The sequence below is a fragment of the Rossellomorea oryzaecorticis genome (assembly GCF_045897515.1).
Taxonomy (GTDB): Bacteria; Bacillota; Bacilli; order Bacillales; family Bacillaceae_B; genus Rossellomorea; species Rossellomorea enclensis.
The window spans coordinates 1-57,671 of the sequence record NZ_JBJOSA010000019.1; the positions used below are offsets into that span (position 1 = coordinate 1).

Genomic DNA, 57,671 nt, shown 5'->3' on the forward strand with positions numbered 1-57,671 from the left:
ATGAAACCGCCGTATACGGAACCGTACGTACGGTGGTGTGAGAGGTCGGGGGTTAGTCACCCCCTCCTACTCGATTGGGCTTAGATTCTTCATTTTTTATAAGTTGAGTAAATGAACTTTTTCATATTTATTTACTTTTTCCATTCTTTATAAAACCTCACAGGCTTTTTCTGTTAACAAGTGACAGAAAGAAAGCCAAGGGTATAATAAAGATAAACGAACCCTTTAACAGGAATGAACTGATACATAATCCATTAACGCAAGGAGGATTAAATAATGAACATCTTGATCGTCGATGATGACCCGCATATTCTGCATCTGCTTCAACTCCACCTTTCACAGGAGTCCTATATCGTCCATGCTGCTAAAAATGGCATGGAGGCACTGGATGTACTGAAAAATCAAGCCTGTGACATTGCGGTTGTGGATGTGATGATGCCTTACATGGACGGTTATGATCTCACAAAGGAAATCAGGGATCGATACGATATCCCTGTCCTTCTTTTAACCGCAAAGGGCGGGATCGAGGATAAGGAACGCGGATATAATTCCGGAACGGATGACTATCTCGTAAAACCGTTCGAACCGAAAGAATTGCTGTTTCGTTTGAAAGCATTGGCCCGCCGGTATGGAAAAAAAGAGGATGAAAATGTGGTCAGGATCGGAACCGTGACAGCTGATCGCAATAAGTACGAAGTCAGTGCAGGGGACCGGACACTGCTTTTACCGTTGAAAGAGTTCGAACTCCTTTATTTATTCATGTCAAATCCGGACCATGTGATGTCGAGGGACATGCTGATTGAAAGAGTCTGGGGAATTGATTATGAAGGAGACGAACGGACGGTGGACGTACATGTGAAACGACTGAGGGAACGCCTTTCGGGTATCTCAGGTGACTTCGTCATCAAGACGGTGCGCGGAGTGGGATACGCCCTGGAGATGAAGCGATGAAGTCTTTGTATATAAAGTTTACCGTTTATACAATCGGCATCATGATCCTGAGCGGCATCATCGCGTTCATCTTATCGAATGTTTACTATCAGCAGTATTTGAAACCCCAGAATGATTTGAAGAATGCGGGGATCGGCAAGGAAATGGCCGGATTTATAGAGGAACACCCGGAGGTTGGCATCGATGAATACCTGAAACATGCAGCATCCGCCGGCTATCAATTTTATCTCGTGGATGGAAAGACAGATGAGGGGAAGTTCTTCGGTGCACCTTACCGGGACAAGAATCTGGATCCATCCGCCGTTCGCAAGGTGCTTGGTGGGGATACCTATCATGGCATGCGGGAATTTCCGGATAAAACGTTTGTGACGGGGTTTTTTGCCAATGAACTATCCAATACGATCGGCGTGCCGCTGGATCATGATGGCAAACGGTATGCACTGTTCCTTCGTCCAGATATCAAGCTGCTCTTCAATGAGATGCATCTGCTGTTCGGATGGCTGCTCATTTTGACCTTATGTTTGAGCATCCTGTTCGTCATCATCGGGACGCGCTTTTTAATCAAGCCCATCTCGAAACTGACGGAAGCGACCCATTCGCTTGCCCGCGGAAATTATCAAGTGGAGGTGGACCGGGGCAGGAGGGATGAAATCGGCCAGCTTGCCTCAAGCTTTCACCGGATGTCCAAACAGCTCGGTCAGCTTGATGAAGTGAGGAAGGAGTTCATCTCGAATGTCTCCCACGATATCCAATCGCCATTATCGAATATTAAGGGATACACGAATCTGCTGGGAAGTGAACACCTGTCTGCAGAAGAAAAGAATCAGTATATTTCCATCATGAATGGAGAAATCGACAGACTCTCCAACTTGACCAGACAATTGCTGCTCCTGGCATCACTCGACCGGAACGACGACGTTTTAAAAAAAGAAACTTTCAATGTGTCGGAACAGCTTAAGGAACGCATCAGCCAATATCAATGGGTCATCAGTGAAAAAGGGATCATGCTCGGCTACTCGCTTCCCGATCAAGAGATTAACGGAGATCCAGTGCTTCTCGGTACCGTCTGGGACAATCTGTTGTCCAATGCGATTAAATACAACCTCCCCAATGGCACAATCGATGTCAGCGTTGAATCGAGAGGAGGAATCGTGTCCATCCTCTTCAAGGATACAGGCATCGGACTTTCTGAAGGGGAAAAAGAGCGAGTCTTTGACCGTTTTTACCGGGCGGATACATCCAGGACGAAAACGGTTGAAGGGACCGGGCTTGGTTTGTCGATTGTTTCGACGATCATCCATCTTCACGGAGGAACCATCCATCTTGACAGTAAAAAAGGGAAAGGATCCACTTTTACGGTAAACCTTCCTTTGAAACAAAAAAATGTCAGCCATTCGATAAATGGCTGATATTTTTTTGTGTTCATCTTCCGTTCATATTCAGGGAGTATTCTGGTTTTGTACTAATCTAAAAGGAAGGTGAACAGAGACATGTTTTCACTGTCATTAAAAGAAATTCGCTTTTACAAGATGAGGTATTTACTGATCGGGTTCATCCTGTTCTTCGTTGCCTCCCTCGTTTTTATCATAAGCGGCCTTGCAGGCGGTCTCTCATCAGACAATGCTTCATCCATACAGAACATGGATGCTCGTGCGTTCTATCTGGATAAAGGGGCGGAAGGCCGGATCGACCGGTCACGGATTGACGTTTCGTCTGATACTTTTTCTCCCGGAATTGAGCCATTGAACCTCCAAATGCGTTCATTAGAAAAAGAAGGCACGGATCAGACAATCGATATCACATTCATGGCCGTCCAACCCAACGGCTTTCTGATGCCAAACGTGACGGATGGAGAAAGCTTTAAATCTGGAGATGCCAGCGTCACGGCCGATATCACCCTTCAAAAAGAGGGGATAGAAATCGGGGACATGCTCTATGACGAACAGTTTGACAAAGTATTTACCGTTGCCGGATTCACGGAGCAGCAAACGTTCAGCCATACACCCGCTGTGTTCATGAACATCGATCTGTGGAATGACTTGGTCCCGGAGAATCAAAAGAATAAAGTGAATGCACTTGTCATGGAAGAAGATAATCAAAAGCTGAGGGAAATCGTGAAATCGGAGGTCGAAGGCGGTAACTGGGTATCCAAGGATGAGGTAATCGGGGGCATTCCCGGCTACCAGGCAGAGCAAAGCTCGCTTTATATGATGCTTGCGTTTCTGATCGTGATCGCTGTATTTGTCCTGGCGGCGTTCTTCTTTATCATGACAATCCAAAAAATGAATGAGTTTGGTGTGTTGAAGGCCATCGGGGCAAAGAACGGATTCTTGATCGGTTCCACTCTCTTTCAGGTACTGATCCTTTCGCTCGTCAGCATCGGAACGTCAGTCGGGTTCACCGCCTTACTTCCAAATCTGCTTCCAGAGGACATCCCTTTTGTCTTCGATATTAACCTTATATTGAAATTTTCAGGGGTGCTGCTGATCGTTTCGCTTGCAGGTGCACTTGTATCTGCAGCCAATATTGTAAAAGCGGACCCGCTGACTGCCATGGGGAGGGCTCAATAATGAATACCTGGCCACTTGAACTGAAAGAAATCAGAAAGACCTTCAAGGACGGCGAAAAGATGATCGATGTCCTTCATTCTCTTTCTTTTAAAGCTGAGAGAGGCAAGCTGACCGCGGTACTCGGACCGTCGGGATCAGGGAAAAGCACGTTCCTGTCGATTGCAGGCGCACTGTTATCCCCCGATGAAGGGGAGCTGCTTGTAAACGGCCATGACATCGCTTCACTTTCCGATAAACAAAAGTCTGAAGTGAGACTTCATTCAATCGGCTATATTTTTCAATCCTCCAATCTTGTTCCGTATCTTAAAGTGATAGAGCAGCTCAAACTGCCTGCAGAGCTTGCGGGTAAGTGGAATGGAGACACAAAGAGGAGGGCGGAAGAACTTTTAAAGTCAGTGGGTCTTGAGAACCGGGCCGATAATCACTCTTATCAGCTGTCCGGCGGAGAGAAGCAGAGGGTAGCAATTGCCCGCGCCTTCATGAATGACGCCGACATCATCCTGGCCGATGAGCCGACCGCCAGTCTTGATTCAGGCCGGAGCATCGACATCATCAAGCTCATTTCAAAGATTGTGAAAGAAAAACAAAAAGCCGCCGTCATGGTCACCCACGATGAAACCATCCTTCATCTATGTGACAATATATATGAAATGAACGACGGCAGGCTTAAAAAAAGAAAGTGAACCAAAAGCTGGGCAGGCGAACACTCCTGTCCAGCTTTTTCTATGGAGTTATGCATTTTCCGTGCAGTTTATAATAGCCGTCCAGTGGTACAGAATAATAAAACATCCTGTTCAGCCCATTTTGATAAAAAGAAAACAAAATGGTTGACTAAAAACGATTACATTTGTAAACTCTAAATATAAGTTGATTACAAATGTAAACGATATAGGAGGTGTTGTCATTTGCCCAATGAAGAAAAACCGGAAATCACGGATTCTGAATGGGAAGTCATGAGGGTCGTGTGGGCCCTTGAAGAAGTGACCAGCAAGGAAATCAGCCATGTCCTGCAAGAAAAGATGGACTGGAAACCTGCGACGACCAAGACCTTCATCGGGCGTCTCGTCAAAAAAGGGATGCTGCAAACCGAAAAGTCAGGCAACCGGTTCATCTACACAGCCGCGGTCAGCGAAGAAGACAGTCTCAATACCCTGAAAGCAGGGCTGTTCCATCACATCTGCAGCCGTGCAGTCGGAAAGACGATAGCCGATCTGATCGGAGACGCAACACTCAGCCATGACGACATCGCCATGATAGAGGAAGTCCTGCAAAATAAGAAAAAAGACGCTGTCGACCAAGTCGTCTGCAACTGCGTCCCCGGCCAGTGCACCTGCAAAAAAGACCACGGCATGAACTGCCGGCATTAAGGCAGTGAATCTACTGCCAGTCGTCAGTGATATGGTTTGATCTGTCCAGTACAAGCGTTTGATTGGAGTGCAAGACGAAGACTCCTATCAGAAAAGCGGAAGCGGGTTTGGCTTATGACATGTGCCTCTAAGCACTGTAGCTGGACAGTTCCCTCTTTGACGAGGAGGCTCACGGGCCGCTGCTCACGGGCCGCCCGCGGAAAGCGAAGTCTTCCACGGAAATCAAAAGCGTTAATCAATGTAATAAAATCAATGAAAACTATAAGGAGTGTTCAAACATGGAAAAAACATTACTAAACGTATCAGGTATGACATGCGGAAACTGCGTGAAGAAAGTAGAAACCACACTAAACGGACTCGACGGAGTTGAAAAAGCCAAAGTCGACCTTGAAAATGCATCTGCAAAAGTGAAATACGACGAAACGAAACAATCCCCTGAAAGCCTGAGCAAAGCCGTGACGGAAGCAGGCTATGAAACAGAACCGAAAAAATAACAAAGGTGGTCTTGCACGATGACGGAAAAAACATTAAGCATCGAAGGGATGACATGTGCGTCGTGTTCACAGACGGTGGAAAAAGCAACGGGGAAATTGAACGGTGTCCAGGAAGCGAATGTGAACCTGGCCACTGAAAAACTGAGGATCACATATGATGAAAATGAAATTACCCTTGATCAGATAATGCAAGCCGTTGACGATGCAGGTTACAAAGCCATCTCGGAAATGGAAAAGAAAACATTTTCCGTATCGGGCATGACCTGCGCGTCCTGTGTGCAGTCAGTAGAAAAGGCGGCAAATAAGCTGGAGGGCGTGAAACATTCAAGCGTTAATCTGACGACCGAAAAATTGGTCGTTGAATATGATCCGTCAGTCGTAACCGCTGCCGACATCAAAAAAGCGGTATCCGAAGTGGGATATGAAGCGCAGGAAGATGTGGAGACAGAGGATAAAGCCGATGAAGACAGAGATAAGAAAGAACGGCATATCAATCATATGTGGAAACGTTTCTGGATCTCGGCCGTCTTCACGATCCCGCTCCTGCTCGTCTCAATGGGCCATATGCTCGGGATGCCGCTGCCGGATGCCATCGATCCGATGACCAACCCGACAGGATTTGCGCTCATTCAGCTCGTCCTGACGATTCCGGTGATGGTGATGGGGAAACCATTCTTCACAGTTGGATTCAAAACACTGATCAAGCGCCATCCGAATATGGATTCCCTGGTTGCCCTCGGAACCGGTGCTGCTTTTGTATACAGCTTCATTGCGTCCATTTTCATCTTATCGGGAAATGAGAGCTACGCGCAGGATCTTTATTATGAATCGGCTGCGGTCATCCTGACGTTGATAACGTTAGGGAAGTATTTCGAAGCACTGTCAAAAGGAAAAACGTCTGAAGCGATCAAGAAGCTGATGGGGCTGGCCCCTAAAACAGCGACGGTCATCAGGGACGGCATGGAAACCGAAATTTCAATTGAAGAGGTGGAAGTCGGCGACATCATCATCGTCAAGCCAGGGGAAAAGCTTCCTGTGGACGGTGTGGTAGTGGAAGGGAAGACGTCGGTGGATGAGTCGATGCTGACAGGGGAAAGCATCCCTGTGGAAAAAGAAGCAGGATCAGCAGTGATCGGCGCAAGCATCAATAAAAACGGTTCGATCCGTTACGAAGCGACCAAGGTCGGGAAAGACACAGCACTTTCTCAAATCATCAAACTGGTTGAAGACGCACAGGGATCAAAAGCACCGATTGCAAAGATGGCCGATATCATTTCCGGCTATTTCGTGCCGATCGTCATCGGCCTTGCGATCGTGACGGGCCTTGCCTGGTTCATCGGGGGCGAAACAGGTCTCTTCGCCTTTACGATAGCCATCTCCATTCTCGTCATTGCCTGCCCGTGCGCCCTTGGTCTCGCGACTCCGACCGCCATCATGGTCGGAACCGGGAAAGGTGCTGAAAATGGCGTGCTTATAAAGAGCGGGGGGGCACTTGAATCCACCCACAAAATCAATACGATCGTGTTTGATAAAACAGGTACGATCACTGAAGGGAAGCCTGTGGTGACGGATATCGTGACGGCCGGGGACATCGGGGAGGAAGAACTCCTGACCCTTGCCGCTTCGGCTGAAAAAGGATCCGAACATCCGCTGGGTGAAGCGATCGTCAGGGCAGCGGAGGAAAAAGGATTGCCGCTACTTAAAACGGATTTCTTTGATGCGGTCACTGGCCAGGGGCTTGAGGTGACAGTAGACGGTAAAGACCTGCTGCTCGGAAACCGGAAGCTCATGGTTGAAAATGATGTGGATCTAGGTGACCTCGAAGAAACGTCCGACCGCCTTGCAGCCGAAGGGAAAACCCCGATGTATATTGCAGTGGAAGAAGAAATCGCCGGTATCATCGCTGTCGCTGACACGGTGAAGGAATCGAGCTTCAAGGCCATTGAAAAACTTCATAAAATGGGCATCGAAGTCGCCATGATCACGGGTGACAACAAGCGGACGGCTCAGGCCATCGCGGAACAGGTCGGAATCGACCGTGTGCTGAGCGAAGTCCTTCCAGAAGACAAAGCCATTGAAGTCAAAAAACTGCAGGAAGAAGGACGGAAAGTCGCCATGGTCGGTGACGGCATTAACGATGCACCCGCCCTTGCGCAGGCAGATATCGGGATTGCCATCGGTTCCGGCACGGATGTGGCTATGGAATCAGCAGATATCGTCCTGATGAGAAGCGACCTGATGGACGTACCGACATCCGTCGAACTGAGCAAAGCAACGATCCGGAACATCAAACAGAATCTTTTCTGGGCATTTGCCTATAACATTCTCGGGATTCCGGTTGCGATGGGTGTGCTTTACCTGTTCGGAGGCCCCTTATTGAATCCGATGATCGCAGGGGCTGCTATGAGCTTCAGTTCTGTATCCGTGTTGCTCAATGCCCTGCGACTGAAAGGATTCAAACCATCACGCGTTTGAGGAGTGAACCTTTAATATGAGTCAGGAATTAATGATTGAACTCTACACACGTCCGACCTGCTCCGACTGTCAGGCTGCCAAAGAGTACCTGGCGGAGCAGCATATCGAATACAATCACAAAGATGTTGGGGCGGATGAATCACTCGAAGCAGAGATGAAAGAAACATTCGGCTCACGGATTGTCCCGGCATTTGCCTTTTACAAGAAAGGCCTGCTTGGTAAGAAAAAGCTGGTGAAGAGTTTGATTGGATTTGAGCAAAATCGAGAAGAGATAGAAGAGTTATTGGATACTAAAAAAGAATGAAGATTCGCCTCCAACCCCAGGGTGGAGGCTTTTTTTGAGGGAGAACAGAATTCTTCCACGATTATCCAATATCAACTCAGATAACCCTCCCATCTTTGGTACAATATAAATACATAAAAGTCGAAGGGAAGGAGGGGCATTCATGCAAAAGATCGTGAAAATCATATATGAGATGTTCATGCTCCTTCTTGTGATGGTGACGATCATCAACTTGTGGCAGGAAGATAATCATAATTCGTTTCTGAACTGGCTTGTGTGGGGGATCTTTTTCGCGGATTTTGTGGTAAGGCTGCTAAAGGCAGAGAAAAAGTGGGAGTTCCTGAAGGAAAATCCCTTCCTGGTCATAGCGATTCTTCCATTCGATCAGTTTTTTCAGATGGCGCGGATTGTGAGGGTCATCTACTTGTTCAGGTTGAAGACAATAACAAAATATTATATTTCTCCTTATGTTGAAAAACTTACGTATCAATCGTGGACGCTCCTCATCTCCATTTTACTCGGCTTCCTGCTTGCGGAATCATTTATCATTTTTTTCATAGAAGAAACAGTCGGCAGTTTTTATGATGGGATCGTTGTGGTATTCGGACATTTGATTTATATGGGAAGCACGATCGTCAATCTTCAGAGCGGGATGTCCATGTGGTTATTGACCGTTACGGCAATCATCGGGATTTCACTTCAGGGGCTCGCACTGCAGTGGGGCATGACCAAACTTGAAGGGATTTATAAAGGACTGGTTAACAGCAGGCAATCAAAATAATTGTTACAGCCGGACTTGGGAAAAAGGAAATTCGACTCCTTTTTCCTTTTTTTTGAAACTTTCTTCGTGCATATACGTATATACACGTAGACTGAATTATACAAGAGGAGGATATCATGAAGAAATTACTGGTACTGGGTTCAGCGATATTTTTGGCGGCTGGCTTGACGGCGTGCGGAACGACAACGAGCGGGAAAGATGTAGAAGACATCATCAATTCATCGATTGCTGCTTCGGAGGATCTTGAAAGTTTTCATGTGAAAATGGAGATGGAGCAGGATATCATCCCGGCTGAGGAAGATGCTGAAAAAGTGACGCAGGAGTCGACAATCGAAATGGATTATGTCACAGAGCCGCTCGGGTTGTATCAGACGACAGAAATGACGATGATGGGGATGCCGATTGAAGCGGAAACCTATTTTACCGAAGAAGGAATGTATACGAAGGATTCGATGAGTAACCAGTGGCAGGCCGCGCCTAAGGAAATGTCAAACTCAATTGTCCAGATGAGCAAGGATCAAGCGGATGCGACTGAGCAGCTCAAGCAAATGAAGGAATACATCAAAGATGTTAAAGTGGATGAGAAAGACGATCGCTATGTCATCTCATTCTCTGCTTCCGGGGAAGAGTATCAGAATCTTGTAGAGGAACAGGTCGAGGCCACGATGCCTGAAGGTTTGATGCCGAAGGAGATGCTGAAAGGCTTGAAAGTAAACAAATTGGACTATACCTATGAAATTGACAAAAAAACCTATCACCCTTTGAATTTCACAGTGAACATGGATTTCGATATGGAGATTGAAGGGGAGAAGGTGCAATCTGTCCAGAAGATGACGGGAAGCTATTCCAAGTTCAATGAGATCGAGGACATCACGATTCCGGCAGAAGTAAAAGAGAATGCCGTGGAAATGGATGAAGCAGCTTTGCAGGGTGAATAAGAGTAAAGAGCGTGTGGCCTGGGCCGCACGCTTTTTTTTAATAGAAATGTTTCGATTTCGAGAGTTGTAAATTGTTAAATTTAAATTTACTTAGTACGATAGTCTTACGATTAGTAGAATGTATCTTAACTCACGGTTGAAAATACATATGATGCTTGATTCCAGAAAAGAGGATGAGGATGAACAGTACACTTACAGAAATCGAAGAAAGAAATCAGGGATTTGGGGCAGTACAGGTAATGGACGCGATTAAAGGGTCGCTTGCGATGATTCAATTCGACCCGGAAGGAAATGTGCTGTGGGCGAATGAGAATTTTGCGGGCACGGTCGGATATAGAGCAGCAGAGATGCCCGGCATGAGGCACAGGGCATTCTGTACACCTGAATTTGCCGAAAGCCGCGCGTATCAGGAGTTATGGAGGAACCTGCGGAACGGTAGAAGTTTTCAGGAGAAGATCCAGCGTGTGACAAAGCGCGGTGACCTTATCTGGCTTGAAGCCACCTATACGCCAGTCAAAGATGAGCGCGGGAGGGTCGTTGGTGTGGTAAAAGTGGCAACGGATATCACAGAACGGGAAAACACAGCTGTGAAGGTGGCATCTCAATTGCAGAAGATGTCTGAAGAACTCAGTGGTAAAGCGGAGGACGGCATCCGTCGAAGTGAAGAAGCGGCAAAAGCGATTGGAAGACTCGTCGAAGAGTCGAAGGAAAATCTCGAAATCATGGAATCTCTTAAATCACAGGCAAAATCGATTGAAAGCATTGTGAAAACGATAAGGGAAATCGCAGCCCAGACGAATCTTTTGGCATTGAATGCAGCCATCGAAGCGGCCCGCGCAGGTGAACATGGCAGAGGCTTCAATGTTGTGGCGGGTGAAGTAAGGAAGCTTGCTACCCGCGTCCAGGATTCGATCGGCGAAGTCAACGCCCGCATCGAAGGGATCACCTCTGAAATCAACAAGGTGAGTGAAGGGACGATCCGCTCACAGGCAGGAATCTCAAACAATCAGGACCTCAACGAACAGGCGGTCGCCGCATTCAAAGAGATCGGCCATGCAGCCCGTCAGCTCGATCTGCAGGCAAGGGATTTTAAAGAGATCCTATAATAAAATGAAGGCCCGTCCCGCATCGTTTTAAAGCAGTGCGGGACGGGCCTTTGCCATGTCGCGGACCATCATCCTTTGACAGATTTCCGTTCGATCAGTTCCGTCGTCAGTTTGTAATTGTGGTCGACTTTTTCCTTCGAAAGTACCTGGAAGATCAAGTGTACTGCCAGGGCGCCGGCTTCGTATTTAGGCTGGCGCATCGTTGTCAGCGGAGGGGAGACATATTCTGAAAGCTGGATATCGTCGAATCCGATGATTGATATGTCATCAGGGACAGAGATTTTCTTTTCATTCAATGCCTGAAGTCCGCCGATGGCCATTTCATCATTGGCGAAGAAGATGGCCTGGGGGACATCCTTTTGGGCGATGAGCATTTTCGTCGCCTGATAGCCGCCTTCCCTCGTAAAGCCTCCGGACACTTTCCATTTGGAACGATAATCGATTCCATGCTTTTCAAGTGCGGCCTGATAACCTTTGAAACGGAGTTCGTTGTCATGCGAGTTATAAGGTCCGCTTACAAAGGCAATGTCCCGGCTGCCTTTTTCTATCAGGTGTTCAGTCGCCATGAATGCCCCGTGTTCATTGTCAACCTCGATCTGGACGACATGATCATTTTGCACGCTCCGGTCGAGGACGACAATCGGGAAGCCTTCCCGGGCTGACTCAAGAATGGTGTTGTCATCGATATTATGGGCAAGGATGATCACGCCATCTACACGCTTTTCACGCAGGAATTTCACAGCGGTGGACTGTGCCCCGCCGATCGAACTGCAGGCGATCAAATCGTATCCGTTTGTCGACGCAACATCCTGGACGCCTTTGATCAGTTCGGAGTAGTAGGGCCCTGACAGGTCGCTGAGGATCAGGGCGATCGTGTTTGTGCTTGTCCTTTTCAAATCGGAAGCGAGTCCGTTTTTTTGGTAATTCAATTCTTTTGCTGCGGCCAATACTTTCTGCCGGGTTTCTTCGCTGACCTTCGTGCTGTTGTTGAGCGCGTAGGAAGCGGTGGAGACCGCGACCCCGGAAAGTTTGGCTACATCTTTTATGGTGGCCATGTTGTTCACTTCCTTTTAACATAGGGCTTGTCAGTTCATTGTCTGGTATATGTCTTATTATACAATTATTGGTATGGATTGTAAGCGGTTTAGTGTTTTATGAGATAGACGATTGCTTCATATGGACGTAAAGTTTTCAATCCGGAAGGCCGTCCGGCTGCCCCTTCACAGTTGTTTATCACGATTTCGCAGCTGGTGCCGTCTAATTGTTCCGGCAGTGACAGCTCCGGTTCGTTTCCATAAAAGTTCGCGACGACAACCAGTGTCTCATTTCCGAGCTTTCTCTTATAGGCGAAAATTTCAGGGTGTTCAACCAGGATCGGCTCGTACCCGCCGTATACGATGATGTCGTGCTCTTTCCTTAATCGGATCAGCTTTCTATAGTAATGGAAGATGGAGTCCTCATCTCTCAGTGCATCTTCCGCGTTGATTTCCTTATGGTTTGCATTCACTTCAAGCCAAGGTGTCCCGGTCGTGAAGCCGCCGTGATGACTGCGGTCCCACTGGAACGGGGTGCGGGCATTATCCCTTCCTTTTACATGGATGGATTTCATGACCTCTTTATGCGGGATGCCTTCTGATATCTTTTCATTATAAAAGTTGATCGTTTCAATGTCCCGATAGTCCCGGATATCATCGAATACGATATTTGTCATCCCGATTTCCTCACCTTGATAGATATACGGTGTGCCCTGCATCATATGAAGGATGGTGGCGAGCATCTTTGCCGATTCCACCCGGTACTCTCTGTCGTTGCCCCATCTGGAAACGATCCTCGGCTGATCATGATTATTCCAGTACAGGCTGTTCCATCCCTGCCCGTGAAGTTCAGTCTGCCATTTACTCAGTGTTTGTTTCAAGTCCCGCAAATCGAGCGGCTTTAGCGCCCATTTTCCTTTTCCATTCACTTCATCAAGCGACATATGCTGAAAAGTGAACACCATATCAAGCTCATTCCGTCCTTCTCCCGTGTAAAGCTTTGCCGTCTCAGGCGTGGCAGAAGGAGTTTCACCGACAGTGACGGTCGGATAGTTCGAGAGGACTTCCCGATTCATTTCCTGCAGGTAATCATGCAGCTTCGGTCCGTCTGTCAGAACGTTGTCATCGATCTCCTTCCCAATCAAGTCGATGACATCCATCCGGAAGCCGCTCACTCCTTTATCGAGCCAGAAATTCATCATGTTATAGAGATGTTCCCTGACTTCCTTGTTATGAAGGTTCAAGTCAGGCTGTTTTCTGCTGAAAAGATGGAAGTAGTACTCCCCGGTCTCTTCGTCATATTCCCATGCAGGACCGCTGAAAACAGAGGTGATGTCACTCGGCGGTCCGTCGCTGCCAGCCCTCCATACATAATAATCACGATACGGATTATCCTTTGATTTCCGCGATTCGATGAACCATGGGTGTTCATCAGATGTATGGTTGATGACAAGATCCATCATGATATGGATATCCCGCTTGTGTGCCTCTTTAATAAGTTCCTCCATGTCATCCATCGTACCGAAATCACTCATGATCTGATAATAATCGCTGATATCATATCCGTTATCGTCATTCGGCGATTGATACACCGGGCTGAGCCAGATGATATCTATCCCGAGAAAAGCAAGATAATCGAGTTTCTCTATTATACCGGGAATATCCCCGATCCCGTCGCCGTTGTGGTCATTAAAACTGCGCGGGTATATTTGATACACCGTCGAGCGGTGCCACCATTTTTTCTCCATGGCTGCCTCCTTGAATGTGTTGGTTGCCGGGATGCTGGGGGAGGGGAGTGAGGGTGTCTGGGGTGTGCGGTCCATTGTTGTTGGTGCCTAGCACAGAAGGGGTGGATTGTGCCAGGAACAAAAAGGCTCATTTGTGCCAGGAACAATACGTTTGATTTGTGCCTGGCCCCGGCGAGTTCCAGCCAGGCTCAAACAGCCGGAATCGAGCCAGGCTCAAATTCCCTCATTCGAGCCAGGCTCAATCAACCCGAATTGAGTCTGGCACAGACCCCCTCATTCGAGCCTGGCTCAAAATACACCAAAAGGTGCCAGGCTCATTTCACCGAAACGAAGCCCGCCACCATCCGAAAAAGGATTGTACCAGGTACAAATCCGAACTGGTGTACCTGGTCCAACCAACCCCGACTGTACCAGATACACACCTAAAACAACCTCACAAACCCCCAACAAATCAACTACTTAATCCCCGACATCGTAAATCCTTCCACGATATATTTCTGGAAGAACGAGAAGATGATGATGATCGGTACGACCATGAATGCCGCGCCGGCCATCTGCAGGCCAAAGTTGTTGGCGTACTGGCCCTGTAATAGCGATAGTCCGACTGACAGGGTATAAAGGCTTTCATCATTGGCGATGATCAGCGGCCAGAGGAAGCTGTTCCATGCCCCGATGAATGTCAGGATCCCCTGTACCGCGAAGATCGGTTTGGCAATCGGCACGATCAACCGGAAGAAGATGTAGAATTCTCCTGCGCCGTCAAGGCGGGCGGCTTCGATCAGGTCGGTCGGTATCGTCGTCATGAACTGCCTGAACAGGAAGATGCTGAAGGCGGCTGCAAGTCCCGGCAGCACGATCCCTGTCATCGTATTGGTCAGACCCATTTCATTCAGGATCAGGTAAACGGGAATCATCGTTACCTGTGCAGGAATCATCATCGTTGCCAGCACGATGTAGAAGATTTTTTCCCTGCCTTTGAATTGGTATTTTGCAAACCCGTAGCCGGCCATGGCGTTGAAGAACAGGCCGACAAAGGAGAAGAGCACGATGATCAATGTATTTCTCAAGTAGACGCCGAAGTTCATGCTTTCGAACAGATTGGCGTAGTTTTCGAGCGTTGGATTTTCAGGAATGAGCGTAGGCGGTATTTGAAGCACTTCGCTTTCCGGCTTGAATGAGCTTGAGATCATCCAGATGAACGGGACGGATACGATGATTCCGCCGAGGATCAGGAGGATGATGACAAAAAGCCGTTCCATTTTAAATGTTTTCATAGTTTCAACCCCGATACTGTGTATTTACAAGCTTAGTATTCTGTATCAGATTTTCTAATCTTAAATTGAATCAAGGTAATGATGATGATGAACACGAACAGAATGAATGAGCCTGCTGCCGCGTATCCGAATTCACTGAACTGGAAGCCGCGCTGGTAAATGAACAGTGCCATTGAAATCGTCCCGTCAAGCGGTCCGCCGTTTGTCATGACGAACGGTTCTTCGAAGAACTGAAGCCATCCGATAAGTGTCGTGACGGTGACGAAGAAAGTAGCGTACCTCAGTAATGGAATGGTCACGTTCCAAAGCACCTGCCAGCGGTTGGCCCCGTCCATTTCGGCCGCTTCATAGTAAGATTTCGGTATCCCCTGGAGTGCCGCGAGGAAGATGATCATATTGATCCCGATCCCTTTCCATACAGCTAAAACAATCAACGATAGCTTGGCGATCGTTGGCTCTCCTAACCAAGGGATTTTCTCGACATCCAAAAGAGATAATAAGTAGTTGAATAGTCCGTACTCGGTGTTGTAAAGGAAGCCCCAGATAACCGCCACGGCAATGATGTTCGTGATCGAAGGCATATAATAGACCCCGCGGAAAACCGTGAACAGCTTGCTTGTCCCGTAATTAAGGAGAAGGGCGATCCCTAAAGAGAAAACAATGACAAGAGGGACCCCGATGATGACATAGAAAAATGTGTTGTAGATCGATTTATGAAAGAGCTCGTCTGAAATCAATGCAGAGTAGTTTTCCAGGCCGACGAAGTGTACATTCGACCAGTTGGCAAGCCCGGCAAGATCCAGGTCGGTAAAGCTGATCAAGAAGGCCACTATGATCGGAACGATGCTGAAAACAGCCAATATGATGACTGCAGGAGCAATAAACACGTATGGATGCTTATTTGTTCTGATATTTTTTAATCCATTTCTCATGATATCCCACCTAACCAAAACACCGCAGAAGGTTTATTTTAAAAATGGAGTTCAGGCAATCCCAGTGGGGATATGCCTGTAACTCCAACTATCTTCCTTATTAAGAGCGAATGCTTTTTAGTATTTAATCTTATCCAGCTCCGGCGGCCAGCCCCTCGAGACGTTTCAGTCCGGCCACTGAAGTCAAAGAACGACTTCACCGGCCGGACTTCCAACGCTTGTCGGGGCTGAACGGGCCGCCTCCGCTTTTCGTTTTATTCAACAATGTCGTTTGCTTTTTTATTGAACTGTTCAAGTTCTTTATCGATATCTGCACCGCCGACAGTGATTCTTTCGATGGAAGAAAGGAATTCCTGTGCGATTTTTTCAAATTCTTTGATTTGCGGTGATGCTTTAGTGTTTTCCAGCTGCTTACCGAACACAGAAAGTAATGGATCTTCTTTCAGCTTAGGCTCTTCCCAAGCTTCTGTACGTGAAGGAAGTGTGTTTGACATTTCCAGCCATTCCATTTGTGTGTCCACTTCGTTCATATAAGAGATGAATTTAAGGGATTCATCAACATTTTCAGAGTTGTGGAAGATCGAGAGGTTCGATCCGCCCATGCTTGATGTGTTTGTTTCTTTCTTCGGCATTTCAGCTACTGCCCATTTGTCTTTAAGGTCAGGAGCCTGGTCGTTGATGATGTTGATCATCCAAGGGCCGCTGAAAAACATCGGCTTGGAACCGCTCTTGAATGCCTGTACGATATCGATTCCTTCTGCAGTCGGGCTTAAGCCTTCCTTGAAGTAGCTTGCATAGTATTCGATTGCGCCTTTGAATTCAGGGCTGTCGAAGTTCATTTTGTCCTTGCCTTCGAATTCATATCCATTTTGCCATGCAAAGATGAAAGGTGTGATCTGGTCATTACGGTCGATATCAAGACCGTACATGTCGTCTCCGCGTGCGTTCAGCTTTTCAGCTGCATCCTTCAGCTCGTCCCATGTGGCAGGGGCTTTGTCGTAACCAGCTTCTTTCAATAGATCTGTGCGGTAGTAGAGTACGCGTGTATCGATGTACCAAGGAACACCGACAATTTTATCGTCATATTTCATGGAAGTGACGGAACCTTCGAAGAAATTCTCAGGTTTGAATTCCGGGTAATCTTCGAGATAAGGTTCCAAGTCCAGCAAAGCGCCGGCATCTGCAAATTCAGGAACCCAGGTTGTCCCTAATTGAAGGACATCCGGTCCGTTTCCTGAAGCAACGGCAGTCAATAGTTTATCGTGGGCGTTGCCCCAAGGAATTGCCTGCACTTTTACAGTGATGTCTTTGTTTTCTTCTTCAAATTTAGAAGCCATTTCCTTCAATTTCTTTCCTTCTTCACCCATGGCCCAGACGGTGATTTCTTTCTTGCCGTCTTTTGAATCGCCCCCGCCTCCGCATGCAGCAAGTACGGTCGATAATGCGATCATCGCGACCAGTAACAGTGTCCATGATTTCTTTCTCATTCTCCCATCTCCATTCTATTATGATTGTTTTTTAAATCCTGAAACAAGACTGCCTGCTGTTATCAAGCAAACAGGGAAATCAGCCAAACGTTATTGAAACGTTTCGATGACTATATTATAATCAAACATGAATCCGCTTTCAACCACTTTTTTAAAAATGTTGGACTGATAAAATCAATTTCATTAAAATTCACTGGTTAATAGGTTGGAAGCCTTGATAATAGATGATTTTGGTAATTATTACAGCACCGGATCCTTGTTGACTATCAAGAAGAATACGCTTATAATTCGACTCAACTGATTATTGAAACGTTTCACCAAATAAAGGATCGTACGACAAAATCCTAAAACTCGGAGGTTCCGGTATGAATGAACAGAAGCATACTTCATTAGTAAATGAAATGACATTGGATGAAAAGATCGCCCAGCTGACACAGCTCGCGACTCCATTTTTCAAGGGGGCAAGTGACGGGGGGCAGATCACCGGTCCGATGGCCGAAATGGGAATCAGTGACGAGACGATCGGGAATGCGGGATCGGTGCTCGGCGCGTCCGGTGCGGAAGAAGTGAAAAGCATCCAGCGGAAGCATCTGAAAGAGAACCGGCTCGGCATCCCTCTATTGGTGATGTCCGATATCGTGCACGGATATAAAACGATCTTTCCTGTACCGATTGCGATCGGCTGCTCATGGGATCTTGAACTGGCGGAGAAAAGTGCCGAAATTGCCGCGCGTGAAGCATCGGCATCCGGTGTACATGTCACATTCGCTCCGATGGTCGATCTCGTCCGGGACCCTCGCTGGGGCCGGGTGATGGAATCGACAGGGGAAGATCCGTATTTGAACAGTGAGTTTGCCAGGGCATTCGTCCGCGGCTTTCAAGGCGATGACCTGACAAATGAAACGGACCGCGTAGCCGCCTGTGTGAAGCATTTCGCTGCGTACGGGGCAGCAGAAGGCGGACGTGATTATAATACGGTGGATATGTCAGAGCGGGAGCTTCGGGAGAGTTATCTGCCTGCGTATAAAGCGGCGCTCGACGAAGGCTGTGAGATGGTGATGACGGCATTCAATACCGTGTTCGGCATCCCGGCGACCGGAAATAAGAAGCTGATGCGGTCGATCCTCCGTGAAGAAATGGGATTTGACGGCGTCCTGATCTCCGACTGGGGAGCGGTGAAGGAAATGATTCCTCACGGTGTCGCAGAAGATGAAAAGGAAGCTGCGTTGAAAGCACTCACGGCAGGGGTGGATATTGAAATGATGACCGCCGCGTATGTGAAATACTTAAAGATATTAGTAGAAGAAGGTCAGGTGGAGGAGGCATTGATCGATGAAGCCGTCCTCCGGATCCTGACGCTGAAGGAAAAGCTTGGTTTATTCGAAAATCCCTACAGGGGAGCGGATGAGGAGCTCGAAAAAGAAGTGGTGCTGAGTACCGCGCACCGCGAAGCTGCCAGGGAGCTTGCATCGAAATCGGCAGTGCTGCTGAAAAATGAAGGCGTTTTACCTCTTCGAAAAGAGCAGAACATCGCTTTGATTGGTCCTTTTGCGGAAAGCGGGGACATTCTTGGACCGTGGTCATGGCTGGGATCGAAGAAAGATGCCGTGACGGTTAGAGAAGGCTTTTCACAAAAAATCAATGAAGCACAGCTGACTGTCGCAGGCGGCAGTGACATTGAAAGGATTTCAGAGGAACAAATTCAGGACGCGCTGCATGCGGCAAAAGACGCAGACGTCATCGTCCTCGCACTCGGCGAGGACTCGGAAATGAGCGGGGAAGCGGGCTGCCGCGCAGATATCCGTCTCCCCGAAGCACAGCTCGAGTTGATCCAGCGCATGAAGGAGCTGGGCAAGCCGATTGTCTCAGTGCTGTTCAACGGCCGTCCGCTCGATCTTCATGGTGTGTGGGATGAAACCGATGCAGTCCTTGAAGCTTGGTATCCGGGAACGGAAGGCGGCGCAGCCGTTGCGGACCTAATATACGGTGACGTGAATCCGTCCGGACGTCTGGCGATGTCCTTCCCTTACAGTGCGGGCCAGATCCCGGTTTATTATAATCACTACAATACCGGACGGCCGAAGGGAGCGCCGGACGCTCAGGAACGCTATGTTTCACAGTACCTGGATATCCCGAACAGCCCGCTGTTCCCATTTGGATACGGCTTGAGCTATACGGAGTTCACTTACAGCGGTATGGAGCTATCGAGTGAAAAAATGACGTGCGATCGCCAGTTGAATCTGACGGTCACTGTGACGAACAGCGGCACGGCAGCCGGGGAAGAAGTCGTTCAGCTGTACGTGCGGGACGTCAGTGGTGAAGTGGTACGGCCGCTGAAGGAGTTGAAGGCTTTTGAAAAAATAAGCCTGGAACCGGGGGAATCGAAGGAAGTGGGCTTCAGCCTGACAGAGGAGCAGCTCAGATATCATCATTCCGATCTTACGTTTACGAGCGACAGAGGTACATTCATCGCCTATATTGGAGGAAACAGCAAGGACGTCATGGAGGCATCCTTTATACTGGAAAAATAGAGAAGCGAGGGGAAAGAAATGAATACAAACGTTGTACTCTCAGCAGGAAATCTGACATTTACTTTTTTACCGGGCGGCGACTTATTTGCCCTTACACATAAAGACATCATGGTGAATGGATTGATGGCCAACCCGATCGATGGGTCGATGAACAAACTATATCTTCGCATCCATGGGGATAATGGCATCACATTCAAGCCGATGATCGGGGTCAAATCAGGAAGCAAGGTGGAATGGGCTGATTCCCGCGTGAAATGGAGCGGTTCTTTCGAAGGCGCGGCCTACGAAGTGACGTTCACATTGACGGACCGCGGTATCTGGTTCTGGGATGCCGAGGTTGAAGGAGATGAAATAGAGGTCGATGTCATTTACGGACAGGATCTGGGACTTGCCGACAGGGGGGCCGTCCGTTCAAATGAAGCCTATATGTCCCAGTATATCGATCATCGCGTGTTTAAGAATGAAGACAGAGGATATGTGGTCTGCTCGAGACAGAATCAGCCGCAGTCAAGCGGATTTCCTTATCTTCAGCAGGGTTCGCTCGGAAAAGCGGCAGGCTATTCGACGGACGGGTTCCAATTTTACGGATTGTCTTATAAAGAAACAGATAGACCTGAAGTGTTGACAAAAGAAACGCTGGCAAATGAAATCTATCAGTATGAATTCGCCTATACGGCCTTGCAGTCCCAAAAGGCAAAACTAAAAGGTAAACAAAGATTTACGTTCTACGGAGTCTTCAAGGAAGATCATGCTGCAGCGATTGAAGAATTGGAGTTCCAAGACGAAATTGATGCGGCATGGGAAGAGGCAAAGGCCGGGGGAACAGAATATAAAGGTACCGGTGTATATGTGAAAATGAAACCGGAATTCGGCAAGCCCCTCCAAACGCTTTCCATGAACGGAACCGAAATAGAAGAACTGTTCGCACACCGTCACAATGAGGAGCGGGAAGGCGATCGCCTGTTGTCATTCTTCACGGATACACATGAGCATGTCGTCTTGAAAGAAAAGGAATTGATGGTGGAGCGGCCGCACGGTCATATTTTGATGTCGGGTGAAAACCACCGCATAAAAGCAGATACGATTACGACCACCTCCTTCATGTACGGATTGTTCAACTCGCAGCTTGTGGTCGGGAATACGTCGTTTAATAAAATGCTGACGAACCAGCGCAGTCATTTGAATGTGCCTAAAACATCTGGGCAACGCATCTATATAGAAGTGGACGGCGAGTACCGGCTGCTGACGATGCCATCCCTGTTCGAAATCGGCTTCAATTACGCACGCTGGTACTATAAGACTGAGGACGATATGATCGTCATTTCAAATTATACCGTGGTCGATTCACCGGAAGTGCAGCTGAACGTGAAATCACGAAACGGCAAATCGTACCGTTATATCGTGACGAATCAGGTGACGATGAATAACAATGAATATGAAAAAGGCTTCAACCTGAAGCAGGAAGACGGAATCCTGACGATCACTGCCGATCCGGAAGCGGACAGCAGTCAGACGTTCCCGCATCTTTGCTACAGGTTGAAAATCGACGGGGCGGATGTGGAAACCGGCCGTGAAGAGAAGCTTGCGGGCGGTGTTGAACAAGGTGCTGCTTCCCTCGTTGTGATGGAAGTAAGTGCGTCCGCAGAATGGAATCTGACCGTCCAGGGTCTGTTGAACGGGGAAGAGCGCGATTTCGTAAAGCGCGACCTCAATGAAGAAATCGAGAAGTACCGTGAATACTATAGAGGTGTCATGAACGGCTTCAAACTTTCCACCAATGAATCCACACCGGCATCCCTTCAAAAAGTGAATGCGCTCGCCTGGTGGTACACTCACAATATGCTGGTCCATTACTCCGTTCCGCACGGGTTGGAGCAATACGGAGGGGCAGCCTGGGGAACCCGCGATGTGTGTCAGGGTCCGACCGAATATTTCATGGCGACACAGAACTATGAATCCGTGAAGGAAATCATCAAAACCGTTTATGCGCATCAATATGAAGATGACGGCAACTGGCCGCAATGGTTCATGTTTGACAAGTATTATAAATTTCAGCAGGATGACAGCCACGGGGATATCATCGTCTGGCCGCTGAAAGTGGTAAGCGACTATCTCGAGGCGACGAATGACTACGGAATTCTACAGGAAGAGATTCCTTATACAGAACGGGAAGGATTCGGTTTCACTGAAGGGAAAGCGACTCTTCTCGATCATATCAGGAAAGAGCTTTCCTATATCAAGGAAAACTTCCTGCATGATACGTTCCTGTCTTCCTACGGCGACGGGGACTGGGACGATACGCTTCAGCCGGCGAACGCCAATCTGAAAAAATACATGGCGAGCAGCTGGACGGTTGCGCTGACCTATCAAGTGGTCGTGAAGCTTTCCTCTGTTCTCGAAGGGGTTCTACAAGAAGAAGCACAGGAATTCCGCGCCCTCGCCGAAGGCATCCAGCAGGATTTCAACAAGTATATCCTCCAGGATGACGTCATCCCTGGATTCGTGTATATGGAAGAAGCGGGGAAACCCGAATTCATGGTTCATCCGAAGGATACAAAAACCGGCATACATTACCGTTTGCTGCCGATGAACCGCAGCATCATCTCTGAGCTGTTCACACCTGAACAGGCATCAGCGCATTATGAATTGGTGAAGGAACACTTATACTGTCCGGATGGGGTCCGCCTGATGAACCGCCCGGCGAAGTATAAAGGCGGGGTCAGCACCCACTTCAAGCGTGCCGAACAGGCCTCGAACTTCGGACGTGAAATCGGCCTTCAATACGTCCATGCCCACATCCGCTTTGTGGAAGCGATGGCGAAGCTCGGGTATACGGATGAAGTATGGAAAGGCCTCGAAATCATCAATCCGGTCGGCCTGAAAGAGGCCGTGCCGAACGCGGAACGCCGTCAGAGCAATGTGTATTTCAGCTCTTCTGATGGAAAATTCAATACGAGGTACGAAGCACAGGAGCGTTTTGGTGAACTGCGTGATGGTTCCGTGCCGGTCAAAGGCGGCTGGAGAATTTATTCAAGCGGACCGGGGATCTATATGAATCAATTGATTTCAAATGCACTGGGAATCCGCCAGGAAGATGGGGACCTCGTGATCGACCCGGTTCTGCCGGAAGATCTTGACGGCATGAGATTCGATTTCACATTCCAGCACAAGCCGGTGACTTTCGTCTATCACCTGGGGAGCCATGACGGAATGCGTGTAGTGATCAACGGTCAGGAAGCTTCTGCCATCCCTGTATCCAACCGATACCGTGAAGGCGGAGTGAAAATTACCAAAACCGAACTTGAAAAACTGCTTACAGGCGAAACCAGCACAATCGAAATTCATCTGTGATATTTCCAGAAAACCTGCCTCCGTCCGGAAGCGGGTTTTCTTTCGTTCTCCGGTGTGTCAGCGACTGGGTTTCAATACGGAAAAAGCGCTGCACACCGGACCTTCTGACATGCCCTCTTGAGATGGACCGAGGTTACAAACTTTGATTGGGCCGGAGTCTCGGTTATCATGGAGGATAGAAAATGACAAAAAGGTGGTAATGCTCATGGACACCATTCCGGATCACCTGGAACACGGCCTTGACATTGTGTTCATCGGGTTCAATCCGAGTATCCGCTCGAGTGAAACGGGGCATCATTATGCGAATCCTACAAACCGCTTCTGGAAGATCCTTTATCAGTCGGGCCTGACGCCCAGGCTCTATCAAACGGAGGAAGACAGCAGTCTGCTGGAGCTTGGATATGGATTGACGAATATTGTAGAAAGACCGACCAAGGACGCTTCTGAGATAACGAAAGAAGAATACCGGGAAGGAAGGATCCTATTAAAAGAAAAACTGGAAACATATAGACCCCGGATCGCATGCTTCGTCGGCAAAGGCGTCTATCAGCAGTTTTCAGGAAAGAAGAAGGTACCGTGGGGGTGGCAGGAAGAATCGACGGTACCTGGGATACGCGATTTTACGGCACCTTCATCAAGCGGGCTGGTACGGATGAAAGTAGATGAAATTTCAGCAATCTATCGAACATTACTCGAAGGGGACCGTTCTGTGTAATGCGGTCCTTTTTTTTGTTGGTATTCCGGCCTAAATTCCGAAAGGACTGGTACAAGGGTTTATACAACATTCAAGGACGATTAATAGAATAGATAGTGGTAAATTTTATTTACTAGTTTCATAGAGAAAGGAGGGGGGAACAATGGGAGCAGCTCTTCCTGGATCATCATGCATTTTGGATTGGCTTCGCAGCATTATCTGCTGGATTCTCGGTTTGCTCGGCAGTGTATTAACCTGCCTGAGAAACGGAGTATGTAACACGACTGTATAATCCGCCAGAGTGGAATCCCGGCTGCGGCCGGATTCCTTCTTTTAAATAAAGGGTATTCCAGAAGTTTAAGAAGGCCCCCATCAGGGAAGATTACGGGAAAGTTGAACATTTTCAGCTGGATACTTTTATACAGGGTGGGACCGGAATGCATTACATATTTAAAAAACTGCCCTCGGAGGCGAAGCGATTTGCAAGGATGACGAAGCGGGAAAAGTGGAGTGTCCTTTACTCCAACTTGTGGATGACCCCCATGATTTATGCGCTTCTCTCCCTCATACTCGTCTTCATAACACTGTGGGCGGATCTGAAAATGAATGTGTACAAAGAGATGCCGTCGTTCTTAAAGGTCGACTACGGGTTGACCAAGACGATCCTGAGTACACTGACCGCAGGAATCTTATCGCTTACCACGTTTACTTTTTACGGCGTGCTCGGGGCGCTGTCCACATTTTCCAGTCAGTTCTCTCCGCGGATCCTTAAGAACTTTATGATGAATAAAGTGACCCAGCGGACGCTCGGGATTTTTAGCGGAAGCTTTCTATATGTGCTTTTTTGTTTGTTTTTCATCAATGAAGATACGGCTCAGGCATACAGTCTGATTCCATCTGGAGCTGTATTCACGGCTCTGCTCACGATCAGTACCTTCGCTGTTTTCATCAACCATATCGTCAACTGGCTGCAGGTCACCAATCTGACCGAGCAGATCAAGCTGGAATCCGTCGATATCATTGAAAGCTCGCTGGTTAATGAATTGAAGCCTCATAAAGCGAAGCAGCCCGATGGTATAAAGATGCAGGTCCCTGGCGGAGAGGGGAAGCAGATGTATGCCAAACAGTCCGGCTATCTGCAGAAAACCTACTTTGATGCACTGATCCGGCAGGCAGCCGAGGACAATCTGATCATCCGTATTGATAACCGCATCGGTAGCTTCGTCTTCCGGTCGACACCTTTTATGACGTACTGGCATCCTTCATCAGACTTTGATATTGATGAAGAGCGCTATACCCGTATGTTTGAGGTTGGTAAGAATCAAACGGAAGTCCAGGATATAGAATTCAGTATTAATAAATTTGTGGAGATCGCCATACGCGCACTCGGGAATGATGACCCAAAGACAGCAACGAATATTATCTATCAAATCGGTGACCTCCTTATTCATATATCGGAAATGGAAGTATTTTCACCCTATCTCACAGATGAGGAAGGAAACCTTCGAGTCATTTTAAAAAACTTAAACTTCGATGACTATCTCTACCGCGGGTTTGCCTCTATCAGACATTACGCGAGAGAGGACGCTGTAATCACCGGGGAACTTCTGCGCGTCATCAGATCAATTGCAACTGCCATTGATAAAAAGGATCACCACCATATATGGAACTTTACAGAGTATACAGCCACTGGGTTTGACCATAAGCTTCTCTATAACTTGGACCTTAAACACTTCCAGGATGTTGTGTGGGAAATCGCCGATATCACAGGTAACGAAGAGGCTTACGAAAAACTAATGAATATGATGAACAGCTAACCGGGAGATTGACGATTGATCCCATGCGTAATGAATATAGAGCAGGTTCTCGATTAAACAGGTGCCTCCTTATATAAACTGGAGGCACCTGTTTTTTATTATGGACGCCTACTAGTAGGTTATCGTACAAGAATTTGCTCCTGATCTTCATAGGATACTAAGAGAGTATCAGGAAAAGGAGTAAATTATGATGGGTAGTCCGATTGGAAAGTATACGAAATACAAGTTCATGAAAGAGCATTCTGTAATCGCTCCTCATTTACCGGCAACGGCTTTATTGACAGAGCAGTCTTTTTCTGACTATCTGGACAGGTTCGGCACCGTCATCGTGAAGCCGTGCAGAGGATATAAAGGAATAGGTGTTGTACAAATTAGATTATTGAATGGGACGATCATTGAAATACAGTCAGGTTTAACTAAAACTGTGTTTGAGAGCAAAGGGGAAGCCTTTTCTTCCTTGAAAAAAAATCATTTATTCAAGAAGAGAAGGTATATTATACAAGAAAGAATCCCCTTGACGACCATTAATGGTTGTCCGTTTGATATAAGAGTGCTGGTTCAGCGGAAAAAAAATTCGTATCAGTGGGAAGTCACGGGAATTCTGGTAAGGGTTGCGGCGAAAGGTTATTTTGTTACGAATTATGCTAAAGCTGTCATGACTGTCGAAGAGGCACTGGAAAAGTCGGGTATAAGAGAATTGGATGCAAATAAAGTAGTAGAAAAATTGAACGAAGTTGGTCTTAACTCAGCAAACATCTTACAGGAACACTATCCAGCTGCAAGGCGTATAGGACTGGATGTGGGGCTGACGGAGGATGGGCATATCTCGATCCTTGAAGCGAACCTCGGTCCGGACCTTGCTATGTTTAAGTTTCTTAAAAATAAATCAGTTTACGAAAAGATAAGGAAATATAGAAAAGGATGAATACTAACATACACAGTTTATCCCGTGAAAACGAGGGAATTCATGCCTCTTTTATAGTTCATTTTGGTTATTTTCTCAGTCACTATTAAATATGTCCATGCAAATCTATGAGTTATTCATATAATACTTTATCTTCTTATGAAAGGAGGGTCTATTATGGGATTAGTCTTATGTGATTGCCCGGCAACAGCTGCAGGGTCGAGAAGAATCATCTGTGAACCGCGGCTTTTATCTCTGAGTTACGAATTTGAAATAGATATTTGTTCCGGCTCTTTACCTGCCAGCAGCTCAGTGACTGGCGCGTTTACTGTGATTGTTTTTGGACTTGAGATTGAAGCAGATTTCGTTTCAACAGAAATCGGTTTTCCGATCTGTACAGTTGATGCATGTGGGAATCAGACCTTAACCGTTGTCGTTGAAGGAACTCTGACACTTATGGGCGTGCCGTCAGATGTAACGTTTACGTTAAGCCTCAATGAAGCAAATCAAGAAATATGTATCGAAGCAGAAGGTATTGACCCATTTTGCTTGCCTGCAACGGTCATCTTTGGGTAACCCAGTTAATTGTTAAAGTAAAATAGAGACATGATACGTTTCATAAAGCTGCCGTGATAAATTCCGACAGCTTTTTTTTCTTGTGGAAAATCGTTCTCTGTTCACTTCCATTCATCCACATACAATTCATTTAAACGGTTTGCACAATGTTCCCAGGTAAAATGGCTGTTGATAGACGAAATGGCATTTATACCGAGTTCTTTCTGTTCCCCGGGATTGGTAAGAAGTTTCTCTGTATAATGGGTAAGCTCTGGTTCTATATTGTTTAAATCAATAAGGTAGCCGGTATTTCCATGTTTGATGATTTCCTTCATGCCGCCTGCTCTTGAAGCGATGACCGGGACTCCGCAGGCCATCGCTTCAACGTTTACTAATCCAAATGCTTCCTTTGCTTGAGATGGAACGTAAACGATACTTGCTGATTGGAACCACCGATGTATTTCGCTGTGGGGAACAAATGGAATGAATTTAACATGGCCGGGAAATTGTTTCGCTGTTTTTTCTAGATTCAGCACATAGTTTGTTTTACGCTTGTTCGAATAAAAAGCATTTCCGATGATCACCAGGCAAAGGTCAGGATGCTTTTTTATAAGGGAAGGCAAGATATTTAATAGATGATGAATTCCTTTCATTTTTCGAAGACGTCCTACGAATAATAATATCTGCTTATCTTCAAGATCATTCCTTTTAAGTACCTCTCTATTAGCCATCAAGTCAGAATCCCATTTTGGAGTGAATTGAGAAATATCTACCCCTAAATGATTGACTGCGACCTTCTCACTCAAACACTGAGTCTTTTGGATGACAACCTCTTTCAAGAAGTGACTGTTCACAATCACTTTGTCGGCAGAATGAATACTCTGAATCAACTCATTTTTGGGTATAGCGGATGAAGAAATAAAGGCTGTTGAGTGAAGGGATAAAAAAATTTTTTGATGTGGCAGGATTTTACGGAGAAAACCTGCGTACTTTGGTCTGTTTTCAACCTGAATGATATCAGGGTTTATCTCTTTGATATAAGGGAGGATCTTTAATAGATAATGCCGCCAATTCTTAAAGCGGCAGCGATAATAGTGAATATTTCCATCCTGTTCTATACGGGAGAATCCCCGCGACTTTTTGCCTGCTATATATAAGTCGACTTTTTCTTGTAAAGCATTGGTGACTCTATCAATCACGGTTTCTACCGAACTTGAACGGGGAGAGGGGATAGGAAAGGATCCGGGAGTGATGATCAGCACCTTTGGTTTCTTTAAAGTCAATTATCTCACCTTCTCTCGTTTTCATAATTGGCTCTGTTAATGAAGGAGGAGCTTTATTTTTACATATCCTATTCACATTTTTGGGGGATGTTGCTCAAAATGGTCACATCACCATTTCACCATTCTTCAGCCAACATAGGAAGGCCTGTGTCAGCCGATTGCCTATACCATTCCTTTGAACGCTGAATAGAGTAGTTATAAAGAACTTGATCATCACCATTCTGAAATATCTTTACTTTTTTACAGAGTAAAGAACTGATTAGGAGGATTAGAATTATTGGACACATATTTAGGTATTATGGTAGGGACAGGTATATATAAAAGAATTACAAAAGGGAGAACTTCCTTTGAAAACCTTTCGTTTTATGAGGCTGCCTGTGAACATTACAATTTAACAGCGTGTTATTTCCGCTTTGAAGATATTAATCCGGGAGAAGATACTGTGATGGCTTATGTGAAGAATGCCGAGGGAAAATACATTCTCCGCAAAGTTCAAAAGCCTGCAATTATCCACAACCGGACATTCACAGGGAAAAGAGCTCAGAGAAGGAAAATGAGAAAGCTTAAGAAAGAGGGAATCACTTTCTTTAATGAAAATAATCGATACAAGAAATTAAACATCTATAAGATTCTTAGAAAGAATAAGACACTTCATCCACATCTCCCGGAAACGGTTCAAGCGAGCAGGGATAATTTAAAACGCATGATGGATAAATATCCTGAATTAATTATAAAACCGAACAGCGGGACGCTGGGGATCGGGGTAGTAAAACTAAAGAAAAAAGATAATCAGGAATGGGAATTAACCAGCCGCGAACATAATTCATTAAAGAAGCAGTGTTTCTCCACTGATTGGCCGCCCCTATTACAGAAGCTTGCCGATAAATCATATCTCATCATTCAAGAAAGAATTCCGCTTGCAAAAAGCAAGGGCGGGATCTTTGATATGAGGGTAACGGTGCAGAAAAATGATACCGGGAATTGGCAGGTGTCAGGAATGGCGGGTAAAGTCGCCCAAAAAGGCTGGTATTTGACGAATGTCGCACGGGGAGGAACGTGCTATTCTTTAGAAGAATTACTGGATGACCTGCCGCATCTGAATCAAAAACAGGTATACGAGAATATTAAGAAATTATCCATTATGATCGCCGGGCAGCTTGCACAGGAGATCTCGAACATTGCTGACGTAGGTCTTGATATAGGCATTACCCATGATGGGGTGCCCATGTTTATTGAATGCAACTGCAGGGATTTAAGAATCGTCTACAAGCATGCAGGAATGAAAGAAGAATGGAAGCAGTCTCATTTCGCCCCGGTGGGATATGCAAAGTTTTTATCAGAAGCATAAAGAAGCAGCAAAAAGCCATATCGGGGCTTTTTTTAATGGACAAGCGCCGTTTCATGAAAATGAAGAAGAAATAAACTGAAATAGATAACGTGGTCTAAACGTACTGGCAAATAAAAATATCATAAGTGAGGTGATTGTATTGGCTGGAAACAAACTCTCGTTCATCATACCTGCTAAAAATGAGGCGAAGCTGATCGGTGGGATCATAAAAGAAATATCAAAACTGAAACCGTTTGAAATAATCGTTGTCGATAACGGGTCTAGAGACAATACGAAAGAAATCGTCAAACAACTTGGTGGAAGAGTGATTGAATATCCATATCCCCTCGGCAGGAACGTACCAAGAGCAATTGGCGCTTACTATGCGAAGGGGGATATTTTGCTATTCATTGATGGAGATCAAGTCATAACTTCTGACAAGCTTAAACCATTCATTCAAGCGATCGAGGAGGGGGCGGATGTTACCTTAAATGATTTCAGATACGTGCTGAAACAAAAGAGAAGCCCCCACTGCACAGCCGTTGCGAGAAAAGGATTAAATTTATTTTTAAATAAAGAGGAGCATGATATAGATTCTTACGTATCGATTCCTCATGCCATGAATAGAAAAGCACTGGAAACAATAGGCTGGTGGAATCTATCGGAAACGGGAGTGGCCATTGCCAAAACATTTATGAGTGATTTGAAAGCAGAATCCCCCATTGCCATTAATGTGTTAAGAAAAAATGCTCGCAGACCCGGGGCCAGGATAAGGGCAAAGACGTCTCCTTTTGCTATCACCCATGATGAAATCCTCGGTGATCATGTTTTAGGGTTACATTATTTAATCGAACAAAAAGGAAACAGGGGGGGATTCCTTGATGACAGGAATGTCGAAATATCAACTGTTAACAAAGAACCCCCCACACCTGGGAAGACAAGATGCAAAAGAAGCGCTGTAATCGTCACCACCAAAGGGAGGGGGAAATCCGTACCTTCCTTAATTTCCCGTTTAGAAACAGCTAAGGTTAATGAGATTGTCATCGTGACAGATCATACAAAAGACTCTTTCTCTGAAATGAAAAAGAATAACAAAGTGAAAGTTATAAAGATATCGGGATCAGAGGGCACTTACTATGAAAGGTTTATAGCCGTGCAGCATGTGAGAGGTGAAAATGTGTTGTTTTTGGACGGGGATTTTTTACTCTCTACGCGCGAAATTAATCGTTTTTACAAAGCGGTTGAGGGAAACACAGACCTTGCTCTTAATGACAAAGGATATTTACTTGGACACTATCCTATGAGTTCGAAAACCTCCATTCATTACTGTCTGAATATTTTAATGAAGAAACCTGACCTTCTTAATTTTTCCCTGACAGAATACCCGCATGCCTTAAGCAGAAGAGTGCTGGATCACCATCAACCAGAAGATTTGCTAAAACCGCCGGTAGCCTATGTGAAAGCCATTCTTTCTAATTTTACCATTTCTGCACCACAAAGAATCAAGACTTGTGAAGAGGATGTAAAGTGTGATGAAATTTTCCTCGGGGATCATCTGGAAGCTATTAATCTATTAATAGAAAATACCCACGAAAAAGGCGGATTCTCAGATGGGAAGAAATTTGAAGCGATCAATGAACTTCGCAGAAAGGAGGAAGAAAATGAATCACCATAAAGCCCCGGTGGCAATAGTAGGTTTAGGGTACGTTGGGCTTCCGTTGGCAGAATTGTTTATAAATGGCGGTTGGGAAGTGTATGGGATCGATATTGATCAATCCAAAATAGACAGCTTGCTGCAGCACAAAAGTTACTTGAGTGATTACAAGGATGAAGCGATTGCTGAACTATTTGAGCACGGTTCCTTTCATCCGTGTACAGCGTTTGATGTCATATCCCAAGTGAAAACAGTGATTCTATGCATCCCGACCCCGTTAACGCCGGAACATCAGCCTGATTTACGCTTTTTAAAAAGCGCATTTTCCAACTGCATACCACATCTGCAGCAAGATCAGCTTATCGTTCTTGAAAGTTCCACCTATCCAGGAACCACTGAAGAAGTAATATGTCCTGTCATTAAATTCTCAGGTTATACAATTGGGGAAGATTTTTTTATTGCTTATTCTCCTGAACGAATCGATCCGGGTAATACATCCTACCAATTAAATGAAATCCCCAAATTGGTCGGAGGGGTAACGAAAGAATGTACAGAACGTGCGAGTGAAGTGTATGAAACCATTTTTGATTCCGTCGTTTCTGTGTCGTCACCCAAGGTCGCCGAAATGAGCAAGCTGGTGGAAAATTCCCAGCGGTTGATCAATATCTCTTTCATGAATGAACTTCTCCTGTTATGTGAGAAGATGGATATCAGCCTCTGGGAAGTCATAGACGCAGCAAGTACCAAACCTTTTGGCTTTACCCCTTATTTCCCCGGGCCCGGCATAGGGGGACATTGCATACCTGTCGATCCCATGTATTTATTATGGAAAGCAGGTACCTATCAAATAGACCTTGACTTAATAAAATGGGCGCATCAAGTAAATGAAAGAATGCCTTACTATATTGTGAATAAAATCGAAGAGCATTCTGAAGGGCATTCTTTGAACGGCAAGAAAATTCTTGTGATAGGCACTGCCTACAAGAAGAATGTGAACGATGTTCGAGAGTCCTCGGCTTTGAAAATAATGAAACTCCTTCAAGACAAAGGAGCTGACGTTCACTATTATGATCCGTATATTCCATCCATTAAGTTGAATGCCTGCACCCTGAAATCCGTTGAGTTAACTCCTGAAACCATCGCTGAAGCAAATCTTACCCTCATTCATACAGATCACTCTTCCCTTGATTATGAAAAGATCGTACAATTCTCAAATTTGGTATTGGATACCCGCAGAGTAACAAAAGCAAATAATAATAAAAAGGTCATTCTGTTATAGATTGGCTGTAAATCGATGAATACACTCTATATGGATAAGGATTGTTTAAATCAGCGGGCTAATTGATTGCCGCAGATGACTTTGCTTTCCGCAGACGGCCGGTGTGCCTTCTTCCTGTGTCATCCCAACTTCTTTTTTCATAAGAATAAGTATATTGAATCAAGAGGGAATGAAAGAGATGCAGACGATTGTATTTCTTGGAAGCAGAAAGTCCGGTACAAGCAGGGAAGCCGTAAAGACGGCGAAAGAAATGGGCTGCCATACCGTTTTGGTTACAGACCGCCTCCGGCTGGAAATACCTGAAGCGGATGAAATCATCTATATGAGGAATCTTTTTGAAAAAGAAAATCTGCTCCACTTCTTAAAAAGTTTAGAGAGCAATGGAAACAAGGTATCTGCCTGCATGAGTTTCATAGATCCCTTTGTGTCCTATGCGGCCCGGATTTCAGAAGAGCTGGGACTGGGGGATTTATCGTCGGATGCACTGACACTTGCAGAAAACAAAGCTGACACTCGGAAAAAACTGAAGGAATTGAATTCTTCCCCTTTTTTCTCAGTGGTTGAGAATCTGAGCAACTTCACCGAATTCTCCCGTTCTCATGTTCATGCGCTTCCTCTCATCCTTAAGCCCGTGGTCTCCAACGGTTCAAAGGATATAAAACTTGTGAAGACAGAGGAGGAAATGGCAGATGCGTTATTGTTTTTTTCTGAAAAGTATGGAGAACAGCCGGTATTAGCAGAGGAATACCTGGATGGTCCGCAGTACTTGATCGAAGTGGCAGTTTACAAAGGGGAAATTTTCCTCATTGCAGTCATCGAACAGGAATGGAATGAATCCTTCATCATAAATGGATACTCTTTCCCCGCAGAAATCAGCAGTGAAAAGGCAGCTTCCCTCAAGAAAGCCGTCCGTGACATCCTCGAACTCATCGGCCTTCGCCATGGCTCATGCCATCTCGAAATGCGTCATGTTAAAAACACCTGGAAGCTTATTGAAATCAATCCGCGGATGTCGGGGGGATGGATGAATCAGATTATCGAGACGGGGACTGGGCTCAATCCCTTGAAGGAACTTTTGCAGATGCAGCTGGGGGAAGTGCCTTATTTCCATGCGGTACCTGCCCGGTCCACCTATGCCAGGTATTTAACGCTGAAGACGGCCGGAAGACTTTTGCATATAAGCGGAATAGAAAAGGCGCAGAGCCTCGATGGAGTCGAATATGTGCATGTAACACCTGAGGCAGGCAGTATCGTCATGCCGGCAAGATCAATGGGGGATAGGTATGCCTGCATTATTACAAGAGCTGAAACAATTCAAAAAGCAAAGGACATTGCCAGGCATGCCGCAAAGGAATTGAAGTTTTATTTAGAACCTCTATAGGGGGAATGGAAGATGAAAATGGTAGGGATGCTGCACCACCGGTCTCAGCCTCACCGGGTGAAAAAGGCATACGCATGCGCAGCCGTCGCAAAGATGCAGGACATCAATTTTTGCTACTTTACCTACAGCGGGGTGAATAAAAGGGATAAAAAGATCAAGGGATGGGTCTTTCAGGAAGGAAAGTGGAAAAGAAAGAACCTAAACTATCCCGAGGTCATTATTAATTTGTCCAACCCGAAAACGAAGGAGCAATCAATCGTCACAAAAGAATTAAAGAAACACTGTATATTCACGAGTCATTCCGTGGGCAACAAATTGACCGTCTATCACAAGCTTAAAAACAAGAAAAAATACGCCTCATACCTTATCCCTTCCTTACCACTTACGGGATTCGGTGAGGTGACCGCTTTTTTTCAACAATATCAAAAGCTTGTCATCAAGCCATTGTCGGGAAATAAAGGGAAGAATGTTTATTTTCTTGAACAACAAGACGATCACTACTTAGTAACCGCTGGGCTCTCCTCTCAAAAATACAGCCAAAACGAATTGGAAGTATGGATTCATCAGTTGCTGCTGGATAACCGCTATCTGATCCAGCCATTCATCCTGTGCAGGACAAACGCAGGGTTGACGTATGATATACGAATTCATGTCCAGAAAAATGGAAGAGGGAGATGGGAGATCAATCTTATTTACCCGCGTATCAGCGGAACTGGAAAACTCGTGAGCAATGTAAGCAGCGGCGGGTACCGTGGTGACTGGGTGCCTTTCCTGAAAGCGGAATTCGGCCAGGACTGGGAAGAGGTACGGGTGAAGCTTGAGTCATTTGCACATGCTTTCCCAAGACATTTTGACAGCCTTTATCCTCATTCATTTGATGAACTGGGGATCGATGTCGGTATTGATGAAAATTTGAAATTATGGATCTTTGAAGTGAATTGGAGGCCAGGCAGCAAACACCGTGAATTTGAAGTGGCGAAGAGGCTTCTTCCATATTGTGCGTACTTAATGAAGAAGGAGGGATAAATGTCCATTTTGCTCTATTTCGTACACCTGAGACCTTACTTTCCATAGAATAATGATGTAGACGATGGGGGGGAGAGACTTGGTAAAAGAACAGGGCAAAGCTGATTCTACATGTATCCATAAAGCGCTGGCTGAACTGAAAAAGGTACAGGATTTCATCAACCAAGCCGACATCCCTTACTTTGGAAAAATGTTCTCAAAGCTGGTAGGTGTCGATACCATTCCTTTTTCTTTATACACAGAGGATGGAAAGCTGATCATTACGGGGATTGATAAGGATCCTTGTGGAACAGCGGCGTCTTTTAAAACAAGCTATTTCCGCATTGAAGATCTCGATGAAAAATCCGGTTGTGCAACAATCTCCCTGCTGCGCCCGCTTTGCATCTGTGGAAAAAATGATCACTCCTGCTGTAAAATCCTTGTGTTGAAAAGAACCGACACTTGCGTCAAAGTGGATGTAACCTGTATTTGTGCCATCCAGTGCATCGATATCGACCTTTTAAAACGAAAAATAATCATTGAACCGAAATGGTGAAAACGTACCTTTACTCGAAGGTGCGTTTTTTCGTTTGAGGAATGTTTTCTTCGGTATCGGTCCTCGCCGTTATACCATGTTAAATGCCTGTGCGGCGATGCTTTAGCTTAACAAGGGACGTCTGTTACAATTTCTGTTATACTAAATGAATAGTTTAAATATTTAGATTTTACTGACGGGTTGCGCATCCTGGGAAGCATGTACTTCATAGAGACCCTATCTTATTATCAAACGATAAAAGGGGTGCTGGTCTGTGGAGAAGTTTGCAATTTTTCGTGTGCCGGAAACGATTTTTTACGGCCGGGAGGCTTTAGGGAATGTCGGCCGGGAAGCGGCAGATCGGGGCGGAAAGGCCCTGATCATTAGTGATGGAATCATGGACGGGCTCGGCTATGTCAGCCGGTGCCGCCAGTATTTACAGGATCATGGGATTCCGAGCGCCGTCTATCTTGGGGTCGAGTCTGAACCGACCGACCGGTATGTTGCAGAGGCCCTCTCGATGCTCGAGGAGGAACGCTGCGACGTGGTCATATCACTCGGAGGGGGCAGCTGCATCGATACCGCCAAGGCAATTGCTGTGCTTGCTTCGAATGGAGGGTATATCGGGGATTATATGGGCGGCAGATTTTTAGCCGATAAAAAACCTCTCCCTCATATCGCCATCCCAACGACTGCGGGTACTGGTTCGGAAGCGACGGATGTGACGGTCATCACCAATACGCAGGATGACGTGAAAATGATGATCAAGCAGCCGGCCTTTATGCCGGACGTCGCCATTGTGGATCCGCTCCTGACCGTCTCCTCACCCAAAACCGTGACGGCTGCGACCGGCGTCGATGCGCTGAGCCATGCGGTGGAAGCATATTTATCAAGGAGAGCCCACCCGATGACCGACACAGCAGCTCTTGCTGCCATCGAGCTGATTGCGGACAATCTTTTGAAGGCATATGATGATGACAGGAACCTTGATGCCCGGGAAGCAATGAGCCTTGCTGCCATGCAGGGAGGAATGGCTTTTTCCAATGCTTCCGTCTGCCTGGTTCATGGAATGTCACGCCCGATCGGTGCACTGTTCCATGTCCCGCACGGCTACTCGAATGCGATGCTGCTGCCGGCGGTGCTGGAATTCAGCAAAGACCACTGCATCGACCGCCTGGCTGATATAGGGCGGATCTTCGTGAAGGACAGCGGGCACCTGACGAATGAGGAATGTGCCGAAAATGCACTGGCTTCGGTCAAAGCGCTCTGCCGGAAGCTGAACATCCCGAATCTTAAGGAATGGGGAATCGAGGAAGAGGCATTCACTAATGCAGTGGGAAAAATGACGGAAGATGCCTTCATCAGCGGCAGCCCTGCAAACAATCCGAGGGTGCCGACGAAAGCGGAACTGGAAGCTCTGTATCACCACTGCTACGATTATCAGTACACCTCAAACGAAAAAGTAAAGTGACAAATGGGATCAGCATGGATCACTGATCAACCGAAAACAACTCTCGAAAGGGGAAATCATTCATGGCGACTGCAACGACTAATACCTTGAAGAACTTTATCAACGGAAAATGGGTGGATGCCAAGACGGACCACTACCAATCCGTACCGAATCCTGCTACCGGTGAAGAACTGGCCCAGGTTCCGATCTCAACCAGGCAGGACGTGAATGACGCGGTGCATACGGCTAAAGAAGCATTCAAATCATGGAGCAGGACGCCGGTGCCAAAACGTGCACGTATTCTCTTTAAATATCAGCAGCTGCTTGTCGAGAATTGGGACGAGCTTGCAAAACTCATCACAGAGGAAAACGGGAAGAGCTTTAAAGAAGCATACGGTGAAGTACAGCGCGGGATCGAATGCGTCGAGTTCGCAGCCGGTGCCCCGACCCTGATGATGGGGAAACAGCTGCCTGATATCGCGACGAATATTGAATCTGGCATGTACCGCTATCCAGTCGGTGTGGTCGGCGGCATCACGCCGTTCAACTTCCCGATGATGGTGCCATGCTGGATGTTCCCGCTGGCGATTGCATGCGGAAATACATTTGTCCTGAAGCCTTCCGAGCGGACGCCGCTCCTTGCCAACCGCCTTGCAGAGCTGTTTCAGGAGGCAGGCCTTCCGGACGGCGTGCTGAATGTGGTCCACGGTGCGCATGACGTTGTGAACGGCCTTCTTGAACATAAGGATGTCCCGGCGATTTCATTTGTCGGCTCGCAGCCGGTGGCAGAGTATATTTATAAAACCGCTGCAGGGAACGGCAAGCGGGTCCAGGCACTTGCCGGAGCGAAGAATCACTCCATCGTGATGCCGAACGCCGACCTTGACGCTGCCGTAAAAGAAATCATCGCTGCAGCATACGGGTCTGCCGGTGAACGCTGCATGGCCTGTTCTGTTGTAGTCGCAGTGGGGGATGTTGCGGATAACCTGATCAATAAACTTAACGAGCAGGCGGATGCGATAAAGATCGGCAACGGGATGGATGAAGATGTCTTCCTCGGTCCTGTCATCCGCGATGAACATAAAAAGAAGACGGAAAGCTATATTGAGAAGGGTGTTGAAGAAGGGGCGACATTGGTACGTGACGGCCGTACGGATGAAGCGTACAAGGAAAACGGCTACTTCATCGGCCCGACTATCTTTGACAATGTGACATCCACCATGAAAATCTGGAAAGATGAAATCTTTGCTCCTGTTCTTTCGATCGTCCGTGTGGATACACTGGAAGACGCGATTAACCTGACCAACGAATCAGACTTTGGAAACGGGGCCTGCCTGTTCACGAAAGACGGAAGCGATGTCCGCTACTTCCGTGAATTCATCGAAGTCGGCATGCTCGGAGTCAATATCGGGGTGCCTGCACCGATGGCATTCTTCCCGTTCTCCGGCTGGAAAAACTCCTTCTACGGAGACCTTCACGCCAACGGACCGGATGGAGTCGAATTCTATACAAGACGCAAGATGCTGACCGCACGCTGGTAAAATGAAGGCCCGTCCCTCACCGCTTTAAAGCGGTGGGAGACGGGCCTTCAAATTGGTCTTCTCAATCCCGGTCATCTATGTTAAGATAATCATAACTTACAAGAAATGGAGGTTTTCCCTTTGATCTTAATCAGACTACGATTCCGCGATTCCAACAGATAATTGAATATGTTCGGACGCTCTGCCTGTGCGCAGGGTAAATGGAATTGGTCTGCCTATTTTTAAGGGAAACTTCATTTAACGTGTTGGTGAAGAAGAGGGGGCGAAGGACTCCTCTTTTTTCGTGTCTTGAAAATAGAATTGAATAGTGGACTTCTAACGGGTTCCCGTGAGTTTTACCGTGTGGTGAAAGGGGTATCCTAAAGTCATGCCGGCCCATGCAAGAAAAGGACGCGGACCGTTGTTTTCTTTTGAAAACAGCTGCACGTGGCCGGTTGACGGATCCATTTGCTAAAGCACAGGCAGCAGCCTGTGTTTTTTTCGATATAAAAAAAAGAATGGGAAGTGAAGATAGATGATGGAAGAACGTTTAAGAGCCATCGCCGTTGGCGTGAACACCAAGGAAAAGGGAGAAGATTTTGAATACAATATGCTTGAATTGAAGGGGCTGGCCGAAGCCCGCCGCATTGATGTCCTCGCAGAAATGACGCAGAACCTGCCGAAAAGGAATCATGTGCATTATATCGGGAAAGGGAAAATCGATGAGCTTCTGCCTCTGATTGAAGAAATGGAAGCGGATGTACTCATCGCCAATGATGAGCTGTCGCCGTCACAAATTCGGGTGCTCGAAGAAAAACTTGATATCCGTGTGATGGACCGGACCATGCTGATCCTCGATATTTTCGCAGAACGCGCGCAGACGAGGGAAGCTCAGCTGCAGGTGGAAGTGGCACAGCTTCAATACATGCTGCCACGCCTGATCGGAAGGCGCGAATCACTTGGACGTCAAGGAGGGGGATCCGGACTTGCAAACAGGGGTGCCGGTGAAACAAAGCTTGAGCTCGACCGCCGCCGCATCGAAGACAATATCACGGCACTTAACAAAGAGCTTGAAGCGCTAGTCGATCTGAGGAAGACCCAGCGGAAGCAGCGCAAGAAGAGCGGTATTCCGGTTGTTTCACTCGTCGGATACACGAACGCAGGAAAATCGACGACCATGAATGCCCTTCTGGAAACATTCAATTCCGGTGAAAACAAGCAGGTTTTTGAAAAAGATATGCTGTTCGCCACATTGGATACGTCAGTCAGGAACATCACACTTCCTGATAATAAGTCATTCCTTTTGACCGACACCGTCGGTTTTGTCAACAAGCTGCCCCACCATCTCGTGAAGGCATTCCGCTCGACGCTTGAGGAAGTGGCAGAGGCAGATCTCATCGTCCAGGTGGTGGATTATTCCGATCCCCATCATGAAACAATGATGGAAGTCACGAACAAAACGCTTGATGATATCGGAGTGGGAGGCATCCCGATGTTCTACGCCTTCAATAAGGCGGAACTCGTCGATGAAGAATCGGTCGGAAGCGTTGTGAACGACAGGATCTATCTATCCGCGAAACAGCGAAAAGGCATCGATGAGCTGGTCGATGTCATCAAAGGTCATATTTTTAAAGACTATAAGAAATGCGATATGCTCATCCCGTTCAGTCAGGGACAGCTGATATCTTATTTCAATGAACATGCAAACGTGCTTCATACCGAATATGAAGAGAACGGCACAAAGCTGACGATGGAATGCAGGAGTTCGGATTTTGAGAAGTACAGGGAGTATGTGGTTCAATAAACAGAAAACCCAAACACATATTTGAGGCAATCTTTAAAGTGTAGATACCATACACCGCTAATGATTTCCGTGCAAGACTTCGCTTTCCGCGGGTAGCCCGTGAGCCTCCTCGTCACTGCGTTCCTGCGGGGTCTCACCTAAGCTCTCTCCCCGCAGGAGTCTTCGCCTTGCACTCCAATCAACCGCTGGAAAGAGCTAAAACCTAAATGTGCACTAAATAAATTGAAAAAATCCGAACTGATTTGCCTCATCACATGCAAATCAGTTCGGGTTTTATTTTAGACTAGTTTACTTTTATCCCAACTTCTTCTCACTATGCTACTTTATTCTGATACATGAATGGACCTATCGTCCGCCGACCCAAGCTTATGTCTATAAATATAAAAATGAAAGAAATATTCCCCCACACCGATGAGGAGGGCTGAAATGAATGCGGAAGGCAGGGCGACATCTGCGTCCAATCCTTCAATCATAGAAATCACTGCCCAGACCAATATGAAGGCAATGATCAATTCAACTGCGGTGGTGACGACATTATTTGTTTTATGTAAAAAGGCCAGATCTCCCGCACCATAAGAGACACCTCCAAACAGGACGGCGATGAGCGCAGTGCTTTCAGCAGAAATACGGAACCCGAGGCTCAGAACGAATGAAAACACAGCCAGGATCATGATTCCTTTAATGGCGAACGCTTTCGCATGCTTCATGTGATATCTCCTCCTTCGGGACGTGCTTTGTTTTTCCCGCTGTGATGAAAGATAAACAACGCACCAAAGAATACGAAAATTTCCACCTAGAAAATTCTTCCGTTCTCCGCTACACTGTAACTAACCTACAAGAGTGGTGAAAATGATGTTTAAACTAATGTTGATCGAAGATGACAAAACCTTATATAACGAAGTGAAAAACCGTTTATCACAATGGTCATATGACGTTTATGGGATAGAAGATTTCAGTAAAGTGATGGAGGAATTCTCTGAGGTGAAACCGGACCTTGTGATCATTGATATCCAGCTGCCGAAGTATGACGGCTTTCACTGGTGCAGGATGATCAGATCTCATTCCAATGTGCCGATCCTGTTCCTGTCTTCCAGGGATCATCCAACGGATATGGTGATGTCGATGCAGCTCGGCGCAGACGATTTCATTCAGAAACCGTTTCATTTTGATGTACTGATCGCGAAGGTGCAGGCAACCCTCAGGCGCGTCTACAACTACAATACAGAACAGGTGACCCTGAAGACGTGGTGCGGGGCTGCTGTGGATCATGAGAGGAATACGGTTAAGAATGATAAGGGCATCATTCAGCTTACAAAAAATGAAATGTTCATCCTGAAGCTTTTGATCAGCCAGAAAAATAAAATCGTCACCAGGGACAGTTTGATCAATTCTTTATGGGATGATAAACGGTTCATCAGCGATAATACCTTGACGGTAAATGTCAACAGGCTGCGGAAGCGGCTTGATGAAATCGGACTGGGCGATCAAATCGAAACCAAAGTGGGGCAGGGTTATATGGCACTGGAGGAGGAATCAATATGATCGCTCATTTTATCCGAGAAAGAATAAGCTGGTTCTTGCTCTTCATCGGTTTACAGGTACTCCTGGCCGTTGTCGCTTACCTTGATCACTCCCTGCCGTTTTCATCGATTCTCTATGTGGTCTTCCTTTCAACCCTTATTTTCATTCTCTTTATCGTGGTCCGCTACCATGTTGAAACAACATACTACAAAGAGCTGAAAGAATGGGATGCAAATCTGCATACAACGGGAATACCTGAACCCCGGACTCCATTTGAAAAGGTGATTCACCGAAGTATGACGGAGCAGGCGGATCAACTGAAGGTGGAAGCCGCTTCCCATAGACGGATGATCGAGCAGGAAAAGGATGAACTTCTTGCCTGGATCCATGAAGTGAAAACTCCGTTAACCGCCATGAGCCTGATCATTGAGCGATTGAACGATCCCTTGATACAGGCACCGCTGAAATACGAATGGCTCCGGATTCATCTTCTTCTCGACCAGCAGCTTCATCAGAAGAGAATGGATTTCCTTGAGAATGATCTTTACATAGAAAAGGCAGACCTTGAGACAGTGATCTACGGGGAAATCAAAACACTGCAATCCTGGTGCATTCAAAAAAGAATCGGATTTGATATCGAGCTGGAAGTGAAAGACATTCTTTCAGACAACAAATGGCTGGCTTTCATACTTAGACAGCTGTTGACAAACGCGGTTAAATACAGCATGGAAAGTGATATCGAAATCAGGAGCAGCCGTGAACATGGTCATACCGTCCTCATCATCCGTGACTTCGGAAGAGGAATCTCCATGAGGGATATGCCCCGAATATTTGAAAAAGGCTTTACGTCCACTGATGATCACCAAAATAATGCTTCTACAGGAATGGGTTTGTACCTGGCAAAAAAAGTGGCCGATGCGCTGCACATTCATATAAAGGCAGAATCCGAACCGGGGAAGGGGACAAGCCTCACGCTCGTCTTCCCAGAGAGGAATGAGTTTGAAGGAACGATCGGCATGTGACAAAAATGTCACATGCTTTTCCATTTTGTTCGGCGGATAAAAGGAAAAATGTTTTTCTGCTTTCTATAATGAAAGTATCAAACCAAAGGAGTTTTTTAGTATGACGATATTAGAAGCAGTGAAACTTCACAAAAGCTATGGAAATAAGCTCAATAAGCAGGAAGTACTGAAAGGGATCGATATGCGGATCGCCAAGGGCGAATTTGTCGGGATCATGGGTCCCTCTGGATCCGGGAAAACCACCCTCCTCAATGTCTTGTCCTCCATTGATAAAGTGAGTGAAGGATCAATAAAGATTGAAAATAATGAAATGACGAGGATGAAAGATAAGCAGCTTGCGGAATTCAGGAAGAATCATCTCGGGTTTATCTTCCAGGATTACAATCTGCTCGACACACTCACGGTTAAAGAGAATATCCTTCTGCCGCTGTCGATAAAGAAAACATCAAAAAGAGAAGCCGAAAAGAAGTTTACCACGCTTGCCGAACAACTCGGCATTGCAGAGTTAAAAGATAAATACCCTAATGAAATTTCAGGGGGGCAAAAGCAGCGTACATCTGCTTCCCGGGCGTTTATCCATGAGCCAAGCATCATCTTCGCCGACGAGCCGACGGGAGCGCTTGATTCCAAGTCGGCATCCGACCTTTTGAATAAACTGGGGGGACTGAACGACCAGCTGGAATCGACGATCGTCATGGTCACGCACGATCCCGTCGCAGCAAGCTACTGCAGCAGGGTCGTCTTTATTAAAGACGGACGAATCTATACCCAGCTGAACAAAGGCGACCAATCAAGACAAGCCTTTTTCAAAGATATAATGAAGACCCAGGGTGTATTGGGCGGTGTTCAAAATGAACATTAATACGCTCATTTTCAGGAACCTGAAGAAGAACCTGAAGAATTACTATTTGTATGTATTTGCACTCGTTTTCAGTGTTGCCCTTTATTTTGCGTTTGTTACTCTTCAATATGATCCATCGATGGATGCAGCGAAGGGATCAATAAAAGGAGGGGCGGCCATCAAAGCGGGCTCTGTCCTTCTCGTAATGATCGTTACAATCTTTCTGCTCTATGCGAATACCATTTTCATCAAAAGGAGAGGCAAGGAAATCGGTCTCTTCCAACTGATCGGGATGACCAAATCGAAGATTTTCTGGATTCTTACGATGGAGAATTTTCTTTTGTATTTCGGCTCAATGATACTTGGTATCCTGATCGGATTTTCATTTTCTAAGCTGATCATCATGATCATGTTCAACATAACGGGAGTTGATGCGATTGCTGAACTTCATTTCTCAACGCAGGCCTTGTTTCAGACGGTGATGGTCTTCAGCGCCATCTACATTCTGATCATGGTGATGAATTTTCTGTTTATCAAGAGACAGAGCATTCTGGCGTTATTCAGAGTGCGTTCTTCCACCGAGACAAAGGTAAAGAAAGTGTCCGCTTGGATTATGATGCTTGGAATCCTGGGCGTTGCCCTGATTGCTGCCGGCTACTATGTTTCATCCAAGCTGTTTGAAGGAGACTTCCAGACGATGCAGGAGCTTTTCGCTGCCATGATCTTTATCCTGGCCACCGTAATCCTCGGAACGTACCTATTTTATAAAGGATCGGTCAGTTTCATTTTCCAGATCATCAGGAAAAAGAAGGGCGGCTACCTGAATATCAATGAAGTGATGTCACTTTCTTCCGTCATGTTCAGGATGAAGTCGAATGCCCTTTTACTGACTATCATCACCACGGTTTCAGCACTGGCGATCGGTTTACTGTCATTGAGTTACATTTCTTATTACTCTGCGGAAAAAATGGCCAAGGATAATGTTCCGTCTGATTTCACTTTTACATCGGAAGAAGCTTTTACAAAGTTCAAAGATAAGCTGGAGCAAAAAAGCATCAAATTCAGCAAAGAAGAAATGGAGGTAATCATGGTCGCTGCAGACCTTGAAGAAGTCACCGAATCTGACTTTGCTGTAAATGGCACACTTGAAGCGATGCCGACTTCCATCATCAGTGAAAAAGAAATCAAAGGAATTGATGTAGGCAAGAAAGAAGTCTTGTTCAGTGGTTACAGCGATATGTTGCAGAAAGTACTGCCGCTCTCCGATTCAGGAAGGATTGTATTAAAAGGGAAGAAGGAATCAATTGAGCAGGACTATCTGGGCATGCGGGATGAATTTCCGATTTCATGGTATTACACAGCAGGAGGTTCACCGGTCGGGATTGTGGATGATGACATTTTTGTGGAACTGAAACAAGATCTTGATCCTGAAATCCAAAAGGAATCAAACATCTATATCGGTGTTGATATAGACAAGAGAGAAAAACTTGATGAAGCAAATGCCCTTTTCCATGAGCTTGGTTTTGCAGAAGGATTCGAGCATGATTCACAACAGGATCTGGCAGGGGAGCAGAAAAGGAATATCGGCCTCATCATGTTCATCGTCGGATTCCTTGGGCTGACCTTCCTTATTACTTCAGGCTGCATCCTTTATTTTAAGCAAATGGATGAAAGTGAAGACGAAAAGCCTAATTACACGATTCTTCGAAAACTGGGCTTCACCCAATCTGACCTGATTAGGGGGATCAGGGCCAAACAGCTGTTCAATTTCGGAATTCCACTGATGATCGGCCTTATCCATAGTTATTTCGCAGTCAAATCTGGATGGTTTTTATTCGGCGGGGAATTCGACATCCCGATGGTCATCGTTATGGGACTGTACGCCGCCTTGTATTCAATCTTCGGATTCCTGTCTGTGCTTTATTATAAAAAGGTGATCCATCAAGCGTTATAAATGAAAAAGCTTCGGTTCAATGTCAACCGGAGCTTTAGACCTTTGCAATCAATTGGTATGATGAAAATAACACATATGAAAGCGGGGATTCAGGATGGCAGCAATTCTATAGATTTACTCTATTGAACTACGAATATGGAGGGAACTATATGAACTCATTACGAGGAAAAACAGCCATCGTCACAGGGGCAAGCCGTTCAAATGGAATCGGGACAGCCATCTGCCTCGCGCTGGCTGAAGCGGGGGCGGATATCTTCTTCACCCATTGGATACCGTTTGATGAAACGGCGGGCAACGGACTGGAGAGGGAATGGCCTCAGAAATTAAAGGAAAAGTTATTGCAGAGGGGGGTACGTGCCTCCCATATGGAGGCGGACCTTGAAAATGATTTGACGCCGGGCAGAATCATCGGTGCCGTCCGTGAATCTCTCGGCACCCCCCATATCCTGATTAACAACGCCACATACTGTGCACCTTCCAGCTTCCGTACGTTGGACACAGACATATTGGATAAGCATTACAACGTGAACAACCGGGGAACCCTCATGCTGTCGATTGAGTTTGCAAAAGCATTTGAACAAGAATATCCAGATGGCGGAGAGGGCAGGATCATCCATCTGGTTTCAGGTGGACCTGATCCTGATAATCTTGCCTACATTGCCACAAAAGGCGCGCTGAAGGCCATCACCGCGCCGCTTGCGACAGGTCTGGCACCCCTTGGGATCACAGTCAATTCGGTAGATCCGGGTCCGACTGATTCCGGATGGATCGATGAAGACCTGGCGGAAGCATTTCTTCCGATGTTCCCACAGGGACGAATCGGGCTTCCGGAAGATGCAGCCAAATTGATCCGATTTCTGGCAAGCGCTGAATCACAATGGGTTACAGGACAGGTCATCGAATCCAATGGAGGATTTTTAGGGAAATAATTAAGGCAGCCTGCTGAGTATTTATTCAGCAGGCTTTTTTTAGTGGGAATGTCGAATATAGCCCGGGAAATATGTTGAGGAAAAGGGAGTTTTGTCGGTATTCCCCAGGAATGGATCATAAGTCTCCAGCACGGCGTGTATTTTTTGTCGAATGGATCATAAACCCTTCAAGCACAAAGAAAGGGACAAAAATTCAAGTGATTTTCATCCCGGAATCGTGAAAATCCTACCTAATCGATATTGCAGATATCAATAGGACAGTTCTCACAGCCGATTTCCCCCCGCAGGTACCCAAGATCAAGGAGGATGATCCTGCCATCAGGAGTGTAATCAATCATACCCTTTTTCTTAAGGTCACTCAGCATCCGGTTGACGCTTTCCCTTGTGGCAGCGCAGAATTTAGCAAGCTCCTGGTTGGTCAGATGGATATCGAGGAGGATGCCGTCATCCATTTTTACTCCGTATGAATTCGAAATGCGGATGAGAGTGGAATAGAGGGCTCCCTTTTTTCCGTGCATAATGAGATCCCTGATTTTTGACTGGTTCTTCCGCAGCTGGGTCGAGATCCATTTCATGAATTCGAAAGTCAGCGGGGCATCATTGATCAGTGCTTTTTCAAGCTGGTTCCTCTGGATGGTCAAGACTTCTCCTGCTTCGAGGGCATATGCACTCAGCATGTAGGTGGCATTCTCCGAGAAGAGGGTCAGCTCCCCGATATAATCGTCCTTCTTGCAGATACGCATATTCAATTCCTTGCCTTCAAGGCTCAGTTTGCTGATTTGAAAAACACCGGATCTGATCAGGAACAATTCGTCGGCCCTTTCCCCTTCCTGGAACAAAAAAGATCCCTTTTTTACAGCGCGGGGTGTTCCGATTGATATTAATAAGGAAGACAAGTCTTCTGAAACAGTTGAAAGGTCACTTTTTCTATTCATCCTATCCATCGAAACATCTTTCCCTCCTATATAAACTGAAATTTGTTAAAACATGCATTTCAAATAGTGCTTATCGATTTAAAATTAACATGACCGGCAGGAGTTTACAACAAGATTCTGGAAAAACCAGACGCTGACACTAAGTTGTAACGAATCCTAAAGGGGCGGATTTTAAGAGTGTACGTACTCCAAAATTAGGCTTTCCGCATAAGGTAAATACAGATTGAAAAGGAGGGGTACACGATGCTGCCTTATCATTATCCTGTAAATCAGTTTAATGGCCGGAATGGAATGTTTCCAAACGGTCATCCGGACCTGTACAGTGGCATTCAGTATGACTGGCCGGTGCATGCACATTCTTATTATCCTTATCAAATGGAACCTTACCAACAGAGAACGTTTTACCAGAACGATCCGGTTTATTATGTTCCCCAGTATCAGCCTGTCCCTTATCCGTACGATTACGGATATGAGTACGGGGGCGGAAACCATGATGAGTTCCGCGCAAACTGGAAGCAATGGGAAGACCTCGGTGCACCGCCAAGGGGAATGAAAGGATCTCCTGCTGTTGCCTCCTGGCAGTCAAACAGACTCGATGCATTTGTCCGTGGGGAAAACGACCGGATGTGGCACAAATGGTGGAACGGCTCGCGCTGGAGCAACTGGGAAGATCTCGGTGCTCCAAGAAGGGGATTGAAAAGTTCCCCTGCGGCCGTATCATGGGGACCGAATCGGATCGATACCTTCGTAAGGGGGAACCGGGACAACTTATGGCATAAATGGTGGAACGGTTCGCGCTGGAGTGAATGGGAAGACCTTGGCGGACCCCCTCGTGGATTCAAAGGCGATCCGGCCGTTTCTTCATGGTCCGCAAACCGGCTTGATGTATTCGTCGAGGGAGACGACAAGAACATGTGGCATAAATGGTGGGACGGCTCGCGCTGGAGCGGATGGGAAAATCTCGGTGCACCACGCGGCGGTCTCAGGGATTCACCTGGAGCGGTATCATGGGGGCCGAACCGCATCGATTGTTTTGTGAGAGGAAATAACGACCGGATGTGGCATAAATGGTGGGATGGCTCAAGATGGAGCAATTGGGAGGATCTCGGGTCGCCGCGCGGCGGTTTTGAGGGGGCCCCGGCAGCGTCATCCTGGGCATCGAACCGCATTGATACATTTGTCCGCGGAGACAACAATACGATGTGGCATAAATGGTGGAATGGTTCCAGATGGAGCAATTGGGAAGACCTCGGTGCACCGAGGGGAGGAGTGCGTTCCTCACCAGGGGCTGTCTCGTGGGGGCAAAGACGCATCGACACCTTCGTCAGGGGAAGAAACGAACATATGTGGCATAAATGGTATTCGTAATGATTCACTGAACGGCATTTAAGAAGGAACCACCCAACAACGGTTCCTTCTTTTAATGAGTGGAAAATGGACAGCCTTCAACGACTAACCATCACCCCATACACATATACATAGCAGAGATATCCACATCAGAGAAAGCGGGAGGCTTAGATATGAAAGGAGAAATCAAAGAAACAGCCGACAAGATGGCGGATGAGATCCGTGAAAGACAAAACCCTGACGGAACCTGGTCATTCTGTTTTGAAAACAGCCCGATGACGGATGCCTATATGATCATCCTCATCAGATCATTATATTTTAAGGAAGACGCGCTGGTATCGCAGCTTGTAAAACGGCTCTTGAACATGCAGACGAAAGAGGGAACATGGAAGTTATTCAAGGATGAAGCGGAAGGAAATTTATCGGCGACGATCGAAGCTTATTTCGCTCTGCGGTTCAGCGGGCTGCTCCATGAAAAAGATCCCCGTCTGGTAAAAGCGGAACGGTTCATTAAACATATGGGCGGACTGGAAAAGGCTCATTCACTGACAAAGATGATGCTTGCCGTTAACGGACAATATGAATGGCGGCATATCATGCCTGTTCCGATTGAAGTGCTCCTCATTCCCCGGACGTTCCCGATCAGTTTCTGGGATTTCAGCTCTTATGGAAGGGCCCATATCGTTCCGTTTCTGCTGGTAAGGGATGCCCGTTATCATTTGCAGAGTGCCCGGACCCCGAATATCAGACATCTGTTCCTTCAAGGGCGATCCGACAGCTTGCATGATATTGATGAAGACCGTTTGTTCCTTTTTGAAAAACTGAAGGAGGGCATAAAGGGGCTTGCTGGTTTCCCTGAGTTACTCCGTTCAGAGGCAAGGCAATTTGCGAAGGATTATATGCTTAAACGAATCGAACGGGATGGGACGTACCTGAGTTATTTCAGCACGACCTTTTTTATGATATATGCTTTGAAATCGATTGGTTACCGCAGTGATTCGTCCATCATAAAAAATGCATTAGACGGATTGAAGCGGATGATCTGTCAGACCGATAACGGTCCCCATGTCCAAAATTCACCCTCCCTTATATGGGACACGGCTCTCATCAGCCATGCGCTTCAAGAATCCGGTCTTTCCTTTGAAGATGAGACAATCCGGAAATCCGTGGAATACCTGTTAAAACATCAGCACTATAAGTTCGGGGACTGGGCCATCGATCTACCGGACGTATCACCGGGAGGATGGGGATTTTCTGAGAGCAATTCGATTCATCCGGATGTAGATGATACGACTGCCGCCCTCCGCGCCATCACGTATTCAGCAGGAGCCAAACCGGAAATTCGGCACGCTTGGGAGAGGGGCGTCGACTGGGTTCTTGGAATGCAGAACCGAGACGGCGGATGGCCTGCTTTTGAGAAAAATAAGACCAAAGGGATTCTCGCTTCATTTCCGCTGGACGGGGCAGAGGCCGCGGCGATTGATCCATCTACGGCAGACCTGACAGGAAGGACCCTTGAATTCCTCGGGAGCAGAGCCGGATTGACAATGGATCATCCCGATGTGAAAAGAGGGATCACATGGTTGACAATGACTCAGGAAGAAAACGGTTCCTGGGCAGGCAGGTGGGGAATTCATTTCATTTATGGAACATGGGCAGCTGTCACCGGCATGAGGGCCGCCGGGGTGCCTTCTTCGAACAAAAGGATCGGGAAGGCTGAAAAGTGGCTTGAAAATATCCAAAGAACCGACGGCGGGTGGGGAGAATCATGCTACAGCGATCAACGGGGGAAGTATGTCCCGCTCTCATTCAGTACCGTTTCTCAGACGGCCTGGGCACTCGATGCACTCATCAGTATATCGGATCAGCCTACCCCTGCCATTGAAAAGGGAATGGGGAGACTCTTGGAACTCCTTCACAGCGAGGAATCGTCCCCGGCACACACCTATCCGACAGGTGCGGTCCTAAAAGATGTATTCTACGCTCACTATCACAGTTACCAGTATATCTGGCCGCTTCTTACATTAAACCATTATCTCAAAAAGTATGGATGAAAAGAGTGCCGCTATCCTTCAGCAGTCAAAATGCTGCACTGTGCTAAACGCCCGTCCCTCATCTCAGCACCGCGCTAAAGAGTTAGAATATTCTTTACTTATCGGGCATATCATTTTAAACTGTGAGTGGGAAGTAATTTTTTCCAAATAAAAAAAGGAGGAGATCAAAGATGAGGATTACTTTTAACGGAGCAGAGGATAACGGAAAAAAGCGTGAGGTTCGACACATTAAAACGTAGCTCAGGAGGACATTATGAAGACAACGTTGGAGAAAGTAAGAATCGTAGAATACCATGAAGGTCTTGCAAAGGGGATTGCAAAGATGTGGAACGAAAGCCGCGAAAACTGGGGCGGGGATTCCACGGTAACAACGGAGCAGGACGTGATCGAAAAGGAAGCTAACTCTTCCAATCTGCACTTATATCTGGCCATGGTGGGCGACGAGGTCGTCGGGTACTGCGGATTGTCTCAATACCGTGAAGACGAAGGGGCGATGTACATTCCGCTCTTGAATGTCCATCCTGATTATCATGGATTGAAGATCGGAAAGCAGCTCGTCCTGAAGGCCCTCGAAAAGACGATCGAATTGAAGTGGCCGCGGCTTGATTTATTTACGTGGCCCGGGAACACGAAGGCTGTCCCGCTGTACAAGAAGTGCGGTTTCTTCTGGGAAGACCGTGATGACACAACCCACTTGATGAACTTCATTCCTTCGGTACTGCAGGTCGATTGGCTGAAGCCGTTCTTTGAAAAACATGACTGGTACTCTGCGAGTCAGCGCATCATCGAGGTGAAGCCTGACGGGATCAAGGATAAAGACCATACTTATTATGAGTACAAATGGGAAGCGGGAGATGAATTTGTCCGTGTCCAATTTGAACGGACAGGACGCGGAATCCGCCTGATTGAAACGCAGGAACTCCTGGTGGAAATGAAGCTTCCGGACTTCAAGCTTCTGGAGAAGGAAGAACATCTAGTTTCCTACCGTGTCGTCAATAAGACCACTACACCTGTTGATGTTTCCATATGGGGGATGTCCACAGAAATCGTGAATCATAGTTTCATAGGAAAAGAAACGGTGGAAGGCGAATGGACGGGAGAGTATCCGGCGGTCCTGACTCTGCCAGACCGGGAGCCGAGTCCATGGAAAACACATCCCGTGGTCTCTGCAAATATCGAGGTTGACGGAAAATTATTCCCTTTGAAAATGGGGGTCTACCCGAAACAGGCAGGCAAACTTCATTTGCGCACGGTGAACAAACATTGGCGCCAGAACCAGAAAGCCGTCCTTCATCTGGATATTGAAAGTCAGCTTGAGGAAGACGCGCACTGGACAGTAAAACTTCCGCACAGCCATGTTGTGAAATGGTCACAGGCGGAAATCAATGCTGAGATAAAAGGGAAAAGCAGGATTTCGGTGCCGCTTCATGCAGAACTGCTTAAGAACGGATTCTATTCGGAAGAAGTCAAAATCGAAGTCGTGAAAAAAGACGGGGAATCCTTTGAATTCAGTTCAAGGCTGGCTCTAGAATTCCCTGGTCTTGGAGCCCGGTTCGGCGGAGAATCCGAAGATCACTGGAAGGCCTTTACCGGTCCTTACTTTGTCGAAATCGAAAAGAGGAATCATTTCGTCAAGATCGGGTCTGTCCTGTCAAAACAGAGTCCGACGACCCTGTTCACTCCAAGGCTCGGCAAACCGTTCAGCGAAGAATTTTCTAAAAAAGAAGCTTCTTCAGTTGAATACATTGAAACCCCTGAGGCATTCGTAGTAAAGACAACCCTGGAATCAGAGGCCTTTCCATCTGTTGTCCTGAATACGTATTTTAAGTTGTACGGATCCGGGATTGTGGATATCAAGCATGAAGTCGTGAACAAGTCGAAAGAAACGAAGGAACAGCTCTATCTCATTCAGCCGCTTCCGATTGAGTTCAAGGGTATGGCCATCCCTCAAAAGGAAGGTGTAGTAATCGGCGACGAAGCCATGATGCCCTTCATGGATTACATCCGTGACAAGGAAATTTCGGAACGCTGGTTGTTCACCTCTGGGGCGAATGGGGAAACGAAGGGCCTTGCGTGGCCGGAAGGGGCAATTGGCAGAAAGAATGACTGGCACTTTGCGATTGAGTATAAGGTAGATCCTGTCCAGTCCCAGGGGGAAGTATGTCTAGGGCCGATTCAAGTCGGGATCAATACAGCACCTTCGTGGAAAGAGTGGAGGTCACTCGTACTCGGTGATGATATGAAACGCCTTGAGGAATGTCCGCTTTATTCTCTTGAACCAAGTGATGGAAATCTCGTTTCGGCTGCGGGCGATCATGCAGGCTACTCATTCCGGTCCATGCTTACACCATATCTCGACGGGACACTGGAGCTTAAGAATGAAGTCGGAAGCATGAATAAAACCGTAACGAAAAAGGATGAAACCACAGATGTGAATGTGGAACTGCATCATAGAGAAGCGGGCCTCAAGCGTATCAAAGGCAAATTCCACTCTCAGAGCCAGAGGGCTTCATTTGAAACTATTTCTATGGTAACAGGAGAGAAGGAAATCGAAATAGTCGAGAAAGCTGACGGCTGGACGGTCGATAATGGAGTGCTTTCCTTCAAAGCGGCAGAAGGCTATTATCCTGGAATCTATTCATTGATGTATAAAAATAAAGAATTCCTTCATCATCAGTACCCTGCCCCAGGACCGAAAGCCTGGTGGAATCCTTGGGGAGGAGGAATTCGCTATACATTCATGAATGTAAGCCCGTATTCGATGCTGAAGGAACCGACAAGTGTGAATCCCGTCACGAAGCAGGATTCTAACGGAAATTCATGGAGAGGGCTTGCAGTTACCACTGTCTTAAAAGAGCATGAATCGATGAAGGGGATCACGCTCCGTCAATATGCCCTAACCCTTCCCGAAGTTCCGGTACTTGCCTTCTATTGTGAAATCGAGCAGGAATCCGGCCGTACCTTTACAGGGGAGTCAGTGGATCTGGAGGCGTTTTTCAAGCCGGGTGAAACATTGACCTCAAGTTTTGTGAAGCTGCCGTCCGACGGCAAATTCGATACGTATTATGCAGGTATCGAGGAATTTGTGATCGGGGACAGTCCATTTATTCAAGCCGGTTCCGATGAACGGAAAGAGCAGGCGATGCTCATCCATCCTGATTCGGCCAAAATGACCGAAGTCTATATCAATCAGGAAGTGCTGGTAGCGGCTTCTTCCGAGGAGTGGACAGCTGCTTCCGGTGAATCCGTAAAAGTCAAACCGACCATGATGGTTTTGGGTGAAGAAGATTTGTCAGGAGCTTATAAACAACTGAGAAAAATATCGTTTAACTAACGGAGAATGCCCGACCCGGACATCCGGGGAGGGCATTCTTTTTAATCATGTTTAAGATAATGGACACGGACTGCATTCTGGCGGACTGTGGTAAATGGAGGATGTACGAAAATGTCATTTAGTCACTACGGCAAATTATGCACCGAAGTATATGATCTGACGAAAGAAGTCGGACAATCATTCGGCGGTGATATCGAGTTTTATCAGGAAAAATTGAAAGAATGCAAAGGCAGGATCCTCGAGGCGATGGCCGGCTCGGGAAGGGTCACCATCCCGCTTGTGGAAAACGGCATAGTGGTCGATGGAGTGGATGATTCTCCTGAGATGCTGGCATCATGCCGGCACCGCTTGGAAGAGAGGGGTCTCAAGGCGGAGCTTTACGAATCAAGCCTGCAGAATCTCGATCTCCCTCATCAGTACGAAGTCATCATCATTCCGGGAGGTTCCTTCTTACTGATTGATGACCGTAATGAATCGATGGAAGCGTTAAAGAAGCTGTATGCCCATTTAGAACCGGGTGGAAGACTCATCATGGATGTATTCCTTCCTGACACAACTTTCGATATCGGCAAGGTGCACACCTCTGTTTTCCCGCTTCCAGGCGGGGACACGATCACGATGGAAAGCAAGCTAGTCGAAGTGGATTTCTTCCATCAGCATAAAGTGACTCACTTGAAATATGAAAAATGGAGAAACGGGAGCCTCGTCGAGACAGAACTCCAGCGCTTTGCCTTGCGATGGTATGGAGTAGAGGAACTCATACTCGTCCTGAAGGAAATCGGGTTTTCTCACGTGGAAATATGCGCGGATTTCGAGGAAGGTGAGGAGCCGGCAAGCGGGAATCAGAAAATCATTTATATTGCAGAAAAATAAAGGGAAATAATATATCCGAAAAGAAAGCCTGCTCCCATATTTTTTGGAGCAGGCTTTCTTTCTGTCATTCAGCTTGTTCTCAACAGTGCGTTTTTGGCCTGTGATGTTTCTTTTTTCTTGATGAAATTGATACAAGTCGTGAATAGTCCGAGTACAATCAGTGTCAGCACAATGCCGAGCAGCCCTGTATTGTAAAGAAAGTTGAAAGCAAATGCCGCTGTGACAGCAAGCAAAAGGGATATTGCTGCTGAATACGTGCCGATGCTGTTGATGGAACTCTTCCATTCCAGTTTGCCGGCATTTTCAATGAGGCTTATTGAAACGATCGTCAGGATATTCACGATCATCCCGATCCACACGGGGTGGATGTTCTGATAAAAATCATTAATTCCCCATCCTCCAAGGTGATACCAGAGCAAACCCGATGAAGAACCTGTAAAAAGGGAAATGAGGGCAGCCCGTTTTGTGACGGCCGGCCAGAATAAAGCAGCTACAACCGGGGCGAAGGTTGCCGAGTTCCGTGTAACCCAGGCCAGAACATTCCACCAGGCGGACTGTTCAGAACGAATCAAAGCAAAGCTGATCATTAATACAGTCAATAACACAAGTGACCACTTCGTATAACGGACAAGCTGAAGTTCTGTCGCTTTCGGGTTAATGGCTTTTCCGGTATCTCTCCCAAGACTTGTGGCGCCAGAGAATTGACAAGGAGCCCCCCAGCTCAGGGCAGCAGCCCAGAATCCAAGGAAGAATAATCCGACAAGTGGAGCAGGCAGAGTCTCCATCAAATAAAGCGGGATCGCGACCAATCCCTGTGATTGACCCGGAACCACCTGCTGGGCAGCAAGACCGAATAACACAGCTCCAAGTATGAGCGGGATACCCAATACAGCGCCATATAATAATCCTTTCCGGCCCTCTTCAGGAGTTTTGCAGGATAATGCCATCTGAAAGGCTGCCTGAGCCAGGATCACATTGAATAAAAAGGTTCCGAACCACGCAAGTATCGTTTGTATTCCTGCCCCATCCCATGAAGCATACTGCGGCTTTTCATTAAATAATGAAGCGATTCCTTCCACGCCGGGGTTGATGAAGAATGCATATGTTCCAATTGCCAGCATCATGAAAAAGACAACCACATTACTCAATTGTGTGAATCCGATTGACCACATCCCGCCAAACTGAAGATAAACGAGAAGAAGGACGGCTGTCATCGTGACGGACCAAATCAATGAGACGCCGGTGAATACTGACAATGCAGAGGCAAAAGCAAGTGCAGTGGCGACCGACCACATGGGGAAAGTAAACGCGGTAATTGCCCCTGCAATTCCTCTGACCTTTTCACCATAGCGGTCTCCGAGTAGTCCTGAAATCGTCACCAGGGCTTTTTTTCTAAACGGGGTAATCAGGACAAGAGCAATGATCAATACGTGAATGGTCTCCGCCACCCCGTACCAAATCGCTGAAATGCCGGTCAGATAGCTCAGTTCGAGTATCGCGATATAGGAAGACCCCGAAAATAATCCGGTAATGCATACTGCTACAAAAAAGGAATTGAATCCCCGGCCGCCAACAAAGAAACCATTGCCGTCGGCAGCCTTCTTTCTTGAGAACTGACTTACGAAAATAAGAAAAACGGTATAAAAAAGTGCAAATCCGATAAACCAATAACCAACTTCCGTCATCTTTAACATCCCCTTTAATATTTTATAACGATCTGTTTAGTCAGGAATTAAAGAGGAATCAAAAAGAAAAGCCTCTCCCAGAGGAAGAGGCATCATCTCTCCCTCATCTTCCAGACTATACGTCTGTTGGAATTAGCACCTTATTACTTTCAATTAAGAAAATAACAGGTTGCCGCAGGATCACAGGACCAATTTCCTCCCCTGGCTCTTGATAAGGATTGTTCGTTTTAAGTTATGTATTACTGTAACGCATTAATGTGATGTCGTCAATTGATTTTGAAAATTGAGAAAAAAGGACTAGATGATGTAATGTCTTAAATAATTCCGAGAAAGCAGGTATTAGCAGAGCTCATAATAAAAAATATAACTAAAGCACATTAGGGCAGGCTTAATCACCGCTATTGATTTCCGTGCCTTCGCTTTCTGCGGGTGACCCGTGAGCCTCCTCGGCTTCGCCTCCGGGGTCTCACGTGTCCAGCTGCAGGGCTTAGAGTCACATGTCATAAGCCAAATCGACCAAGAAGGCAAAGAACGCCTTCCAGGCCAATTCGTCTTATGCCACCCGCCTCTCTTCAAAGCCCTTCCGCTTTTCTGATTGGCCACTTCTCCCGCAGGAGTCTTCGTCTTGCACTCCAATCAACCGCTG

Annotated in this window: 44 protein-coding genes and 1 riboswitch; of the genes, 35 read left to right on the top strand and 9 right to left on the bottom strand. The window is 46.7% G+C overall.

All coding sequences use genetic code 11. The features are described 5' to 3' along the window. The first annotated feature begins 273 nt into the window (after positions 1–273). The 11 genes from ACKA06_RS17290 to ACKA06_RS17340 all read left to right on the top strand — a co-directional run bounded on the left by ACKA06_RS17290 (position 274) and on the right by ACKA06_RS17340 (position 10,965). Positions 274–951 carry a response regulator transcription factor gene (locus ACKA06_RS17290; protein ID WP_098151166.1) on the top strand — a complete coding sequence of 226 codons (678 nt, stop codon included), beginning with the start codon at positions 274–276 and terminating at the stop codon, positions 949–951. Further along, positions 948–2,360 (top strand): sensor histidine kinase, encoded by a 1,413-nt coding sequence (locus ACKA06_RS17295; RefSeq protein WP_411160266.1) that lies wholly within the window; start codon positions 948–950, stop codon positions 2,358–2,360. The genes ACKA06_RS17290 and ACKA06_RS17295 overlap by 4 nt, the downstream gene beginning before the upstream one ends. A gap of 81 nt (positions 2,361–2,441) precedes the next feature. Continuing rightward, the gene (locus ACKA06_RS17300) at positions 2,442–3,521 is read left to right on the top strand and encodes an ABC transporter permease (protein WP_411160267.1); all 1,080 of its coding nucleotides are present in this window, start codon (positions 2,442–2,444) and stop codon (positions 3,519–3,521) included. Further along, positions 3,521–4,204: an ABC transporter ATP-binding protein gene (locus tag ACKA06_RS17305; RefSeq protein WP_411160268.1), complete on the top strand. Its 684-nt coding sequence runs from the start codon at positions 3,521–3,523 to the stop codon at positions 4,202–4,204. Before ACKA06_RS17300 ends, ACKA06_RS17305 begins: the two co-directional genes overlap by 1 nt. 222 nt (positions 4,205–4,426) lie before the next feature. Continuing rightward, on the top strand, positions 4,427–4,888 hold the full coding sequence (locus tag ACKA06_RS17310) for a CopY/TcrY family copper transport repressor (protein ID WP_032086173.1): 462 nt from the start codon (positions 4,427–4,429) through the stop codon (positions 4,886–4,888). 278 nt (positions 4,889–5,166) lie between these two features. Then, positions 5,167–5,382 (top strand): heavy-metal-associated domain-containing protein, encoded by a 216-nt coding sequence (locus ACKA06_RS17315; protein ID WP_058297110.1) that lies wholly within the window; start codon positions 5,167–5,169, stop codon positions 5,380–5,382. A gap of 18 nt (positions 5,383–5,400) precedes the next feature. Further along, the gene (locus ACKA06_RS17320) at positions 5,401–7,857 is read left to right on the top strand and encodes a heavy metal translocating P-type ATPase (protein ID WP_411160269.1); all 2,457 of its coding nucleotides are present in this window, start codon (positions 5,401–5,403) and stop codon (positions 7,855–7,857) included. A gap of 16 nt (positions 7,858–7,873) precedes the next feature. Continuing rightward, entirely contained in the window at positions 7,874–8,161 is a 288-nt protein-coding gene (locus tag ACKA06_RS17325; protein ID WP_214873570.1) for a glutaredoxin family protein, read from the top strand. Positions 8,162–8,303: 142 nt separating this feature from the next. Then, positions 8,304–8,921: a transporter gene (locus tag ACKA06_RS17330; protein ID WP_411160270.1), complete on the top strand. Its 618-nt coding sequence runs from the start codon at positions 8,304–8,306 to the stop codon at positions 8,919–8,921. Between the two features lie 116 nt (positions 8,922–9,037). Continuing rightward, positions 9,038–9,859, top strand: coding sequence for a DUF6612 family protein (locus ACKA06_RS17335; protein ID WP_411160271.1), 822 nt, complete (start codon positions 9,038–9,040; stop codon positions 9,857–9,859). A gap of 179 nt (positions 9,860–10,038) precedes the next feature. After that, complete coding sequence (locus ACKA06_RS17340) at positions 10,039–10,965, top strand: methyl-accepting chemotaxis protein (protein WP_064566277.1); 927 nt, start codon at positions 10,039–10,041, stop codon at positions 10,963–10,965. A gap of 68 nt (positions 10,966–11,033) precedes the next feature. Here the strand turns inward: ACKA06_RS17340 and ACKA06_RS17345 are convergent, their stop codons facing one another. From ACKA06_RS17345 to ACKA06_RS17365, 5 genes are all read right to left on the bottom strand, one after another. Further along, positions 11,034–12,020, bottom strand: a complete 987-nt coding sequence (locus ACKA06_RS17345; RefSeq protein WP_032086180.1) for a LacI family DNA-binding transcriptional regulator — start codon at positions 12,018–12,020, stop codon at positions 11,034–11,036. Positions 12,021–12,109: 89 nt separating this feature from the next. After that, the gene (locus ACKA06_RS17350; RefSeq protein ID WP_411160272.1) at positions 12,110–13,747 is read right to left on the bottom strand and encodes a glycoside hydrolase family 13 protein; all 1,638 of its coding nucleotides are present in this window, start codon (positions 13,745–13,747) and stop codon (positions 12,110–12,112) included. Positions 13,748–14,202: 455 nt separating this feature from the next. Continuing rightward, complete coding sequence (locus ACKA06_RS17355; protein WP_032086182.1) at positions 14,203–15,021, bottom strand: carbohydrate ABC transporter permease; 819 nt, start codon at positions 15,019–15,021, stop codon at positions 14,203–14,205. A gap of 32 nt (positions 15,022–15,053) precedes the next feature. Continuing rightward, complete coding sequence (locus tag ACKA06_RS17360) at positions 15,054–15,953, bottom strand: carbohydrate ABC transporter permease (RefSeq protein ID WP_411160273.1); 900 nt, start codon at positions 15,951–15,953, stop codon at positions 15,054–15,056. Between the two features lie 254 nt (positions 15,954–16,207). Next, positions 16,208–17,440: a sugar ABC transporter substrate-binding protein gene (locus ACKA06_RS17365; RefSeq protein WP_198258619.1), complete on the bottom strand. Its 1,233-nt coding sequence runs from the start codon at positions 17,438–17,440 to the stop codon at positions 16,208–16,210. Between the two features lie 365 nt (positions 17,441–17,805). On the opposite strand from ACKA06_RS17365, the gene bglX reads away from it, so the two are divergent. From bglX to ACKA06_RS17395, 6 genes are all read left to right on the top strand, one after another. Next, positions 17,806–19,971, top strand: coding sequence for a beta-glucosidase BglX (gene bglX / locus ACKA06_RS17370; protein ID WP_411160274.1), 2,166 nt, complete (start codon positions 17,806–17,808; stop codon positions 19,969–19,971). Between the two features lie 18 nt (positions 19,972–19,989). After that, positions 19,990–23,322 carry a GH36-type glycosyl hydrolase domain-containing protein gene (locus ACKA06_RS17375; RefSeq protein WP_411160275.1) on the top strand — a complete coding sequence of 1,111 codons (3,333 nt, stop codon included), beginning with the start codon at positions 19,990–19,992 and terminating at the stop codon, positions 23,320–23,322. Between the two features lie 205 nt (positions 23,323–23,527). Continuing rightward, complete coding sequence (locus ACKA06_RS17380) at positions 23,528–24,037, top strand: mismatch-specific DNA-glycosylase (RefSeq protein ID WP_198258616.1); 510 nt, start codon at positions 23,528–23,530, stop codon at positions 24,035–24,037. 416 nt (positions 24,038–24,453) lie between these two features. Beyond that, positions 24,454–25,833, top strand: coding sequence for a DUF2254 domain-containing protein (locus tag ACKA06_RS17385; RefSeq protein WP_411160276.1), 1,380 nt, complete (start codon positions 24,454–24,456; stop codon positions 25,831–25,833). A 190-nt stretch (positions 25,834–26,023) separates the two neighbouring features. After that, entirely contained in the window at positions 26,024–26,758 is a 735-nt protein-coding gene (locus tag ACKA06_RS17390) for a YheC/YheD family protein (protein WP_411160277.1), read from the top strand. A gap of 156 nt (positions 26,759–26,914) precedes the next feature. Continuing rightward, the gene (locus ACKA06_RS17395; protein WP_214873580.1) at positions 26,915–27,313 is read left to right on the top strand and encodes a YceI family protein; all 399 of its coding nucleotides are present in this window, start codon (positions 26,915–26,917) and stop codon (positions 27,311–27,313) included. Between the two features lie 101 nt (positions 27,314–27,414). Here ACKA06_RS17395 and ACKA06_RS17400 read toward each other — a convergent pair whose 3' ends face one another. After that, the gene (locus ACKA06_RS17400; protein ID WP_411160278.1) at positions 27,415–28,575 is read right to left on the bottom strand and encodes a glycosyltransferase family 4 protein; all 1,161 of its coding nucleotides are present in this window, start codon (positions 28,573–28,575) and stop codon (positions 27,415–27,417) included. 277 nt (positions 28,576–28,852) lie between these two features. On the opposite strand from ACKA06_RS17400, the gene ACKA06_RS17405 reads away from it, so the two are divergent. From ACKA06_RS17405 to hflX, 9 genes are all read left to right on the top strand, one after another. Continuing rightward, positions 28,853–29,923 (top strand): YheC/YheD family endospore coat-associated protein, encoded by a 1,071-nt coding sequence (locus ACKA06_RS17405; RefSeq protein ID WP_411160279.1) that lies wholly within the window; start codon positions 28,853–28,855, stop codon positions 29,921–29,923. A gap of 139 nt (positions 29,924–30,062) precedes the next feature. Continuing rightward, positions 30,063–31,577, top strand: a complete 1,515-nt coding sequence (locus ACKA06_RS17410) for a glycosyltransferase family 2 protein (RefSeq protein ID WP_411160280.1) — start codon at positions 30,063–30,065, stop codon at positions 31,575–31,577. Continuing rightward, entirely contained in the window at positions 31,564–32,835 is a 1,272-nt protein-coding gene (locus ACKA06_RS17415) for a nucleotide sugar dehydrogenase (RefSeq protein WP_411160281.1), read from the top strand. The genes ACKA06_RS17410 and ACKA06_RS17415 overlap by 14 nt, the downstream gene beginning before the upstream one ends. Positions 32,836–33,004: 169 nt before the next feature. Further along, positions 33,005–34,216 carry an ATP-grasp domain-containing protein gene (locus ACKA06_RS17420; RefSeq protein WP_411160282.1) on the top strand — a complete coding sequence of 404 codons (1,212 nt, stop codon included), beginning with the start codon at positions 33,005–33,007 and terminating at the stop codon, positions 34,214–34,216. Between the two features lie 12 nt (positions 34,217–34,228). Further along, positions 34,229–35,242, top strand: a complete 1,014-nt coding sequence (locus tag ACKA06_RS17425; RefSeq protein WP_198258607.1) for a YheC/YheD family endospore coat-associated protein — start codon at positions 34,229–34,231, stop codon at positions 35,240–35,242. Between the two features lie 79 nt (positions 35,243–35,321). Further along, positions 35,322–35,777: a CotY/CotZ family spore coat protein gene (locus ACKA06_RS17430; RefSeq protein WP_411160283.1), complete on the top strand. Its 456-nt coding sequence runs from the start codon at positions 35,322–35,324 to the stop codon at positions 35,775–35,777. 253 nt (positions 35,778–36,030) lie between these two features. Continuing rightward, entirely contained in the window at positions 36,031–37,227 is a 1,197-nt protein-coding gene (locus ACKA06_RS17435; RefSeq protein WP_198258605.1) for an iron-containing alcohol dehydrogenase, read from the top strand. Positions 37,228–37,289: 62 nt separating this feature from the next. Beyond that, positions 37,290–38,747, top strand: coding sequence for a CoA-acylating methylmalonate-semialdehyde dehydrogenase (locus ACKA06_RS17440; RefSeq protein WP_411160284.1), 1,458 nt, complete (start codon positions 37,290–37,292; stop codon positions 38,745–38,747). A 517-nt stretch (positions 38,748–39,264) separates the two neighbouring features. Beyond that, positions 39,265–40,530 carry a GTPase HflX gene (gene hflX / locus ACKA06_RS17445; protein WP_411160295.1) on the top strand — a complete coding sequence of 422 codons (1,266 nt, stop codon included), beginning with the start codon at positions 39,265–39,267 and terminating at the stop codon, positions 40,528–40,530. Between the two features lie 323 nt (positions 40,531–40,853). Here hflX and ACKA06_RS17450 read toward each other — a convergent pair whose 3' ends face one another. Continuing rightward, on the bottom strand, positions 40,854–41,237 hold the full coding sequence (locus tag ACKA06_RS17450; RefSeq protein WP_198258603.1) for a DUF2512 family protein: 384 nt from the start codon (positions 41,235–41,237) through the stop codon (positions 40,854–40,856). Between the two features lie 145 nt (positions 41,238–41,382). On the opposite strand from ACKA06_RS17450, the gene ACKA06_RS17455 reads away from it, so the two are divergent. The 5 genes from ACKA06_RS17455 (at position 41,383) to ACKA06_RS17475 (ending at position 46,797) form a co-directional block, all read left to right on the top strand. Next, on the top strand, positions 41,383–42,072 hold the full coding sequence (locus tag ACKA06_RS17455; RefSeq protein WP_032086209.1) for a response regulator transcription factor: 690 nt from the start codon (positions 41,383–41,385) through the stop codon (positions 42,070–42,072). Further along, on the top strand, positions 42,069–43,073 hold the full coding sequence (locus ACKA06_RS17460; protein ID WP_198258602.1) for a sensor histidine kinase: 1,005 nt from the start codon (positions 42,069–42,071) through the stop codon (positions 43,071–43,073). Before ACKA06_RS17455 ends, ACKA06_RS17460 begins: the two co-directional genes overlap by 4 nt. A gap of 100 nt (positions 43,074–43,173) precedes the next feature. Further along, positions 43,174–43,935 (top strand): ABC transporter ATP-binding protein, encoded by a 762-nt coding sequence (locus tag ACKA06_RS17465; protein WP_411160285.1) that lies wholly within the window; start codon positions 43,174–43,176, stop codon positions 43,933–43,935. After that, a complete protein-coding gene (locus ACKA06_RS17470) occupies positions 43,925–45,868 on the top strand; it encodes an ABC transporter permease (RefSeq protein WP_411160286.1) in 1,944 nt (647 codons plus the stop codon). The genes ACKA06_RS17465 and ACKA06_RS17470 overlap by 11 nt, the downstream gene beginning before the upstream one ends. Before the next feature lie 149 nt (positions 45,869–46,017). Next, a complete protein-coding gene (locus ACKA06_RS17475; RefSeq protein ID WP_411160287.1) occupies positions 46,018–46,797 on the top strand; it encodes an SDR family oxidoreductase in 780 nt (259 codons plus the stop codon). 230 nt (positions 46,798–47,027) lie between these two features. Here ACKA06_RS17475 and ACKA06_RS17480 read toward each other — a convergent pair whose 3' ends face one another. Then, positions 47,028–47,741 (bottom strand): Crp/Fnr family transcriptional regulator, encoded by a 714-nt coding sequence (locus tag ACKA06_RS17480; RefSeq protein ID WP_198258598.1) that lies wholly within the window; start codon positions 47,739–47,741, stop codon positions 47,028–47,030. Positions 47,742–47,975: 234 nt separating this feature from the next. Between ACKA06_RS17480 and ACKA06_RS17485 the strand changes: the two genes are divergently transcribed. The 4 genes from ACKA06_RS17485 (at position 47,976) to ACKA06_RS17500 (ending at position 55,340) form a co-directional block, all read left to right on the top strand. Beyond that, entirely contained in the window at positions 47,976–49,100 is a 1,125-nt protein-coding gene (locus ACKA06_RS17485; protein ID WP_411160288.1) for a carbohydrate-binding protein, read from the top strand. Positions 49,101–49,252: 152 nt separating this feature from the next. Further along, positions 49,253–51,133, top strand: a complete 1,881-nt coding sequence (gene shc / locus ACKA06_RS17490; RefSeq protein ID WP_411160289.1) for a squalene--hopene cyclase — start codon at positions 49,253–49,255, stop codon at positions 51,131–51,133. A 253-nt stretch (positions 51,134–51,386) separates the two neighbouring features. After that, positions 51,387–54,467, top strand: coding sequence for a GNAT family N-acetyltransferase (locus ACKA06_RS17495; protein ID WP_411160290.1), 3,081 nt, complete (start codon positions 51,387–51,389; stop codon positions 54,465–54,467). 111 nt (positions 54,468–54,578) lie between these two features. Continuing rightward, positions 54,579–55,340, top strand: coding sequence for a class I SAM-dependent methyltransferase (locus ACKA06_RS17500; RefSeq protein ID WP_411160291.1), 762 nt, complete (start codon positions 54,579–54,581; stop codon positions 55,338–55,340). Positions 55,341–55,408: 68 nt separating this feature from the next. On the opposite strand, the gene ACKA06_RS17505 is transcribed toward ACKA06_RS17500, so the two are convergent. Beyond that, on the bottom strand, positions 55,409–57,025 hold the full coding sequence (locus ACKA06_RS17505; protein WP_198258593.1) for a sodium:solute symporter family protein: 1,617 nt from the start codon (positions 57,023–57,025) through the stop codon (positions 55,409–55,411). A gap of 100 nt (positions 57,026–57,125) precedes the next feature. Then, positions 57,126–57,243, bottom strand: a riboswitch (SAM riboswitch). Positions 57,244–57,671 lie beyond the last annotated feature (428 nt).

What these genes read in the sequence shown, in the direction of transcription:
- ACKA06_RS17295 (WP_411160266.1), top strand. Translation starts at nt 948, where the DNA reads ATGAAGTCTTTGTATATAAAGTTTACCGTTTATACAATCGGCATCATG.
- ACKA06_RS17300 (WP_411160267.1), top strand. Translation starts at nt 2,442, where the DNA reads ATGTTTTCACTGTCATTAAAAGAAATTCGCTTTTACAAGATGAGGTAT.
- ACKA06_RS17305 (WP_411160268.1), top strand. Translation starts at nt 3,521, where the DNA reads ATGAATACCTGGCCACTTGAACTGAAAGAAATCAGAAAGACCTTCAAG.
- ACKA06_RS17315 (WP_058297110.1), top strand. Translation starts at nt 5,167, where the DNA reads ATGGAAAAAACATTACTAAACGTATCAGGTATGACATGCGGAAACTGC.
- ACKA06_RS17320 (WP_411160269.1), top strand. Translation starts at nt 5,401, where the DNA reads ATGACGGAAAAAACATTAAGCATCGAAGGGATGACATGTGCGTCGTGT.
- ACKA06_RS17325 (WP_214873570.1), top strand. Translation starts at nt 7,874, where the DNA reads ATGAGTCAGGAATTAATGATTGAACTCTACACACGTCCGACCTGCTCC.
- ACKA06_RS17330 (WP_411160270.1), top strand. Translation starts at nt 8,304, where the DNA reads ATGCAAAAGATCGTGAAAATCATATATGAGATGTTCATGCTCCTTCTT.
- ACKA06_RS17335 (WP_411160271.1), top strand. Translation starts at nt 9,038, where the DNA reads ATGAAGAAATTACTGGTACTGGGTTCAGCGATATTTTTGGCGGCTGGC.
- ACKA06_RS17340 (WP_064566277.1), top strand. Translation starts at nt 10,039, where the DNA reads ATGAACAGTACACTTACAGAAATCGAAGAAAGAAATCAGGGATTTGGG.
- ACKA06_RS17345 (WP_032086180.1), bottom strand. Translation starts at nt 12,020, where the DNA reads ATGGCCACCATAAAAGATGTAGCCAAACTTTCCGGGGTCGCGGTCTCC.
- ACKA06_RS17350 (WP_411160272.1), bottom strand. Translation starts at nt 13,747, where the DNA reads ATGGAGAAAAAATGGTGGCACCGCTCGACGGTGTATCAAATATACCCG.
- ACKA06_RS17355 (WP_032086182.1), bottom strand. Translation starts at nt 15,021, where the DNA reads ATGAAAACATTTAAAATGGAACGGCTTTTTGTCATCATCCTCCTGATC.
- ACKA06_RS17360 (WP_411160273.1), bottom strand. Translation starts at nt 15,953, where the DNA reads ATGAGAAATGGATTAAAAAATATCAGAACAAATAAGCATCCATACGTG.
- ACKA06_RS17365 (WP_198258619.1), bottom strand. Translation starts at nt 17,440, where the DNA reads ATGAGAAAGAAATCATGGACACTGTTACTGGTCGCGATGATCGCATTA.
- bglX (WP_411160274.1), top strand. Translation starts at nt 17,806, where the DNA reads ATGAATGAACAGAAGCATACTTCATTAGTAAATGAAATGACATTGGAT.
- ACKA06_RS17375 (WP_411160275.1), top strand. Translation starts at nt 19,990, where the DNA reads ATGAATACAAACGTTGTACTCTCAGCAGGAAATCTGACATTTACTTTT.
- ACKA06_RS17380 (WP_198258616.1), top strand. Translation starts at nt 23,528, where the DNA reads ATGGACACCATTCCGGATCACCTGGAACACGGCCTTGACATTGTGTTC.
- ACKA06_RS17385 (WP_411160276.1), top strand. Translation starts at nt 24,454, where the DNA reads ATGCATTACATATTTAAAAAACTGCCCTCGGAGGCGAAGCGATTTGCA.
- ACKA06_RS17390 (WP_411160277.1), top strand. Translation starts at nt 26,024, where the DNA reads ATGGGTAGTCCGATTGGAAAGTATACGAAATACAAGTTCATGAAAGAG.
- ACKA06_RS17395 (WP_214873580.1), top strand. Translation starts at nt 26,915, where the DNA reads ATGGGATTAGTCTTATGTGATTGCCCGGCAACAGCTGCAGGGTCGAGA.
- ACKA06_RS17415 (WP_411160281.1), top strand. Translation starts at nt 31,564, where the DNA reads ATGAATCACCATAAAGCCCCGGTGGCAATAGTAGGTTTAGGGTACGTT.
- ACKA06_RS17420 (WP_411160282.1), top strand. Translation starts at nt 33,005, where the DNA reads ATGAAAGAGATGCAGACGATTGTATTTCTTGGAAGCAGAAAGTCCGGT.
- ACKA06_RS17425 (WP_198258607.1), top strand. Translation starts at nt 34,229, where the DNA reads ATGAAAATGGTAGGGATGCTGCACCACCGGTCTCAGCCTCACCGGGTG.
- ACKA06_RS17440 (WP_411160284.1), top strand. Translation starts at nt 37,290, where the DNA reads ATGGCGACTGCAACGACTAATACCTTGAAGAACTTTATCAACGGAAAA.
- hflX (WP_411160295.1), top strand. Translation starts at nt 39,265, where the DNA reads ATGGAAGAACGTTTAAGAGCCATCGCCGTTGGCGTGAACACCAAGGAA.
- ACKA06_RS17450 (WP_198258603.1), bottom strand. Translation starts at nt 41,237, where the DNA reads ATGAAGCATGCGAAAGCGTTCGCCATTAAAGGAATCATGATCCTGGCT.
- ACKA06_RS17455 (WP_032086209.1), top strand. Translation starts at nt 41,383, where the DNA reads ATGTTTAAACTAATGTTGATCGAAGATGACAAAACCTTATATAACGAA.
- ACKA06_RS17460 (WP_198258602.1), top strand. Translation starts at nt 42,069, where the DNA reads ATGATCGCTCATTTTATCCGAGAAAGAATAAGCTGGTTCTTGCTCTTC.
- ACKA06_RS17465 (WP_411160285.1), top strand. Translation starts at nt 43,174, where the DNA reads ATGACGATATTAGAAGCAGTGAAACTTCACAAAAGCTATGGAAATAAG.
- ACKA06_RS17470 (WP_411160286.1), top strand. Translation starts at nt 43,925, where the DNA reads ATGAACATTAATACGCTCATTTTCAGGAACCTGAAGAAGAACCTGAAG.
- ACKA06_RS17475 (WP_411160287.1), top strand. Translation starts at nt 46,018, where the DNA reads ATGAACTCATTACGAGGAAAAACAGCCATCGTCACAGGGGCAAGCCGT.
- ACKA06_RS17480 (WP_198258598.1), bottom strand. Translation starts at nt 47,741, where the DNA reads ATGGATAGGATGAATAGAAAAAGTGACCTTTCAACTGTTTCAGAAGAC.
- ACKA06_RS17485 (WP_411160288.1), top strand. Translation starts at nt 47,976, where the DNA reads ATGCTGCCTTATCATTATCCTGTAAATCAGTTTAATGGCCGGAATGGA.
- shc (WP_411160289.1), top strand. Translation starts at nt 49,253, where the DNA reads ATGAAAGGAGAAATCAAAGAAACAGCCGACAAGATGGCGGATGAGATC.
- ACKA06_RS17495 (WP_411160290.1), top strand. Translation starts at nt 51,387, where the DNA reads ATGAAGACAACGTTGGAGAAAGTAAGAATCGTAGAATACCATGAAGGT.
- ACKA06_RS17500 (WP_411160291.1), top strand. Translation starts at nt 54,579, where the DNA reads ATGTCATTTAGTCACTACGGCAAATTATGCACCGAAGTATATGATCTG.
- ACKA06_RS17505 (WP_198258593.1), bottom strand. Translation starts at nt 57,025, where the DNA reads ATGACGGAAGTTGGTTATTGGTTTATCGGATTTGCACTTTTTTATACC.